Source organism: Flavobacteriales bacterium (genome assembly GCA_016712535.1).
Classification (GTDB): domain Bacteria; phylum Bacteroidota; class Bacteroidia; order Flavobacteriales_F; family PHOS-HE28; genus PHOS-HE28.
The window spans coordinates 922,747-980,417 of sequence record JADJQW010000002.1 but is presented as its reverse complement, the minus strand read 5'-3'; the positions used below and the strand labels follow the sequence as shown (position 1 = coordinate 980,417).

General features: G+C 62.6%; 40 protein-coding genes (2 of these 40 only partly in view). 33 read left to right on the top strand and 7 right to left on the bottom strand.

Annotation, left to right across the window (positions count from 1 at the left end; all coding sequences use genetic code 11):
* A protein-coding gene (locus IPK70_03995; GenBank protein ID MBK8226321.1) for a PASTA domain-containing protein crosses the window boundary here: on the bottom strand, positions 1–549 show its 5' portion. Its footprint begins 270 nt before the window's first position; only the first 549 of its 819 coding nucleotides appear in the window; its start codon is at positions 547–549; its stop codon lies off the left edge, out of view.
* Positions 550–674: 125 nt separating this feature from the next.
* Between IPK70_03995 and IPK70_03990 the strand changes: the two genes are divergently transcribed.
* From IPK70_03990 to IPK70_03945, 10 genes are all read left to right on the top strand, one after another.
* Positions 675–1,745, top strand: a complete 1,071-nt coding sequence (locus IPK70_03990) for a class I fructose-bisphosphate aldolase (protein ID MBK8226320.1) — start codon at positions 675–677, stop codon at positions 1,743–1,745.
* Between the two features lie 63 nt (positions 1,746–1,808).
* On the top strand, positions 1,809–2,654 hold the full coding sequence (locus tag IPK70_03985) for an acetyl-CoA carboxylase carboxyltransferase subunit beta (GenBank protein MBK8226319.1): 846 nt from the start codon (positions 1,809–1,811) through the stop codon (positions 2,652–2,654).
* Positions 2,655–2,726: 72 nt separating this feature from the next.
* Positions 2,727–2,996 carry a 30S ribosomal protein S15 gene (gene rpsO, locus IPK70_03980; GenBank protein MBK8226318.1) on the top strand — a complete coding sequence of 90 codons (270 nt, stop codon included), beginning with the start codon at positions 2,727–2,729 and terminating at the stop codon, positions 2,994–2,996.
* A gap of 170 nt (positions 2,997–3,166) precedes the next feature.
* Positions 3,167–5,440, top strand: coding sequence for a polyribonucleotide nucleotidyltransferase (locus IPK70_03975; protein MBK8226317.1), 2,274 nt, complete (start codon positions 3,167–3,169; stop codon positions 5,438–5,440).
* Between the two features lie 164 nt (positions 5,441–5,604).
* Entirely contained in the window at positions 5,605–6,471 is an 867-nt protein-coding gene (locus tag IPK70_03970) for an RNA polymerase sigma factor RpoD/SigA (protein MBK8226316.1), read from the top strand.
* A 122-nt stretch (positions 6,472–6,593) separates the two neighbouring features.
* On the top strand, positions 6,594–7,244 hold the full coding sequence (gene rpe / locus IPK70_03965) for a ribulose-phosphate 3-epimerase (GenBank protein ID MBK8226315.1): 651 nt from the start codon (positions 6,594–6,596) through the stop codon (positions 7,242–7,244).
* A 129-nt stretch (positions 7,245–7,373) separates the two neighbouring features.
* Positions 7,374–7,979, top strand: coding sequence for a PorT family protein (locus tag IPK70_03960; protein ID MBK8226314.1), 606 nt, complete (start codon positions 7,374–7,376; stop codon positions 7,977–7,979).
* A 100-nt stretch (positions 7,980–8,079) separates the two neighbouring features.
* Entirely contained in the window at positions 8,080–9,162 is a 1,083-nt protein-coding gene (locus IPK70_03955) for an ATP-grasp domain-containing protein (GenBank protein ID MBK8226313.1), read from the top strand.
* A 93-nt stretch (positions 9,163–9,255) separates the two neighbouring features.
* On the top strand, positions 9,256–9,759 hold the full coding sequence (gene purE / locus IPK70_03950) for a 5-(carboxyamino)imidazole ribonucleotide mutase (GenBank protein ID MBK8226312.1): 504 nt from the start codon (positions 9,256–9,258) through the stop codon (positions 9,757–9,759).
* On the top strand, positions 9,756–10,181 hold the full coding sequence (locus tag IPK70_03945) for a DUF296 domain-containing protein (GenBank protein ID MBK8226311.1): 426 nt from the start codon (positions 9,756–9,758) through the stop codon (positions 10,179–10,181). Before purE ends, IPK70_03945 begins: the two co-directional genes overlap by 4 nt.
* Positions 10,182–10,187: 6 nt before the next feature.
* On the opposite strand, the gene IPK70_03940 is transcribed toward IPK70_03945, so the two are convergent.
* From IPK70_03940 to IPK70_03930, 3 genes are all read right to left on the bottom strand, one after another.
* Positions 10,188–10,796 (bottom strand): L,D-transpeptidase family protein, encoded by a 609-nt coding sequence (locus IPK70_03940; protein MBK8226310.1) that lies wholly within the window; start codon positions 10,794–10,796, stop codon positions 10,188–10,190.
* A gap of 36 nt (positions 10,797–10,832) precedes the next feature.
* Entirely contained in the window at positions 10,833–11,411 is a 579-nt protein-coding gene (locus IPK70_03935; protein MBK8226309.1) for a type 1 periplasmic binding fold superfamily protein, read from the bottom strand.
* A gap of 114 nt (positions 11,412–11,525) precedes the next feature.
* Positions 11,526–13,856, bottom strand: a complete 2,331-nt coding sequence (locus IPK70_03930; protein MBK8226308.1) for a TonB-dependent receptor — start codon at positions 13,854–13,856, stop codon at positions 11,526–11,528.
* 471 nt (positions 13,857–14,327) lie between these two features.
* On the opposite strand from IPK70_03930, the gene IPK70_03925 reads away from it, so the two are divergent.
* The 3 genes from IPK70_03925 (at position 14,328) to IPK70_03915 (ending at position 20,360) form a co-directional block, all read left to right on the top strand.
* Positions 14,328–15,548 carry a hypothetical protein gene (locus IPK70_03925; GenBank protein ID MBK8226307.1) on the top strand — a complete coding sequence of 407 codons (1,221 nt, stop codon included), beginning with the start codon at positions 14,328–14,330 and terminating at the stop codon, positions 15,546–15,548.
* A gap of 14 nt (positions 15,549–15,562) precedes the next feature.
* Entirely contained in the window at positions 15,563–16,531 is a 969-nt protein-coding gene (gene pfkA, locus IPK70_03920) for a 6-phosphofructokinase (GenBank protein MBK8226306.1), read from the top strand.
* A gap of 61 nt (positions 16,532–16,592) precedes the next feature.
* Positions 16,593–20,360: a gliding motility-associated C-terminal domain-containing protein gene (locus IPK70_03915; protein MBK8226305.1), complete on the top strand. Its 3,768-nt coding sequence runs from the start codon at positions 16,593–16,595 to the stop codon at positions 20,358–20,360.
* Between the two features lie 68 nt (positions 20,361–20,428).
* Here the strand turns inward: IPK70_03915 and IPK70_03910 are convergent, their stop codons facing one another.
* Entirely contained in the window at positions 20,429–23,809 is a 3,381-nt protein-coding gene (locus IPK70_03910; protein ID MBK8226304.1) for a hypothetical protein, read from the bottom strand.
* 596 nt (positions 23,810–24,405) lie between these two features.
* On the opposite strand from IPK70_03910, the gene IPK70_03905 reads away from it, so the two are divergent.
* The 4 genes from IPK70_03905 (at position 24,406) to IPK70_03890 (ending at position 36,367) form a co-directional block, all read left to right on the top strand.
* Complete coding sequence (locus IPK70_03905) at positions 24,406–30,828, top strand: amino acid adenylation domain-containing protein (GenBank protein MBK8226303.1); 6,423 nt, start codon at positions 24,406–24,408, stop codon at positions 30,826–30,828.
* A gap of 9 nt (positions 30,829–30,837) precedes the next feature.
* Positions 30,838–34,779 carry an amino acid adenylation domain-containing protein gene (locus IPK70_03900; protein ID MBK8226302.1) on the top strand — a complete coding sequence of 1,314 codons (3,942 nt, stop codon included), beginning with the start codon at positions 30,838–30,840 and terminating at the stop codon, positions 34,777–34,779.
* Between the two features lie 104 nt (positions 34,780–34,883).
* Positions 34,884–35,597 carry a hypothetical protein gene (locus IPK70_03895; GenBank protein ID MBK8226301.1) on the top strand — a complete coding sequence of 238 codons (714 nt, stop codon included), beginning with the start codon at positions 34,884–34,886 and terminating at the stop codon, positions 35,595–35,597.
* A gap of 20 nt (positions 35,598–35,617) precedes the next feature.
* Positions 35,618–36,367, top strand: coding sequence for a 4'-phosphopantetheinyl transferase superfamily protein (locus IPK70_03890; GenBank protein MBK8226300.1), 750 nt, complete (start codon positions 35,618–35,620; stop codon positions 36,365–36,367).
* A 9-nt stretch (positions 36,368–36,376) separates the two neighbouring features.
* Here IPK70_03890 and IPK70_03885 read toward each other — a convergent pair whose 3' ends face one another.
* Positions 36,377–37,840 carry an AAA family ATPase gene (locus tag IPK70_03885; protein ID MBK8226299.1) on the bottom strand — a complete coding sequence of 488 codons (1,464 nt, stop codon included), beginning with the start codon at positions 37,838–37,840 and terminating at the stop codon, positions 36,377–36,379.
* Positions 37,841–37,934: 94 nt separating this feature from the next.
* Here IPK70_03885 and IPK70_03880 point away from each other — a divergent pair, with 94 nt between their 5' ends.
* Genes IPK70_03880 through IPK70_03860 form a run of 5 tightly spaced genes read left to right on the top strand, consistent with a single transcriptional unit; the run spans position 37,935 to position 41,988 of the window.
* Positions 37,935–38,684, top strand: a complete 750-nt coding sequence (locus IPK70_03880) for a hypothetical protein (protein MBK8226298.1) — start codon at positions 37,935–37,937, stop codon at positions 38,682–38,684.
* Positions 38,685–38,688: 4 nt separating this feature from the next.
* Positions 38,689–39,486: a DUF3822 family protein gene (locus tag IPK70_03875; GenBank protein ID MBK8226297.1), complete on the top strand. Its 798-nt coding sequence runs from the start codon at positions 38,689–38,691 to the stop codon at positions 39,484–39,486.
* A complete protein-coding gene (locus tag IPK70_03870) occupies positions 39,474–40,034 on the top strand; it encodes an RsmD family RNA methyltransferase (protein MBK8226296.1) in 561 nt (186 codons plus the stop codon). Before IPK70_03875 ends, IPK70_03870 begins: the two co-directional genes overlap by 13 nt.
* Positions 40,031–40,498, top strand: a complete 468-nt coding sequence (gene coaD / locus IPK70_03865) for a pantetheine-phosphate adenylyltransferase (protein MBK8226295.1) — start codon at positions 40,031–40,033, stop codon at positions 40,496–40,498. Before IPK70_03870 ends, coaD begins: the two co-directional genes overlap by 4 nt.
* Positions 40,495–41,988: a TlpA family protein disulfide reductase gene (locus IPK70_03860; GenBank protein MBK8226294.1), complete on the top strand. Its 1,494-nt coding sequence runs from the start codon at positions 40,495–40,497 to the stop codon at positions 41,986–41,988. Before coaD ends, IPK70_03860 begins: the two co-directional genes overlap by 4 nt.
* A gap of 13 nt (positions 41,989–42,001) precedes the next feature.
* On the opposite strand, the gene IPK70_03855 is transcribed toward IPK70_03860, so the two are convergent.
* Positions 42,002–42,442: a hypothetical protein gene (locus tag IPK70_03855; protein ID MBK8226293.1), complete on the bottom strand. Its 441-nt coding sequence runs from the start codon at positions 42,440–42,442 to the stop codon at positions 42,002–42,004.
* A 540-nt stretch (positions 42,443–42,982) separates the two neighbouring features.
* On the opposite strand from IPK70_03855, the gene IPK70_03850 reads away from it, so the two are divergent.
* From IPK70_03850 to IPK70_03800, 11 genes are all read left to right on the top strand, one after another.
* On the top strand, positions 42,983–43,375 hold the full coding sequence (locus IPK70_03850) for a hypothetical protein (protein MBK8226292.1): 393 nt from the start codon (positions 42,983–42,985) through the stop codon (positions 43,373–43,375).
* 7 nt (positions 43,376–43,382) lie between these two features.
* Positions 43,383–44,090 (top strand): DUF2490 domain-containing protein, encoded by a 708-nt coding sequence (locus tag IPK70_03845; GenBank protein ID MBK8226291.1) that lies wholly within the window; start codon positions 43,383–43,385, stop codon positions 44,088–44,090.
* A 4-nt stretch (positions 44,091–44,094) separates the two neighbouring features.
* Positions 44,095–44,760 (top strand): SCO family protein, encoded by a 666-nt coding sequence (locus IPK70_03840; GenBank protein ID MBK8226290.1) that lies wholly within the window; start codon positions 44,095–44,097, stop codon positions 44,758–44,760.
* 94 nt (positions 44,761–44,854) lie between these two features.
* Positions 44,855–45,415, top strand: a complete 561-nt coding sequence (locus tag IPK70_03835; GenBank protein MBK8226289.1) for a L,D-transpeptidase — start codon at positions 44,855–44,857, stop codon at positions 45,413–45,415.
* 28 nt (positions 45,416–45,443) lie between these two features.
* On the top strand, positions 45,444–46,754 hold the full coding sequence (gene rmuC, locus IPK70_03830) for a DNA recombination protein RmuC (GenBank protein MBK8226288.1): 1,311 nt from the start codon (positions 45,444–45,446) through the stop codon (positions 46,752–46,754).
* Positions 46,751–47,425: a hypothetical protein gene (locus IPK70_03825; protein ID MBK8226287.1), complete on the top strand. Its 675-nt coding sequence runs from the start codon at positions 46,751–46,753 to the stop codon at positions 47,423–47,425. Before rmuC ends, IPK70_03825 begins: the two co-directional genes overlap by 4 nt.
* Positions 47,400–48,032 (top strand): GWxTD domain-containing protein, encoded by a 633-nt coding sequence (locus IPK70_03820; protein ID MBK8226286.1) that lies wholly within the window; start codon positions 47,400–47,402, stop codon positions 48,030–48,032. The genes IPK70_03825 and IPK70_03820 overlap by 26 nt, the downstream gene beginning before the upstream one ends.
* A gap of 83 nt (positions 48,033–48,115) precedes the next feature.
* Positions 48,116–48,853 (top strand): 23S rRNA (guanosine(2251)-2'-O)-methyltransferase RlmB, encoded by a 738-nt coding sequence (gene rlmB / locus IPK70_03815; GenBank protein MBK8226285.1) that lies wholly within the window; start codon positions 48,116–48,118, stop codon positions 48,851–48,853.
* Between the two features lie 530 nt (positions 48,854–49,383).
* On the top strand, positions 49,384–56,373 hold the full coding sequence (locus IPK70_03810) for a choice-of-anchor L domain-containing protein (protein ID MBK8226284.1): 6,990 nt from the start codon (positions 49,384–49,386) through the stop codon (positions 56,371–56,373).
* A gap of 11 nt (positions 56,374–56,384) precedes the next feature.
* Positions 56,385–57,314, top strand: coding sequence for a type IX secretion system membrane protein PorP/SprF (locus IPK70_03805; GenBank protein ID MBK8226283.1), 930 nt, complete (start codon positions 56,385–56,387; stop codon positions 57,312–57,314).
* Between the two features lie 5 nt (positions 57,315–57,319).
* Positions 57,320–57,671, top strand: partial view of an OmpA family protein gene (locus IPK70_03800; GenBank protein MBK8226282.1) — the 5' end (the start) only. It continues 1,544 nt past the right edge of the window; the window shows 352 of its 1,896 coding nt (coding positions 1–352); its start codon is at positions 57,320–57,322; the stop codon falls past the right edge of the window.

Genomic DNA, 57,671 nt, shown 5'->3' with positions numbered 1-57,671 from the left:
GGACAGGTCGGGGACCGGCACGCGCTCACCCTTCTCTCCGGCCCCTAGAACCAGGGTGATGGCCTCCCCACGTCGTATCCGCTCATCGGCAGCGATGGGCTTGCCCTTATGGAGTTGCGCGATCACGCAGTCCACGCAGGGATCCGGCTTGTACTGCATCTCTTTCACCTTGAGGCCCAGGATGTCAAGCACGCTCAGCGCCTGACGCTTGCTCAGATCCACCAACTTGGGCATATCGATCATTTTAGGCTGATTGGCATTCAGCACCAGATACACCTTGCGGCCGGGCTTCACCTCCTTGCCCGCGTCCGGATCTTGTTCCACCACAGTGCCCTTGGGCCGGTCCTCTACGAACACGCTGTCGATCACCACCGCACTCAGGTCACGCTTGGCCAAGAGCGCTGCGGCCTCGGCCATGTTTGCTCCCGCCAGGTCGGGCACGCGCATGAGCTCGTTGTGGCGCGTGTAGCCGCGCAACCAGGCCCAACCGACCAAGAGCAGGGCCGCTGCCACTACAACTGGGGCCAGGACGGGCAGAAGGCGTTTCATGCGAAGCGCGCGAAGGTACTTGCCCGCACCAACGCCGGAACAGCCCATATCGCGCATGCACAATCCACCTGCTGGACCCGCCGAGCCCGCACGCCTACCTTCGCCGCCCTGAAAATCGAGCACGCATGCCCACGTTGACCATGAGCAAGATCGAAGAGCTCCTCGGCGCCGATGCCCAGAGCCTGCTGAATCACCAGAGCAAGACCATCGTCAAAGGCAGCCTTAACCTGCCCGGTCCCGACTTCGTGGACCGTTGCTTCGCATTGAGCAACCGCAGTCCGCAAGTGCTGCGCAGCATGCAGGCCCTGTATGGCAACGGCCGCCTGGCCAACACTGGCTACATGAGCATCCTGCCGGTGGACCAGGGCATCGAGCACAGTGCCGCCGCCAGCTTCGCCCCCAACCCCATCTATTTCGATGGGGAGAACATCGTGAAGCTCGCGATCGAGGGCGGCTGCAACGCCGTGGCCAGCACTTATGGCGTGCTCGGCAGCGTGGCGCGCAAATACGCCCACAGGATCCCCTTCATCGTGAAGATCAACCACAACGAGCTGATGACCCTGCCGAACAAGTTCGACCAGGTGCTCTTCGGCAACGTGCAGGATGCCTGGGACATGGGAGCAGTGGCCGTTGGCGCCACCATCTACTTCGGCAGCGATGAGAGCACGCGGCAGATCACCGAGATCGCCGACGCCTTCCAGCACGCGCACGAGCTGGGCATGGCCACCATCCTCTGGTGCTACATCCGCAACAGCGGCTTCAAGGTCGACGGCAAGGATTACCACACCGCTGCCGACCTCACCGGCCAGGCCAACCACTTGGGCGTCACCATTCAGGCGGACATCATCAAGCAGAAACTCCCGGAGACCAACGGCGGCTACAACGCCATCGCCAACTATGGCAAATCGCACAAGAAGGTTTACAGCGACCTCACAAGCGAGCACCCGATCGACCTGTGCCGCTACCAGGTGGCCAACTGCTACATGGGGCGGATAGGACTGATCAATAGCGGCGGTGCAAGCAGCGGCGCCAGCGACATGGCGGAAGCGGTGAGGACCGCCGTGATCAACAAGCGTGCGGGCGGCCAGGGCCTGATCAGCGGCCGCAAGGCTTTTCAACGTCCCATGAATGAAGGCGTAGGTTTGCTCAACGCGATCCAGGACGTATACCTCGACGACAAGGTCACCATCGCTTAAGAAAGCGGAGACAGGAAAGCTGAAACAGGGCCATTTCACCTTTCATACTCCACATTTGCACTCATGGGTTGGTTCACACGCACCAAGGAAGGCATCACCACCTCCACCGAGGAGAAGAAGGAGACGCCAGAAGGCCTCTGGTACAAATGCCCGAGCTGCGATGAGATCGTGACCAGCGAGGACCACGAGAACAACCTGTGGGTCTGCGCCAAGTGCAACTACCATGAGAAGGTCGGCAGCGAAGAGTACTTCGCCCTGCTCTTCGACGACCACAAATACACGGAGATCGGCGCTGAACTGATCGCCGGCGACCCGCTGCAATTCGAGGACACCAAGAAGTACACCGACCGCTTGGCGAAGACGCGGGCCGAGAGCGGCCTGAACGACGCCCTGCGCGCAGCGGAAGGCAAATTGGACAAGCATTACGCGGTGATCGCCTGCATGGACTTCCGCTTCATAGGCGGAAGCATGGGCAGCGTGGTAGGCGAGAAGATCGCCATGGCCGCGGACCAGGCCCTCAAGCGCAAGTGCCCGCTCATTGTTATCAGCAAGAGCGGCGGTGCCCGGATGATGGAGGCCGGCTTCAGCCTGATGCAGATGGCCAAGACCAGCGCCAAGCTCACCCTGCTCGCCAAGAAGAAGCTGCCCTACATCAGCATCCTCACCGATCCCACCACGGGCGGCGTAACGGCCAGCTTCGCCATGCTGGGCGACCTGAACATCGCCGAGCCCAAGGCCCTGATCGCTTTCGCCGGCCCGCGCGTGGTGAAGGAGACCATCGGCCGCGACCTGCCCGAAGGCTTCCAGACCAGCGAGTTCGTGCTGGAGCATGGCTTCCTGGACAAGATCGTGGAGCGCAAGGACCTGAAGGGCTTCCTGGCGAAGACCTTTCAGATGTTCAGGAGCTGAGGATCAGGTTTTGCCCCCTCGAGTGCCTGGTAAGGGTTCTTCCCCTACATTCGCGGCCTGTTACGAACTACCATGTACCTGACCAACGAGGCCAAGAAGGCCATTTTCACCGAGCACGGTGGGTCTGAGAAGAACACTGGCGGTGCCGAGAGCCAGATCGCGCTCTTCACCACCCGCATTGACCACCTCACCGGCCACCTGAAGACCAACAAGAAGGACCATGGAACCGAGAAGGCTCTGATGGACCTGGTGGGCAAGCGCAAGCAATTGCTCAACTACCTGAAGACGCACGACATCGAACGCTACCGGGCCATCATCGGCAAGCTCGGCCTGCGCAAGTGATCCGGGCATGCGCCGCTACTGCGGCACCGGTGGATAATTCCTGATCGAAGGGGGCGATCGTGAATGCGATCGCCCCTTTTCGTTCCGGCGGATGAAGGGATCGATGAACACCGGCCCGCCCTAAAAAAGACAACCAACCAAAAACCGGCGCGAAAGGCGCGCCCAAGAACATGAGACCACAAGGAATAGTCAAGACCATCGACATGGGCGATGGCAAAGTCATCACCATCGAGACCGGGGTGCTGGCCAAACAAGCCGACGGTGCAGTGACCGTCCGCCTCGGAGACACCATCCTGCTCGCCACCGTGGTGGCCACCAAGGAGGCCCGCGAAGGCATCGACTTCCTGCCTTTGCAGGTGGAATACCGCGAGAAATTCAGTGCTGCCGGCCGTTTCCCCGGCGGTTTCTTCAAGCGCGAAGCGCGCCCCAGCGACCATGAGGTGCTCACCAGCCGGTTGATCGATCGCGCATTGCGACCGCTCTTCCCCGATGACTTCCACGGCGATACGCAGGTGGTGGTGACGCTGATGAGCTCTGACAAGAAGAACCAGGCTGACGGCATCGCCTGCCTGGCCGCTGCGGCGGCCCTTGCCGTGAGCGATATCCCCTTCGGCGGGCCCGTGAGCGAGGTGCGCGTCGCCCGGGTGAACGGCCGGTTCATCATCAACCCTACCGTGGACGAGCTGGTTGGGGTCGACCTCGACCTGATCGTGGCCGGCACCAAAGGCGACATCCTGATGGTGGAAGGCGAGATGAACGAGGTGCAGGAGGCCGACATGATCGAAGCGATCAAACTGGCCCACCAGTCCATCCAAATGCAGTGCGTGGCCTTGGAAGAGTTGAGCGCCATGGTGCCCAAGAGCCAGGTGAAGCGCACTTACAACCACGAGAACAACATCGCCGAGATCGGTCAGAAGATCCACGACTTCTGCTACCAGAAGTACTACGACCTGGCCATGGTGCCCAGCACCAAGGAGGCTCGCAACGAGCAGTTCGCCGCCATCAAGGAGGCCTGCCTCGCCACCCTGACCGACGAAGAGAAGGCTGATAAGCCGATGCTGGCGCGCTTCTTCAAGAAGACCCAGAAAAAGGCCGTGCGCAACGTGTGCCTGGATCATGGCAACCGCCTCGATGGGCGCAAGACCAACGAGATCCGCCCGATCTGGAGCGAAGTGGATGTGATGCCCGGCACGCATGGCAGCGCCATCTTCACGCGTGGCGAGACCCAGGCCATCAACCTGCTCACCTTGGGCAGCAGCATGGACGAGCAGACCATCGACCGCGCGACCATGAAGAGCAGCGAACGCTTCATGCTCCACTACAACTTCCCCAGCTTCAGCACGGGCGAAGTGAAGCCGATCCGCGGCCCTGGCCGCCGTGAAGTGGGCCACGGCAACCTCGCCCTGCGCGCGTTGAAGCCAGTGATCCCCGCTCCGCCCGAGAACCCCTACACCATCCGCCTGAACTGCGACATCCTGGAGAGCAACGGCTCCAGCTCGATGGCCACGGTTTGCAGCGGGACGCTGGCCCTGATGGATGCCGGCGTCAAGATCAAGGCCCCTGTGAGCGGCATCGCCATGGGCATGATCAGCGACGGCAAGCGCCATGCGATCCTCAGCGACATCCTCGGCGACGAGGACTTCCTGGGCGACATGGATTTCAAGATCTGCGGCACCGCCAAAGGCATCACCGCCACGCAGATGGACATGAAGGTGGATGGCCTGCCTTACGAAGTGCTCGCGCAAGCCCTTGAGCAAGCGCGCCAGGGCCGCCTGCACATCCTCGGCGAAATGCTCAAGACGATCGATGCGCCGCGTGCCGATTACAAGGACCACGCACCGCGCATCATCACCATCACGATCCCGAAAGAGAGCATCGGCGCAGTGATCGGGCCCGGTGGCCGCGTGATCCAGGAGATTCAGGCCGAGACTGGAGCGCACATCAGCATCGACGAGGTGGACGGCATGGGCCAAGTGGAGATCATGAGCGAGAACAAGGCGAGCATCGATGCCGCACTGGCACGCGTGAACGCTATCGCCAACCCGCCGCAAGCCGAAGTGGGCGCCACCTACAAAGGCAAGGTGAAGACCATCATGCCCTACGGCGCCTTCGTGGAAGTGATGCCCGGCGTGGATGGCCTGCTGCACGTGAGCGAACTCGACTGGAAGCGCATCGAGCGTGTGGAGGATGTGCTCAAGGAAGGCGAGGTGATTGAATTCCAAGTGGTGGGCAAGGACCCCCGCAGCGGCAAGCTGAAGCTGAGCCGCCGCGTGCTGCTGCCCAAGCCCGAAGGCTACGTTGAGCGTGAACCGGCCATGGAAGGCGGTCGCGGCGACCGCCCCTTCCGCGACCGCGGGGACCGGCCGCGCCGGGATGACCGTCCACGCCGGGATGATCGCCCGCGCCGCGACCATGGCGGCAGCGGTGAGCCGAGCAACAACTGATCGCATTCGGAATGCAAGGTGGAAGCCGTCCGCAAGGGCGGCTTTCGCCATTCATGGCCCAAGCGCATCCATTCGTCGGATGCGCGCCTGTTCAGGTAACCGCATGGGGCGGGGCGGCGTTCAAGGCGCCTCATTCACAACACCACAGAGCACAGATGGCACGCATGCGACAGTTGAAGATCGTGAAGCAGGTGACGAACCGCGACACGCCGAGCCTGGATAAATACCTCCAGGAGATCGGTCGCGTGAAGCTCATTACTGCCCAAGAAGAAGTAGAGCTGGCGCGTCGCATCAAGCAAGGCGACCAGGAAGCCCTGGAAGCCCTGGCCAAGGCCAACCTCCGTTTCGTGGTATCAGTGGCCAAGCAATACCAGGGGCAGGGCCTAAGCTTGCCCGACCTGATCAGTGAGGGGAACCTCGGCTTGATCAAGGCCGCAACCCGATTCGACGAGACGCGCGGCTTCAAATTCATCAGTTACGCCGTGTGGTGGATCCGCCAGCAGATACTCCAGAGCCTCGCCGAGCAGGCCCGCATCGTGCGCCTGCCGCTGAACAAGATCGGATCCATCAACAAGATCAATAAGGCTTTCGCGCGCCTGGAGCAGGAGCATGAGCGCCCGCCCACCGCGCACGAATTGGCCGAGGTGCTGGAGATGACCCTCGAAGAAGTGAAGACCAGCCTGAACAACACTGGCCGCCATGTGAGCATGGATGCGCCACTGCGCGACGACGGTGACAGCGGCACCATGATGGACGTGATGAGCAATCCGGACCTGCCCAGCCCACTGGACAGCCTGATGACCGACAGCCTGCGCAATGAGATCGAGCGGAGCTTGCGCGCATTGCACGGACGCGAAGCCGATGTCATCCGCCTCTATTTCGGCCTCAATGGCAACCAACCGCACACCTTGGAGGAGATCGGCCAGAAGTTCGACCTCACCCGGGAGCGCGTGCGCCAGATCAAGGAGAAGGCCATCCGCCGGATGAAACACACGAGCCGAAGCAGCGTGCTGCAGGCTTACCTGGGCTGAACAGGTTGAAGGTGGACCTTTGCTGAGGGTTGACCGTGGTTGCGGGTTGAGCAGAGCGCTCAACCCGCAACATTTCGCACCAACCTCCAAACCCCAACCGTCAGGCGAATAGTTTCGCGGCCATGCCGCACCTCCTCGCCCCTTCGCTCCTATCCGCCGATTTCGCCGAATTGCGCAAGGCGGTTGATCTGATTGAGGAGAGCGAGGCCGCTTGGCACCATATCGACGTGATGGACGGGGTCTTCGTGCCGAACATCAGTTTCGGCTTGCCTGTGATCAAGAGCATCCGCAAGCACGCGAAGAAGCCCTTCGATGTGCACCTGATGATCGTTCGTCCGGACCAGTACATCAATGCCTTCCGCGATGCCGGCGCTGATCACCTTACGGTGCATCTCGAAGCATGCCCTCACCTGCACCGCAGCATCCAAGCCATCAGGGCATCGGGGATGAAGGCCGGCGTGGCCATCAACCCGCATTCACCGGCGCACCTGTTGGAAGATGTTCTCGCCGACATCGATCTCGTTTGCGTGATGAGCGTGAACCCGGGCTTCGGTGGGCAGAAATTCATCGAGCGCACCTACGAGAAGATCGACGTCTTGGCGGCAATGCGCTCCAGGGCCGGTTCACCTGCGTTGATCGAGATCGACGGCGGCGTGGGCCCGGATAATGCCGGCAAGCTCGCCGCTGCTGGCGCCGACGTGCTCGTAGCAGGCAACAGCGTATTCGGGGCCGATGACCCGAAGGCCGCGATCACGAGGCTTGCGTCTTCCTGAGCCTGCACCATGCCGTCGTTCGTCGAGAACGATTCGACGAGACCACTGCTGGACTTGCCGAATAACCCGGCTTGCTTGAAACACCAGCGGCCAGCGCTCACGTTTACCACGCGAATCCCCGCCACGGCCATGCGCCTCCTTCTGCTCGCCTTGCTCTCGCACCTTGCGCCGGTGCTGTTCGCGCAGCGTTCCGGAATCGGCATCAAGGGCGGACCGCTGATGAGCGGCACCAAATCCGCCACACTTGCCGCGAACTGGATCCCTGGAGCAAGCATCGGCGCCTACTTCGCGCTCCGCGCTGGTCCACGCATGGAATTGCAGCCTGAACTGCTCCTCACCTCCTTAGGCGCTGGATACAGCATGCCAGATGGCGAGCGGAGCAAGGTGCGGACGCTTTACGCCCAGGTCCCGCTATCCTTCAAGGTGTACCTGAGCAATGTTGTTAATCTCCAAGCCGGGGCGCAGATGGGAAGGCTCTTGCTTGCCCAGCAGATCAGCCCTGAAGGATCGAGCGATGTGACTTCGAGCCATGAGCACTGGGACTATGGCGTGATACTCGGTGCAGGCGCCGACCTCGTGAGCGGAGTGGACTTAGGCCTTCGCTATTACAGCGGCCTCCGCCCGGTGCTGAGCGACGATCAGGCCTATTTCCCGCGCAACCGTTCCATGGCCTTGTCCTTGGGCTATCGCATGGGCCGCTTGCGTGCGCCCAAGTTCAATCGCAAACGCCACTGAGTCCCGCGCGAACGTCCGGGTATCTTCGCGCCGCATGGCGAAGTCAATCGGCTAGGCGCAGCCCGTGATCGGCCTTCTGGGCGGGGGTCAGCTCGGTCGCATGTTCATCGAGAACGCACTGCGCTACGATGCCCGGATCCATGTTCTCGATCCCGATCCGCTGGCTCCCTGCTCAGCAATCGCAACTCGCTTCGCCGTTGGGGACTTCCGCGACCGGGAAACCGTGTTGCGCTTCGCTGCCGATGCCGATGTGGTGGGCATCGAGATCGAGCAGGTCAACGTTGAGGCTCTGGAGGAACTGAAACGGCTGGGAAAGCGCGTGATCCCCGATCCCGACGTGCTGCGGATCATCCAGGACAAGGGACTGCAAAAGCGATTCTATGCGGGCCACGGCATCCCTTCCTCATCATTCGCGCTGCTGCAGAGCGGCCGCGACCTCACTGACCACGTGCACCTGCTTCCGGCGTTCTTGAAGGCGCGCACCGGCGGCTACGACGGCAAAGGAGTGATGGCGATCGATTCCCCGGCCGATGCCGCGCGCGCCTTCGATGCTCCTTGCGTCCTGGAAGAGCGCGCCGATGTCGCCATGGAACTGGCGGTGATCGTGGCCCGCGCGGCCAATGGCACCATGGTGACCTACGATCCCGTGGAGATGGTCTTCGATCCGCGATTCAATCTCGTGGACCACCTGCGCGCGCCTGCGCGAATTCCTCAACCGGTGAACGAGGCGGCCCAGCGGCTTGCCAAGCGCGTGGCCGAAGCCTTCGGACAACCGGGCCTCTACTCGGTAGAGATGTTCCTGTCCACGGACAATGAGCTCCTTGTGAACGAGACCGCTCCGCGCGCGCACAACAGCGGGCACCACACCATCGAAGCATGCGCCAGCAGCCAGTTCGACCAGCTGCTCCGGCTGTACATGAACTGGCCTCTCGGCGATAGCGGCTTGCGCGGGCATGCCGCCATGATCAACCTCGTGGGCGAGGGCGGCAGCGGTGCTCCCGTGGTGAAAGGACTCGACGACGTGCTGCATCTGCCTGGCAGCTTCTTCCATCTTTACGGCAAGCGCGAGACACGCGCCGGAAGGAAAATGGGCCACGTGGCGGTGATCGCGCAGAACCATGATGAGCTTGACCAGGCCATTGCCGTGACGAAAGTGCACTGCAAGGTGGAGCCTAGGGAATAACGGAAAGACGAAACCTGGAAAGGAAATGAGGTCCAGCGCGCTCCCCATTCGGCCTTGCATCAATTCACCTGAGAGGACTAACCCGCAACGAACATGGTAGGCATCATCATGGGCAGCCGCAGCGATCTGGAAGTGATGCGCGAGGCCTTGGATACGATGAAGGAATTCGGCGTGGAGCACGAGCTCACCGTGGTGAGCGCGCACCGCACCCCGGATCGGATGTTCGCCTATGCAAAGAGCGCTGCGGCTCGCGGGGTGAAGGTGATCATCGCGGGTGCCGGCGGGGCGGCGCACCTGCCGGGCATGGTGGCATCACTGACGACTTTGCCGGTGATCGGCGTGCCCATCAAGAGCCGCAACAGCATCGATGGCTGGGACTCGTTGCTGAGCATCGTGCAGATGCCCGCAGGCGTGCCGGTGGCCACCGTAGCGGTGAATGGCGCACGCAATGCCGGGCTGCTCGCAGTGCAGATCCTGGCCATCCATGATGATAAGCTGGCCGCCAAGCTGGATGCCTTCAAAGGCGAGCAGGAGGACAAGGTGCGCGATGGCATAGCCACGCTGAAGCAGCAATTCCCGAACGGCTTCGACCAATGATGCAAGCCTCAGGAAGGCCATACCGCGTGCATGCCCTGCGGATGCTCCCTGGTGACGATGTGCGCGTGAACCTGCTTGCATGGTGCGAGCAGAACGGCATTGAAGCCGCCGCCATCGTGAGCGCTGTGGGCAGCTTGAGCCATGCCGAGGTCCGATTCGGAGGCAAGAGCAATGGAGTACGTGTTGAGGGCGACCTCGAAGCATGCTCCCTCAGCGGATTGCTGTCCAAGCACGGCATGCATGTGCACCTGGCAGTCGCCGATGGCGATGGCCGCATGACGGGAGGTCACCTGCTTCAGGGCTCTTCGGTGCGCACCACCTTGGAATTGGTCATCCAGGAGATCGGCGGCCTTCGCTTCGTGCGCAGACATGATGAGCGCACGGGTTATGACGAGCTCTTCCCTGAAGAGATCAGGCCTTAACGGCCTTCACGGCACCACCTCCATCGCGGTCTTTCCTACTGTGATGAACGGATAGATCTCGTCCACATCGGCGTTCTTCAGCGCGATGCAGCCCCAAGTCCAATCAGCGCCTGCTTCAATCCAGTGGTCCATGCCCTCGGGCACGCCATGTATGCCGATCTCGCCGCCGATGCCCTTCGCATGTGGGATAAGGCCATTCGCCTTCCGTTCGTTGTACCGTCGCCAGCTCTCGGCATTAGGGTAATCGACCCAGATGAACTTATGCCATTGCGCATGCACGCGCTTGCTGCGGAAGCCGAAGGTGCCCTCTGGCGTCTTCCGGTCGCCCTGATGGTGCTTGTCGCCCACCGGCTTCTCGCCCAGCACACAGGGATAGGCCTTCAGCAAACGGTCCTGCACGTACACGCGAAAGCGCCGCTCACTCTTGTCAACATGGAAGCGGATGGAGCCCGCGTCCAATTCGAGGGAGTCGATCAGGAACGCGAGCGGCCGCTCCGGCAAGGCTGCCGTTGCAATGCGCTCAGGCCCTGGTGCACCGGCATCCTCAAACGGAGCTTGGCATTCGACCAGCACAGGCAATAGGAGAAGCAATGCGCAGTGCATCGTGCGTTCCATGCACAACGCAATGCGCATCCGCCTCGCGCGTAACGCCTATTGCACCACGTACGGAATCTCCACTTCGATATCGGTCTCACCGCCTGCGTTGGTGATGTCACCGCCGCTCACGCCCGCAGCGCTCTTGTTGGGCTCGTGGCGCAGGGTTATCGTGATGCCCCCGCTGCCGGCGCCCATGGCCACCCATGTGCTCAGCAGGCCAATTGGAAGCCCGTTGGCATCAGTGTCGCCATAGGACGCCCAGGTGAGTGATCCGCCGGTGGTGGAGAAGAAGAACTGATGCGCTTCCGCCTCATCAGCCACTTCGTTGCTCACGGTGTCGGCTGGCGATACGGATTCATTCAGCAGCAAGAGGGCGGCGTTGTACGATGTGCCCACGAGCAGCGTGTCCCCGGTGATCACCGGTGCGTTGCCGCCATCGCCGTCGATGTCGATCCAGCTGAACTCCGCCGAATGGCCGCCGCCCACCTGAGTGAAGCTCGCACGGACGGTGGTGATCAGCTCCTCTTCGTTGTGATCGTGGTCGCCGTGATTATGGGGGTCCTCTTCCTCATCTGGCTTGCAAGCCGACGCGAGCAAGGAGATGGAGATCAGGAGCAGCGCTCCTCTGGTCATCCGGTTGAGGATCGTGGTTTCCGTGAAGGTTCTCGCTTTCATGTTTCGGGTGTTTGGGTTGTTCGTGGTCTGCGTACGTAGTTCCGTTTCAGGTTCGCCGGCTGATGGGAAGGCCTAGTTGTTCCCGAATGTGAAGGCCAGCCATAGCTGGATGTCGATGCCGCGGGCGTCGGCATAGTAGCGGAAGCGGTCGAGGTAATCGCGGTATGCCGCATTGAGCAGGTTGCTGCCGCGCATGCCGATGCGCAACTCATGCTTACCCATGCGCCGGGCGGCAGAAAGCGTGGCGCTCAACACATGGTAGTCAGCAGGAGGATCCGAGAAATCAAGGTCGGCCTGGTACCGCAGCTGCTTCAGCACCACGAGCGACGAAACGACAGCTTCCAACTCGCTCCAACGCCCGATCGGCATCACCTGCTTGCGCAGGTTGAATTCCATGCGATCGCCGGGCATCAGGAAGAGCCAATCGCCCTGCACCATGTCGCGCCCGTTCACTGTGCTGCCCTTCAGCACAGCGGTGAATCCCTTGCCCAGGCGGGCCTGCACGCTGAGGTCAGCGCCCGAGATCACGGCGTCCGTGGCCGTGTAACGGAACACAGGGAAGGCGCCACGGATGGTAAGGCGCGTGCCATCAGGACGTTGGTAGATGTAGTCATCGATGCGCGCGGCGTGCAGGGTGGCGTCGATGCGCAGCTTGCCATTGCGGGTTGCGGCGCTGGCATCGAGCACGGCCTTCAGTGCGCGCTCGCTGCTGAGGGAGGCATCGCCTTCTTCAATGGCCGCTGCGCTGTGGTGCAAGCCTTGGCTATGCAGTTCGCTGACATGCGGAGGTCGATACGCTGAGCTGACATTGAACCGCAGCCGCAAGCTGTCGCGCGGTTGCCAGTTGGCACCGGCGCTGAGCGCATGGTTGAAGAAATCGTACCGGCGGTTCGGTGAATCACCCGTGCCCAGGCCGACATCGATGGCCGTGGCCTCGGCACGCGCACCAGCTTCAAGTTCCAACCGCTCGCCGAAAGGGAAATGCTCCAGAACGAAGGCGCCTGCATTCCAACGCGTGTAATCGGGCAACAAGGGCCGCACCCCTGTCCCCGGCACGTTGTAGTTCTCCTGAAGCAAGCCGGTCAGCCCAGCCTTTCCGTGCACGTGCGGGCCGAGCCAATGCTTCAGGATAAGCTCTCCGGTGTGCGTGCCGAGGAACAGGTCCAACGAAGGGCGCGCGCTGCGGCCGCCACGGCGGATGTCGTATTCCTGTCGCGCATTGCCCTGGTACGCATAGGTCGCATCCAGGCGATTGCGATCGGTGAGCGCGATCCCCGCAGACGCTTTCAGCAGGTGATGCGTGACGGTCTGCCGCGGCGCATCGATGGCGTAGGAGAAATCCTGCACGTACCATGGTACGCCGCTCTCGATGGCTCGCTGCAGATCGGTGGTGCTCCCGATATGCGCCGCTCGTAAGATGCCGATCTCCCGCTCGAATCTGCTGAAGTAAAGCGCGGCGCTCCGCCGGTGATCACGGAACCCGATGGAAGCAGATGCCGCCCATTCGCGCGCGCCGGTGTTGCTCAGGTCATATCGCGCGGCCTCGCCGTCGCCCACGGCCCGACCGCTGCCCTGCACGCGCCATCCAAGACCGGATAAGCCAGGCACGCCGCCTTGGAGCATGGCGCTGCCGCCGCCGCCTTTCCCGTTCAGGATGCCAATGCCTCGCAGCTCACCGCTCAGACCCGGCCTCCTGGGCAGCTCAACCGGTTCGGCGATCACCACGCCACCGATCGCATCGCTTCCGTACTGCACGCTCGCCGCTCCCTTCACCACGGTGAGGCGGTCGCTACTGAGCGGATCGATGCTCGGCGCATGGTCCGTTCCCCATTGCTGATCCTCTTGCCGAATGCCTTGGTTGAGCGTCAGTATCCGATTGCCGCTGAGGCCGTGGATCACCGGCTTGGCGATGGACGGTCCGCTGGTGAGCAACGTGACACCCGGGAGCGCGACGAGCATTTCGGCGATGGACTGCCCACCGGCACGCACCATGGCCTCGCGGCCCAGTGCTTGACGGGCATGCCCGACGTTCTCATCAGGCCTGCTTTGGATCACCTCCAGCTCCTTCAGCTCCTCGACATGATGCTCTAGCCTGAAGTCGACCACCAGGTCCTTGGTGACCCGAACTTCACTTGTAATGGGCTCGCAACCTAAATGGGCCACCCGTACCACGTACGTTCCCATGCATAGCCCATCGATGCGGTATCGGCCGTGTTCATCAGCCACACTGCCTTTGCCAAGAGATGGAATGAAGACCTCCGCGAATGACAATGCTTCAGCGTCATGCTCATCGATCACCCGGCCGCTTAGGGATATGGTGCAGGAATCAGGCTGCGCCGAGGCCATGATCGGCATCGGAAACACGAGCAGCAACGAAAGGAATGACTTGATATGCACGGTCACGGGAAACCGAGGAATGAATGAAAGGGAAGAAACGCGCGTCAGGGCGTGCGCCTTCGGTCGCACCAGACGGCAACCGGGAATGAGAGCCTCAGGTCCGTGGAGGTCCGCGCGCGGCTATGCACCCATGCGTGCTGGGCGGCACCATCGACACCGGAAGCACAGCAAGCTCGGCCCGTTGGACCATCACCGCGAGCTCCGGAGCGGAAGACATGTGCTCCGCAACCGGCAAGGCCAGGTCGCAGAAAGCGCAGTCACCGTTCAATTCGGCCGCATCACCATGTCCATGTTGAGCGCCCGATTCATCCCGGCAATCATGCGGAAGCGCGCGCCCGATGAAATAGGGTACGGCTGCCACGGCCAAGAAGAGGGCCAACAGGGACCGGTGACAAACGCCACGCATGCTGCGAATGTAATGCAGGGGTGCAGGCAGCGGCTGCCGCCGCCTATTTTCGCAGCCCATTGAACGAAACCATGACACGGATCCTTACCACCGCGATCTCCTCGGTATTCCTGCTCGCATTGCCCGCATTTGGGCAATGGAACATCATCAACCATCCCGGTTACCAAGCCGTGAAGAGCGTGACCAGCGGCGCTGGCGCCTTGTACATGGTGCCTTACCCGAGCGGCGTTGTGAAGAGCACCGATGGCGGGAATATCTGGAACCCGGTGAATACGGGCCTGCCCGCCGGCACCACCGTGCATTCGGTGCACTTCGTGAATGGGGCTCTCCTTTGCGGCACCGAGAGCGGCGTGTACCGCAGCACCAATGGCGGCACCAGCTGGGCCATCTCGAACACAGGGCTGCCCAGCGCCAACGCTGGCAACTATGCCAAGAAGTTCTTCCAATTCGGCACCACCACGCTCGCCATCTACAGCGCGACCATCGGTGGCGGAGGCGGGATATTCCGCAGCACTGATGGAGGCGTGCAATGGTTCGGCGGCAACAACGGCCTCGCTGCGAACATGGTGGTGAATCAGGCAGCACAGGCGGGCAGCCTCATCTACGCCGCCACTACGGCAGGACTTGCCAGCTCGAACAACCTGGCCGTCACCTGGAACCAGATCGCCACGGCCAATTTCGCGTGTTACGGTGTACAGGGCACGGCATCGCGACTGGTGGTGGTGAGCGCGCTCGGGTACCGGTACAGCACTACGGGCGGCTCGACCTGGACCAATAGCACCGGCGCACCCGGCGCGCCCTCGGGCGGCGAGTTGATCCTTTACGATGGGAAGTACTGGGCGATCAACACCGCAAGTCCGATGGACGTGCTGAGATCCACCGACAACGGCGCCAGCTTCAGCGTGTACGAGACCGGCCTGCAGGGCGCCGATGTAATCTCGCAGAACACATTCCACGCGAGCGGCAATTCCTTGTATCTGGGCTGCTTCAGCAACCTGTACAGCCATGCCGGAACAACCCTCGGCCTGGATGATGCGCATCGCTCCGCATTGCCTGTTCCGTACCCGTCGCTCTTCACCGATGGCTTCTCCATCGACCTCAGCGCTGAACATGCTGGGAGCGCGCTCGTGCTGTTCGATGCCAACGGCCGCGAGGCCTTGCGCCGATCGATGAGCTCAGCGGGCATCAATTGGATAGAGCGGGGCGATATCCGTGCAGGGACCTATCACGCCGCGCTCGCCGATCGCAACACCGGTGAACTGCGCCCGCTCGGCAAGCTGGTAGCGCAATGAGCCAAGGCCCGGCCATCGGGCACATCGGCGTTTTCACCTCCGGCGGTGACAGCCCCGGCATGAACGCGGCGTTGCGCGCAGTTGCAAGAGCGGCGGCTTACCGGGGCATCCGCTGCACGGGCATCATCAGCGGCTACGATGGGTTGATCAACGACCGCACGGTGCCGCTCGGGCCGCGCGAGGTGAGCAACATCATCCAGCGCGGCGGAACCATGCTCCGATCGGCGCGGAGCGAGGCTTTCCGCACGAAGGAAGGACGTGCGCAGGCCGCTGCCACGCTGCGCAGAAATGGCATCGATGCCTTGGTGGCCATCGGTGGCGACGGCACCTTCACCGGTGCAAGGCTGCTCTTCCAGGAGCATGGCACGCGCATCATCGGACTTGCAGGCACCATCGACAACGACCTCTCCGGAACTGACCGCACCATCGGCTTCGACACCGCCGTGAACACAGCGGTTGAGGCCATCGACAAATTACGCGATACCGCCGCCTCGCACGATCGCTTGTTCTTCGTAGAGGTAATGGGCCGGGATTCAGGGTTCATCGCCTTGAATTGCGCCATTGCAGCCGGCGCCGAGTACGTGATGCTGCCCGAGGTGCGGCAGCGCATCGATGAGCTTGTCGCGGCCCTTTCAAGCGCCAAGCAGAGCAAGAGCAGCAGCATCGTGGTGGTGGCCGAGGGCGATGAAGAAGGCGGTGCCATCGCCATTGCGAACAAGGTGAAGGAGCGCTTGCCGCAATACGACATGCGCGTAACGGTCCTTGGTCACCTGCAGCGCGGGGGTTCGCCCACCGTGCTCGACCGTGTGCTGGCCAGCCGCTTGGGTGCAGCTGCCGTTGATCATCTGCTGCAAGGTGCGCATGACGCCATGCTGGGCGAGGTGAGTGGGCATGTGCGCCTCACCCCCTTCGCACAGGCCATCGGCGTGCGCAAGGAATTGCCCGCCGACCTGCTGGCCCTGCTGCCCGTGTTGGCAACCTGAGGCCGGGCAACCTGCGGGGTATCGTTCCTGTCGTTAAACTTGGTCACTCCTCGGACCCGGCATGCGCGCATTCCTCCTCGCCATCGCGATCGCGATCATCACCAGCGGCTTCGCGCAGCCCTGTTTGGTCGGGTACACGCTCACGCAATCGCCTTTGCCCACCAACGGCACTTATTCCTGCGGCGAAACGGTGACCTTCTGCTTCACCGTCACCTTCTGGAACTCGACCAACGCCAATTGGTTCCACGGCATCACGGCCAGCTTCGGCCCAGGCTGGGACATGAGCACGCTCACGCCAGGCCCGCCCCCGGCATCGTGCTCGGGCAATGGCACATGGGCATGGTACCCGAGCGTCACGGGCACCGCAGGCACCAACATCGGCCCGCAGGGCCCCGGATTCTTCTACAATTACACAGCACCCGCCGACGGCAACCCCGGCAACAACTTCGGCGACTTCTGCGTGGGCGCGGTGAATTGGCAGTTCTGCTGGACGATCAGCGTGCTGAGCCCGCCGGCATGCGTGAGCGGCATGAGCCTTAACGCAAGCTTCAACACCCTCTCCGATAGTGAGACCGGGTCATGGGGCAGCGCGGCCTGCGGCCTCGATCCCATTCCCACGTTGCCAGCTGTGGTTCAGGCATGCGCGGTGAATGCCGGCATCAACAGCGCACTCACGGTTTGCTCGACCTCGGGGCCGAGCGACCTCTTTGTTGCATTGGGCGGCTCGCCGCAACCTGGCGGCACATGGATGGATCCGAGCGGCGCGCCATTCGCCGGCATCTTGGATCCTGCTGCGGATGCCTCGGGCAATTACACGTACACAGTGAGCTCGAATGCTCCGCCTTGCTCGCAGTCGGCTGTAGTCGCCGTAACGGTGAACGAGCAACCCAGCGCGGGCAGCGATGGTAGCACGACCGTGTGCGCAAGCGATCCGCCCCTCAATCTGTTCAGCCTGCTAGGCGGCGCACCAACGGCAGGAGGAAGTTGGAACGGCCCCGCAGGCGCTTCAACGGGATCCTTCGATCCAGCAATCGATCCCGCTGGGGCATACACGTATTCCGTCACTGGCACACCGCCATGCTCGGACGCGAGCGCGACAGTAACGGTGAACGTGAACCCCAGCCCGACCGCTGGGACTGGCGGACCATTGGTGCTATGCTCAAACAGCCCGCCCATTGCACTCAGTACCGCGTTGATCGGCGCGGATCCCGGAGGTGCATGGACCAACTCCGTCGGCACTGCCGTGGGCGGCATCTACGATCCAGCCATGGACGCCCCAGGCAGCTACACGTACACCGTCGCTGGACTTGCACCATGTCCGAATAGCACGGCCATCGTAGCGGTCACAGAGAATCCATTGCCGAATGCCGGGGACAACGCGAGCGCCACGCTATGCGAGACCGCAGCGCTGACGAACTTGATCGGATTGTTGGCAGGCGCTCCCGATTCCGGCGGCGCATGGACCGATCCGAGCGGTGCGGCCATCGGTGGCAGCATCAATCCATCAGCAGCAGTAAGCGGAGCGTACACCTATACGGTTGCCGGAAACGCCCCGTGCCCGAGCGCGGCGGCAACGCTAAGCCTCACGATCAATGGCCAACCCGACGCCGGCAGCAATGCCATGGTGAACCTCTGCACTGCATCGGCCCCCATTGACTTGTTCGCTTCGCTCGGTGGCGCTCCGGAAGCTGGCGGAAGCTGGAACGGGCCGGGAGGACCTTTGGGCAACACGACCTTCACCCCGGGGCTGAGCGCACCAGGCACCTACACCTATTCCATCGTCGCAACGCCGCCTTGCGTGAACGCATCGGCCACGGTCACCGTTAACGTGAGCGCACAGCCTTCAGCCGGGGTCAGTGCTCCTTTGAGCGTATGCAGCAGCGGTGGACCCTTGGCGCTGCTTCCTTCCTTAGGCGCCACTGCGCAACCTGGCGGCGCATGGATCGACCCGACCGGGGCAGTCAGCTTAGGCAATTTCACGCCGGGCCTCTCGACTGATGGCATCTATACCTACACCATCACCGGTGCAGCTCCATGCCCTGATGCCAGCGCAACCGTAACGGTGACAACCGTCCCTGCTGCGAATCCCGGCACCAACGGCTCATTAGCGGCGTGCTCCTCCGATGCTCCATCGGCTCTGTTCACTGCGCTTGGTGGCAGTCCGGCAGCGGGTGGTAGCTGGACCGCGCCCGGCGGTGGGGCGATGAACGGTACCCTGAACCCCGCCTCGGCGACTCCGGGGGACTACACCTACACGATGCCTGCGAACGGACCTTGTCCAGCAGCTGCGGCGTCGGTGGCGGTCTCCATCTCACAAGCCGTGAACGCAGGCACGAGCGGCAGCCAATCACTCTGCAGCAGCAATCCGGCGCCGTTCAATCTGATCGCTGCGCTTGGTGGCGCGCCTGCGGCAGGCGGCAGCTGGACAGATCCGAGCGGCGCACCGCACGGGGCTTCGTTCAGCACGGCATCCGATCCCCCCGGTGAGTATACCTACACCGTGAGCGGCGCGTCCCCATGTCCATCGGCCTCGAGCACAATTACCATCAGCGTGGTGCAGGCTCCTGCCGCAGGCATCGGAGCGGATGTTTCGCTCTGCGCGAATGAGGCGCCAGCGGATCCCTTCAACTGGCTCGTCGGAGATCCCGACACGGGTGGCAGTTGGACGGCGCCCGATGGCGGTGCGATCACGCAAGTGAACCCGAGCACAGCGTTGAGCGGCGACTATACCTATACGTTGAACGGCGTGGCTCCTTGCCCGAATGCGCAAGCGATCGTTCAACTCACCGTTGATCAGCTGCCTGATGCTGGCACCGATGGCGTCCTGAACATCTGCTTGAACGGACCTTCCACGAACCTGCTGCCTTTCTTGAGCGGTGCGCAAGCCGGTGGAAGCTGGATTGGTCCCGGAGGGGCCTTCAACGGCACATTCACGCCCGGCCAAGCCGCACCTGGTGCTTACACCTACTCGGTGATTGGATCTGGTGCCTGTGCCAATGAGATTGACCAGAGCACGGTGACCGTGACGGTGAATCCATTGCCGCAGCCCTCCTTCACCTTGGACGTGAATCGTGGTTGTGCTCCTTTGGAAGTGAACTTCACCAATACGACACCGGAGCCGCTGATCACGGCCGGTTGGAGCTTCGGTGATGGCGGTTTGGCCAGCACGATAATGAGCGCGACTCACCTGTACATGGGTGCGGGGCAACGTGACGTGACGCTCATCGTGACCGACGTGAACGGCTGCACGGCCGGCATCACGGTCGAAAACGCTGTGCTCGTCTCGAACGGGCCATCGGCCTCCTTCTATGCGCAACCCATGCGCGTGAGCGTGAACGACCCATCGACGGTGATCTTCCAATCCCCGCAAACAGGGGCGAGCTACCATTGGACCATCGATGGCACCGAGCTCGACACCATCGGCGATTTCCGCTGGACTTTCAGCCCGCCTGATGTGGGATACCGTGAGATCTGCCTCATAGCCACGGATACGCTGGGCTGCTCCAACACGGATTGCCTTCGCGTCCTGATCGACGATGACCTGACGATCTGGGTGCCGAATGCCTTCACGCCGAACAGCGACGACAAGAACGAGGTGTGGCGCCCTTCCGTGCTTGGAGTCGAAGAGGGATGGTATCAACTGCGGGTCTTCGACCGATGGGGACTCGAGGTGTTCAGCACCGATGATCCCGCGGTGGGGTGGAACGGCGCGCTGAACAATTCCGGCGATCTGCTTCCGCAGGATGTGTACGTATGGATCCTGAAAGCCAAGGACCAGTTCACGCCGGAAAAGGCCGACCTGATCGGCACGGTGACCTTGGTGCGCTGAATTCGCAAGCGTCTTCAATGGGAAAGGCCCCGGCTATGCCGAGGCCCATCCTTCCAACATCGGTTCTGTCAGTGCTTGACGAACCTTGCGTGCGCCAGCGGTCTGCCTTCCGCATCATGCGCGACGATGATGTAAATGCCCTGTGCGAGGGCGTCTATGTCGAAGAGAGGTTGCCAAGCGGCCTCCAACGCCAGCGCCCCCGTTGAAGAGCGCACGCTGATGCGCCGCGCGTTCGGCGAGGCGCCATGCACCCTGATGAGCCCGCCACATGAAGGGTTCGGCATGATAGTGAGACTTGTTGCCGCGGCCTCATCGCCGGTGCCGGTGCTGAATTCGCAAGCATCACCGCTGCCATCGCTGTTCGCATCGGCTTGGTCCGGATTGAAAGTGAACACGCAGTTATCGCAGAGGTCACCGATGCCATCACCATCCGAATCCACCTGACCAGGATTGAACGCGCTGCTGCAATTGTCATCGCAATCGATCACGCCATCAGCATCGGCATCGGGATTCGGCACCAAGCCGGTGGTGCCGCCGGCGCATTGGCCGCAGGCATCAATGAAGGCCGTGCCGTTCGGCGTTCCCGCGCAATCGAATACGACCTGCTCACCCAAGCAGAAGCACTGCGCGTTCCAAGCATCGTTCACCGTGAGCGGATTCGCATCATTGCAAGGCGTGCCAGGCAGAGCGCTTCCGCCCGGCGTGCCGAGGCAATCGATCAACTGCCCGATGCACTCGCAGTTCGCGCTCCACTGGTCGTTGCCGGTCGCGGAATCGTCGTCATCGCAGGGCGTCCCTGGCAGTGCAGTTCCATCGGGAGCGCCAAGGCAGTCCACATTCACGGGCGTGCCCGTGCATTGGCAATTGCCGCTGATCACATCGCCGCTGGTGCCTGCGTTCCCGTCGTCGCACGCGGAGCCGGGCTCCAGGTTCCCGCAACCGCAGTTCCCGGGCGCGGTCTTCAACGGATCACTCGGGCATGCATCGCCGCTAACGGCCACGTAGCCGCCGGGCTGTGAGCAGGACTGCATCGTTACTGCCGGATTGCCTGCTCCATCGCCATCCGCGTCGGCATACCAGGTGGTGGCTGCTGTGATGGTCATGCCTGCTGTGGTGCTGAACGCTGGGCAGCCGCCGCTGGCAGCAACAGTGTACGTGACAGTGTATGTGCCCGCTGTGCTGCTGCCCGTCGCGATGGCCCCGGTGCTGCTGTCGATGCTGATGCCTGCCGGTGCGGCGGTGTAGCTGCCGCCCGCTGTTCCCGTGCGTGTCACGGCAATGCTCCCGGCCGTGCTGCATACGGGTGAGGCCCCATAGGTGATCGTCGCGCTGGGCGCCGGGCTCACCGCTACGTTGACGCTCTGCTGCGCGCTCGTGCAACCATTGCTAACGGTCGCCGTGTACGTTCCTGCAGCTGCTGCTGATACCGATGCGATCGCCGGGTTCTGCACGCTCGCGCTGAAGTTGTTCGGACCGGCCCAGCTGTACGTGAGCGTGCCCGAGCCGCTTGCCGAGAGCGAGAGCGTCAGCGTGGTCCCCGCGCATAAAGGACCATTGCTGCTGAGGCTGCTGATGACGGGCGCTGCGAGCGGCACCCCGGCGCATTGGCAACCGCTGCTCCAGGAGTCGTTGACGGTGCATGGGTTGTTGTCGTTGCAAGGCGTTCCCGGCAGCGCTGAGCCTCCGGCAATGCCTGCGCAATCAGGTGCTGGGGCGCCTGCAGCCGTGCCTATGGCGCCAAGGGAGAGGTTGTAATAGCTGCCGCTGGTTCCGGTTTCGAGCTTCACCGCTCGCACCATGTATTGGCGCCCCGCTATGTACGGGATGGCCGCGTTGGTGTAGCTCGTTCCCGCGATTGGATCGGTTGTCAATCTCGTGATGCCGCCGCTGCTCGCGAACTCATAAACATGGTAGCCCGCTAGTCCGGCCTCAGTGCTGGCGGTCCAACTGAAAGCTGCTGCGCCAGCGCTGTTGCTCACCGTGAGGTCCTGCGGCGGCGCCACCATCTTCATGCGCAAAGTGGGGTCGCCCATGAGGCCGAGGTGCACTTTGCCGATCGAGCCCTGCCAACCGTCGTGCAATGGAGCATACAGGCTGGTGTTATTCATGGTGGCCCATGCGCTGTAGCCGATGTTCTCTCCCATGCCCATGTGGTGGAAGTACCAGCCGGGGATCGACGACCACACATTCGTGAGGGCTTGTCCGCTGGCCAAAGCGGAGCGCAAGAAATTGTTCTTGTTGTCCCAGTCGCCGAAGTAGCTGCCGAAAGACATGTTGAAGACGCCGTTCATGTTCGTAGCGGCGTAATCGTGGATGCTGCCCACGTTACCAGCACCGTGGTAGGTGAGCACGCCATCGTAGGTCTCTTGCCCGCCGCCACCGCTCGCGTAGGTCCACAAGTAGCTGTTGTTGTTCACCAGCATGTAGAAGGGCGTGGCCGATTGCGCGGCCGTGGTGATGTTGGCCGGGCCGACGAGCGGTCCCATGGCTCGCCAACCCGAGGCCGCCAGCGGATAGCTCACGAACTGCAGGTTATCGAACATGATCCCGCGCGCTTGCGGCGTCCACGCCTTCAGCTTGTAGTTGTGCGCCTTGTTCAGGTAGTTGCGCATCAGCTCCACGTACGGCAGGCTGTATGCCGGAAGATCGAATAGGTCCACGCGCCCGACTTGCAGCTCCACTTCGTTCGGGAAGTTGTTCTGATCGAATTTGCCATCGCCCGGGATGTTGCGGTTGGCTGGGCGCTGGGCGCCGCCGTTGTTCACGCTGTTGTCCGTCCAGGTGCCGTTGACCTCACCGTAGTGGCCATCGCAGGGCCATGCTCCGCTGTGCTCATCATGGCCGTCGGGAGCCTGGTTGCCGGAATACGGCACGGGCACATGGCCAATGATGTACACGGCCTTCACGTTCGCGGGATCGGCATTGTAATGCCCTGCGATGATTCCGCGCACGCTCGGAACGGTGGCGGATGGAGCGACATCGTTCCGCAGCACGCCCCATCCATCGGCACGCAAGTCCGATTCCAATTGCAGCAGTTCGCTGTTCAACGCCGAGGCGATGGTGTTATCAACGAGCAGCACCACCTTCCCGCGGAAATCGACCGGTGGGACATCAATGCCGGTGCAGACATAGCCGGTGCCTGTAGCGCCATTGCTCACGCGTACCAAACGATACTCGTACACGGTGCCGACCGCGACCGTGTTGTCCTGCCAGCTGAGATCGCTGGCAGATGGTGCAGCGATCGCATTTCCCCAGCTGGTCGCAGTCTTCAGCTTCCGGTAGATGGTGATGCTCGTGGTGCCCGAAATGGTGGGCCATGCCAATGTGATGCGCGGTGGAGAGGCCTGCACCGTGGCGCTCACCTGAACGGCGGCGCGTTGTGACATGGTCTGCCCCAGTGATAGGCTGGCGGCGAACAGGATAGGAAGGGAGGCAAGAAGTCGCTTCATGGCTCGTTGATGTTGGATCGGCCGCGGCATGCTCCGTTGCCGGAGGGCTGGTATCCACGCGAGGCAGCGCGTGAGACTCCCGAAGGCAATGCGTTGAACCGCGGCTTTGTACCGGTGCAAACCCGATTCGGTTTCAGGTGCCATCCACCATTCGGCAGCGCCTTTCGACCAATGGCCCTCGCTTGAATCAGACCACGGCCATGGAGTCGATCAGTACGCTGCTGGATTCGCCGGCTTGACAACCCGACCACTTGGAAAATTGACCTGCAATTGCCTTCAGCCGGAAGTCATCTCGAAGGGACGAGTAGCACCGTCCATCACGACATGGAAGGAGCGCGGATCCCTGATCATGTGAACGCCTATCGGTTGAGCGGCGAGGAATATCCGCCATCAGGCCGCTTCACCACCGACCTACTTTCGCCAGCGCCAATACACGCTCGGCAACCCGTGCCACGCACCCTGCGTTCCAAGGCCCCGGAACAGATGTTCAACAATCAGCGGCGCGCTTGCTCTCCACCGATCCGAGGAGCAGGGGCGCCTTCGCATTACAAGCATCCATACTGATGGCAGATCGCCCCAATAACCTCTTCAACCTGATGGCAGCTCCCGAGGGCTCCCGAATCGCCCTGGTTGATGGCACCCACGAACTCACCTACAGCAGCCTTTTCGAGCGTTCGAATCGCATAGCCGCCTTGCTCAACGCCTCCAGTGCTGTTCCGAACCGCACCATCGGCCTCTGCCTCGACCGCTCCCCCGAGCTCGTCATTTCCGTCCTCGGCATCGTGCAGGCCGGCGCCGCCTATGTGCCCATCGACCCCACCTACCCGGCCGAGCGCATCGCCGGCATGCTGGAGGATGCCCAACCTCCGGTGGTGATCACCAGCAAGGCGCACCAGCACCTCTTCAAGGGCACCTCGGCCAAGGTCATCCTCATCGAGGACATCGACCTGGAGAACGGTCCCGTGTTCGAAGGCCCCTGCCCAGCCACGCCGGACGACCTGCTCTACGTGCTCTTCACCAGCGGAAGCACCGGCCGGCCCAAGGGCGTGGCCATGCACCACGCGCCGCTCACCAACCTGATCCAGTGGCAGCTGCGCACGAGCGTGTGCAAGGCGGGTGACCGGACCCTGCAGTTCGCACCCATCAGCTTCGACGTCAGCTTCCAGGAGATCTTCACCACGTTCGCCCAGGGCGGCACGCTGGTGCTGATCACCGACGAGGACCGCCTGAACAGCACGCAGCTGCTGCGGAAGATCATCGCGCAGCAGATCAACCGGATCATCGTGCCCTTCGTGGCGCTGCAATACCTGGCCGAGGCGGTGGAGCGCACCGGCGAAGTGCCGTCCACGCTGAAGGAGGTCTTCACCAGCGGCGAGCAACTGAAGATCACGCCCGCCATCGCGAACCTGTTCAAGCAACTGCCCGGCTGCCGCTTCTGCAACCAGTACGGCCCCACCGAGGGCCACGTGGTGAGCGAACTTGAACTCAAAGGAGATCCTTCCACCTGGCCCGCGCTGCCCAACATCGGTAGCGCCATCGACAATGTGAAGCTCTATGTGCTCGATGAGCAGATGAAGCCCGTTGCGAAAGGCGAAGAAGGTGAGCTGTATCTCGGCGGCGCCTGCGTGGCGAAAGGCTACATCGGTCGCGACGACCTCACGGCCGAGCGCTTCCTCGCGGATCCGTTCAACCCCGGCGGACGCGTCTACAAAACCGGTGACCGCGCCGCGGAACTCCCCAATGGCGAGATCGACTACAAGGGCCGCATCGACGGCCAGGTGAAGGTCCGCGGCTACCGCATCGAGCTCGGCGAGGTGGAGGTGGCCATGGAGAAGCACCCGGCCGTGGAGCAAGCTGTGGCCAATGTGCGCGAGGACCGTCCGGGCCTGAAGCGCCTGATCGGCTACTACGTCGCGAAGAGCGAGTTGAGCACCAATGACCTGCGCAAGCACCTCGCCTCCCTCCTGCCCGACTACATGCAGCCTTCCGCCTTCGTGGCCGTGAAGGAGCTGCCCCGCACACCCAGCGGCAAGATCGACCGCAAGGCCCTGCCCGCACCGGATGTGAAGCGCCCCGACCTCGACGTGGCCTTCGCCGCACCGACGAGCGCTGTGCAAAAGACGCTGGCGAACGTGTGGGCCGACCTGCTCGGCATCGACCGTGTGGGCATCGACGACAACTTCTTCGACCTCGGCGGCAACTCGCTGCTCAGTATCCAATGCGTGGCGCAGCTCGAAGGCAACGGCCTGAAGCTGCCGATCGTGAAGCTCTACCAGCATCCGACGGTCCGCGCATGTGCAGCCTTCCTTGAGGGTGATGCGAGCGCTGTTTCACCCGCCGACATGGCCAAAGCCCGCAAGGCTGCGGCTGGTGGGTCCAAGAAAGGCGACATCGCCATCATCGGCATGAGCGGCCGCTTCCCCGGCGCGGAGAACGTGGAGCAGCTCTGGAAGAACCTGCTCGCGAAGAAGAACAGCATCAGCACCTGGACGGCGGATGAGCTCGACCCGAGCATCCCCGCCGAGCTGCGCAACGACCCCGACTACGTGAAGGCCCGCGGCGTGATCGCCGATGCCGACAAGTTCGACCACGGCTTCTTCGGTGTGAACCCCAAGGTGGCCGCGCTGATGGACCCGCAGCAACGCGTGTTCCTGGAGACCGCGTGGGCCGCACTGGAGGATGCCGCCTACGACCCCGCGCAGTTCGCCGGGCTCATCGGCGTGTACGCCGGCATGGGCAACAACACCTACTTCACCCGCAATGTCATCGGCCATCCCGAACTGATCGAACAGGTCGGCGACTTCGCGGTGATGACGGCCAACGAGAAGGACTACATCGCCACGCGCCTCGCCTTCGAGTTCGACCTGCGCGGTCCGGCATTGAGCATCCACACCGCGTGCAGCACTTCGCTCGTGGCGATGGCCCAGGCCTTCAAGGCGCTGCGCGACGGCGAGTGCGACATGGCGCTGGCCGGTGGCATCGCGATCACCGCGCCGATCAACAGCGGCATCGTGTACAACGAGGGCGGCATGTACAGCCCTGACGGCAGCACGCGCACCTTCGATGCCAACGGCAAGGGCACCTCGTTCAGCGACGGCTGCGGCATCATCGTGCTGAAACGACTGGACGATGCGGTGCGCGAAAAGGACCACATCTACGCGGTGATCAAGGGTGCCGCGCTCAACAACGACGGCAGCGACAAGGCCAGCTTCACCGCGCCCAGCGTGCGTGGCCAGGCCGAGGTGATCGCCATGGCACAGGCCGATGCAGGCGTGACGCCCGGCGAGATCACCTACGTGGAAACGCATGGCACGGCCACCCCGCTCGGTGATCCGATCGAGGTCGAGGCGTTGACGCTCGCGTTCGGTGGAAAGACCAACGGCCAACACTGCGCCATCGGTTCGATCAAATCGAACATCGGTCACCTCACGGCTGCAGCGGGTGCGGCTGGTGTGATCAAGACCGCGCTCGCCATTCAGCAGGAGCAGATCCCGGCGAGCATCGGCTTTGAGAAGCCGAACCCCGCCATCGACTTCGCGAATTCGCCGTTCCGCGTGGCGCAGGACCATGTCGCTTGGCCGCGTGTGCCGGGCACACCGCGCATCGCCGGCGTCAGCAGCTTCGGCGTGGGCGGCACCAACGCGCACGTGATCCTCGCGGAACCACCGGTGGCCGTGGCCTCCAGCGCTTCCCGCAACAGGCAGTTGTTCCTGCTCAGCGCGAAGAGCAAGGCCAGCCTCGATGCCATGACGGAGAACCTCCGCAACTGGCTCGAGGCACACCCGGAAGCATCGCTCGCGGACGCCGCGTACACCCTGCAGGTGGGCCGTCGCCACTTCAAACACCGCCGCCTCATCGTGGGTGGCTCGCACGGTGAAGTGATCGAGGCAATCGCCAACAAGGACACCAACCTGATCGGCACGCGCGAACTGCACGAAGCCGCGCCCGGCGTGGTGTTCATGTTCCCCGGCCAGGGCTCGCAGTATGTGAACATGGGCCACGACCTCTGCGAGAGCGAGCCCGTCTTCAAGCAACACTTCGACCAGTGCTGCGATCTCTTCACCAAGGAATTCGGCACCGACCTCAAGGCCATCATCTTCCCGAAGGCCGGTGAAGAGGAAAAGGCCGCCGAGCAACTGAAGCAAACCATCTACACACAGGCCTCGCTCTTCACCATGCACTACAGCCTCGCGAAGCTGTGGATGCACTGGGGCATCGTACCGGATGCGATGATGGGCCACAGCATCGGCGAGTTCGCCGCGGCCTGCCTGGCCGGCGTGTTCTCGCTGGAGGATGCCGTGAAGCTCGTGGCCAACCGCGGCCGCATGATGCAGGAACTGCCCGGTGGCAGCATGCTCAGCGTCCGCGCGGCGGAAGAGGATGTACTGAAGAAACTTCCCGCCGGTTGCAGCATCGCCGCGAACAACGGCCCGCAGCTCTGCGTGGCCAGCGGTCCGCACGAGGCGATCGCGAAGCTGCAGGGCGAACTGGAGAAGGACGGCATCACCTGCAAGCTGCTGGTGACCAGCCACGCCTTCCATAGCCCCATGATGGATGCCATCGTGGATCCGTACCGGAAGGTGGTGGAGGGTGTGAAGCTGAGCGCGCCCCGCATCCCGATCGTCAGCACCGTGACCGCTGAATGGCTGAAGGACGACGAGGCCACCTCACCGAAGTACTGGAGCGACCACCTGCGCGCCACGGTGCGCTTCGCACAGGCCGTGAAGTTCGCCTGGAGAAATGCCGACCGCGTGATGCTCGAAGTGGGTCCGCGCACCACCGCGACCACCCTCGCACGCCAGCAGAGCGCGGACACCAAGAAGCAGGTAGCGGTGGCTTCGCTGGGCGATTCCGCCGGCAACGGCAACGAGCTCACGCAACTGCTGAAGGCCGTGGGTGGCCTGTGGCAGAGCGGCGTGCTCATCGACTGGAACAGCTTCTACGAGCACGAGGAGCGGTGCCGCATCTCCATGCCGACCTACGCCTTCGAGCGCATCCGTCACTGGGTGGATCCCGTGGCGATGGTGGCCGATGGTGGAAGGGCAGTTGCCTCCACCACGATCGAAGCGCCTGTGCCCAACAGCGGCGATGCGAACCTGTCTCCCAAGGAAGCGCTGATCGCGCAGATCAAGCACCTGCTGGAAGAGAGCTCCGGCCTGGAACTGGCGGAGGCCAGCAGCGAGGAGACCTTCCTGGAGATGGGCCTCGATTCGCTCTTCCTCACGCAGGTGGCGACCTCATTGAGCAAGAAGTTCGGCGTGAAGATCTCGTTCCGCCAACTGAACGAAGAGGTCCCGAACCTGGACAAGCTGGCGGACTACATTCTGCCACACTGGAACGGCGGTGTCCCGGCCGTAGGGGTCGACCATGGTCGACCCGCCGCGACCACGACAGCGACCGTGAATGCGCTTGAAGACGCCCCCGAACTGAAGAAGGTCTTCGGTGCGCAAGCGCGCATCAGCAAGGAGAAGGTGGACGACATGACGCCGCAGCAACGCGCGTGGTTCGACGCTTTCAGCAAGCGCTACATCGCCAAGACCGCGAAGAGCAAGGCCTTCACGCAGGAGAACCGCAAGCCGATGGCCGACCCCCGCGTGGTCACCGGGTTCAAGCCGCAGACCAAGGAGCTCATCTACCAGGTGGTGGTGGACAAGAGCGTGGGCTGCCACCTCTGGGACATCGACGGCAACGAGTACGTGGACATCCTCAGCGGCTTCGGCAGCTCGATGTTCGGCTACATGCCCGACTTCATCAAGAAGGCCTGTCACGAGCAGCTGGAGCAAGGCATCGAGATCGGCCCCATGCACCCGCTCGCGGCGGAAGTGTCAAAGCTCTTGTGTGAACTGACCGGTGCCGAACGCGCCGCGGTGTGCAACACCGGTTCCGAAGCGGTGCTCGGCGCCATGCGCATGGCCCGCACGGTGACCGGTCGCAGCCTCATCATCTCCTTCAGCGGCAGCTACCACGGCATCAACGACGAGGTGATCATCCGCGGCAGCAAGAGCAAGAAGAGCTATCCCGGCGCGCCCGGCATCATGCCCGAGAGCGTGCAGAACATGCTCGTGCTCGATTACGGCACTCCTGAGAGCCTGGAAATCATCAAACAGCGTTGCCACGAAGCAGCCGCTGTGCTGGTGGAGCCGGTGCAGAGCCGTCGCATGGAATTCCGCCCAGTGGATTTCCTCCGCGAGGTGCGCCGCATCACCCAGGAGAACGGCACCGCGCTCATCTTCGATGAGGTGATCACCGGCTTCCGCACGCACCCCAACGGCACGCAGGCGCTCTTCGGCATCCAGGCCGACATCGGCACCTACGGCAAGGTGATCGGCGGTGGCATGCCCGTGGGCGCCATGATCGGCAAGAGCGAATGGATGGACGCCCTCGACGGCGGCTACTGGCAGTACGGCGACGACAGCGTGCCGCCCGCCGGTGTCACCTACTTCGCCGGCACCTTCGTGCGCCATCCCCTGACGCTGGCCGCGATGAAGGCCGCGCTGGTGTACATGAAGAACGAAGGCCCGGCCCTGCAGGAGCGCCTCAACACGATAACCGAGGACATGGTGGCCCGCGTGAACGGGCTCTTCGACCAGTACCGGGTCCCCTACCGCTGGGTGAACTTCGGCAGCGCCTTCAAGACGAAGTACGACGAGAGCGTCAACTACACCGAGCTCTTCTTCATGCTGATGCGCTACCACGGCGTGCACGTGCTGGACTTCCCGCACTTCATCACCACCGCGCACAGCACGGCGGACATCGAGTTCATCATCAACGCGGTGGAGAATACCTGCAAGGAGCTGCGCGAGAGCGGCTTCATGCCGGAGCGCACCTATCCGATCCCCACGGTGAACAGCGTGCTGGGCGGCAGCTTGCGCAAACTGAGCGAACGCGTGATCAGCGCGATGGAGGCGCCAGTAGCCGGCGCGCGACTGGGCCGCACACCAAAGGGTGAGCCTGCATGGTTCGTTCCGGATCCGAAGCGGCAAGGGAAGTACTTGATGATCGAAACGGAAGAGAACTGAGCGATCCACATGGAGAAGTTCATCCAAGAACCCCGATTCGTCGCCGTTGACTTCGACCCCTTCACCGGGCCGTCGATCGAGCGCACCATCCCCACCACGGAAGCGCAACGCGAAGTGCTCACCGCATCCGAGATGGGCGTGGACGCGAGCTGTGCCTACAACGAGAGCGTATCGCTCGAGCTGAAGGGCACGCTCGACCGACCCGCCCTGGAGCGTGCGATGCACGAACTCGTGAAGCGCCACGAATCGCTCCGCTCGACGCTCAACGCCAGCGGCACGCGCATGCTGGTGACGGACGAAGTGAAATTCGAACTGCCCTTCACCGACCTCTCCTCGCTGAACGATACCGAGCGAGGCAAACAACTCGATGCCATCGCGCAGAAGGACATGACGACGCCCTTCGACCTGCGCAACGGCCCCCTCTTCCGCGCGCAGCTGATCAGGGTGTCCAGCGATTCGCATCTGCTACGCCTCTGTGGGCATCACGTGGTCTGCGATGGCTGGAGCCTCGGCATCATGATGGCCGAGATCAGCGCGCTGTACAATGCGGCGAAGAATGGCGGGGCGCCGAAGCTGCCCGAAGCGAACACCTTCAGCGAATACAGCCTGGCCTCCATCGACTTCGCGAAGAGCCCTGAGCACGCGTCGGTGGAACGCCACTGGCTCGACCTCTACAAAGGCCCCATCCCACGCCTGGACCTGCCCACCGACCGTCCGCGGCCGAAGCAGAAGACCTACAAGGGCAACCGCGTCGACCTGCTGCTCCAGCAAGATCTGGTACGCGGGCTGAAGGAAGTGGCCACCCGAAGCGGCGCCAGCTTCGTGACCACCTTGATGACCACCTTCGAGGTGTTGCTGCACAAGCTCACCGGCGACAGCGACATCGTGGTGGGATTGCCCGCCGCCGGCCAGAGCGACCTGGGTATGAAGCATCTGGTGGGGCATTGTGTCAACCTGCTTGCGCTGCGCAGCCGCATCGACGAGGACAAGGCCTTCATCGAGCACCTGAAGGCGCGTCGCACCGGCGTGCTCGACGCCTTCGACAACCAGAAGTACACCTTCGGCACCCTGCTGCGGAAGCTGAATGTGACACGCGAGCCGGGACGCATCCCGCTCTGCCCCGTGGTGTTCAACATCGACATGAACATGGACGATGGCGTGGGCTTCGACGGGCTTCAGCACCGCTTCATCAGCAACCCGCGCGCCTTCGAGAATTTCGAGCTCTTCCTGAATGCCACCGGCAACGAGGGCCATCTCACGTTGGAATGGAGCTACAACACCGACCTCTTCGACGAGGCCACGGTGCGCGGCTGGATGGACCAGCTCAACACGCTGATCAAGCGCGTTAGCGCCGCGCCCAATGCCACCATCGCCGACCTGGTCAGTGAAGCGGCCATCGTGGGTGAGCAGCAGATGCCGAAGCCCGAATGGCACGGCCGCGCCACCGCTTTCCCGAAGGTGGACATCGGCAGCCTCTTCGATGAGGTGGCTGCGAAGCACGCCGATCGCACCGCCGTGGAACTGCTCGACCAGAAACTGGACTACCGCGAACTGCAGCAGCGCGTGCATGCGCTCAGCAGCGCGCTCATCAACCTGGGCGTGAAGCCCGGCGAGCCGGTGGGCCTGTGCATGGACCGCAGCTTCGACATGGTGGTGGCCATGCTCGCGACATTGCGCGCCGGAGGCTGCTTCGTGCCTTTCGACCCCGCGTACCCAGCCGACCGCCTTGCCTTCATGTTCAGCGATACCGCTGTGAAGGTGATGTTGACGCAACGCCACTTGGCCAATGCCCTGCCGAAGCACAGCGCGAGGTACATCTTCCTCGATGAGGTGAAGGCTGGCGACGACACAACGGTTCCGAAGGTCTCGCCCGATGCGCCCGCGTACGTCATGTACACCAGCGGCAGCACCGGAACGCCGAAGGGCGTGGTGGTGCCGCATCGGGCCATCGTACGTCTCGTTCGCGAGCAGAATTTCGTGGCATTCGGCCCTGACCTCTGCTGGCTGCAGCTCTCGAACATCAGCTTCGACGCGAGCACCCTGGAGATCTGGGGCGCCCTGCTGAATGGCGGAAGGCTCGTGCTGCAAGCACAGCAGAAACCGACGCTGCCGGAGATCTGCGACTCCATCGCGAAGCACAAGGTCACCAGCGTATGGTTCACCGTAGGCCTCTTCAACATGCTCGTGGATGAGCAGCTCGATCGTTTGCGCGGGCTGAAGCACATCCTCACCGGCGGCGATGTGCTGAGTGTGCCCCACGTGAAGAAGGCCTTGAAAGCGCTCGGCCCCAACGTGCTCATCAATGGTTACGGCCCCACGGAGAACACGACGTTCACCTGCTGCTTCCCCATCAACAACGAAGCGAGCATCACCGACAGCGTGCCCATCGGCTTCCCGCTGAACAACACCACGGTGCATGTGCTCGATGAGCAGCGCAACCCCGTGCCTGTTGGCCGCAAAGGCGAGCTCTACACCGGCGGGGACGGCGTGGCGCTGGGCTATTGGAGGCGTGACGACCTGACGGCCGAGAAGTTCATCGACGACCCATTCAGCGGGAAGAGCGGCGCCAAGCTCTACCGTACAGGTGACATCGTGAAGTGGCAGAATGATGGCAGCATCGCCTTCATCGGCCGTGCCGATGGGCAGGTGAAGATCCGCGGCTTCCGCATCGAGCTGGGCGAGATCGAGAACGCCCTCAACGACCTGCCGAGCGTGAAGGACAAGGTCGTTGCTGCGCGACAGGACGGGCCCGGCGAGAAGCAACTCGCCTGCTATATCGTGCCTTCAGAGACGCATACAGGCGCGCACGATGAGCTGCTGAACACGGCACGAGAGCACCTGCGGGCCAAGCTTCCCCTTTACATGGTGCCCACCGGCTTCATGGTGCTGAATGAGCTGCCGCTGACGGCGAACGGCAAGATCGACCGTCGAGCGCTTCCAATGCCTGCCGCGCAGACGAGCGCTTTGAAGGCCGAGCATGTAGCGCCGCGCAACACCATCGAGCGCGCGCTCGCTGCGATCTGGAGCAAGGTGCTCAACGCATCGGACATCGGCATCCACGACGACTTCTTCGACCTCGGCGGCCACTCGCTCATCGGCATCCAATTGCTCGGCCAGGTGGAACAGCAATTCGGCAAGGCACTGCCGCTGAAGACGCTCTTCGAAGCGCCCACGATCGCCCAATTCGCCGATCTGCTCAAGGGCGAAGGAGCCGCGCACGACTGGAAGAACCTCTCGCTCATCCAGCCTGAAGGCGATGGCCTTCCCCTCTTCTGCGTGCATGGCGACGAGGCCAGCCACTTCATCCCGAAATACCTCGGCAGCACCCGGCCCTTCTTTGCCTTCTTCCACCAAGGCGAGGATGGCAAGCGCATTGAATACACGACTGTTGAATCCATCGCTTCTCATTTCATCCGTGAGATGAAACAAGCGAAGCCGAAGGGCCCCTACCTGCTCACTGGCTTCTCCTTCGGCGGCGTAGTGGCCTTTGAGATGGCGCAGCAGCTGGCTGCGGCCGGTGATGAGGTTCCATTGCTCGCGCTGATCGATACGTATTCGCCGGCCCTGCATGCCGCTGCGATCGAATCGGACAAGCGCTTCTACACGCCACTGAAGAACGCGATCTACCGTTGGATCGTGCGTCGTGCGTTGCGCAACGGAGGTACCGTGCCGGCGCGATTCCGCAACTTCCACATCATCGACACCTACGACAGCGCCGTGCTGGGCTACCAGCCGAGGCCATGGGCAGGGAAGATGATCGTGCTGAAAGCTGAAGGGTCATGGGGACCGAAGGAGATGGGATGGAGTGCGTTGGCGAAAGGCGGCCTGGAAGTGAAGGTGCTTCCTGGGGATCACTATAGCATCATCAAGGAGCCCCATGTGAAGGAACTCGCGTATGCGCTGGAGTCCGCTTCAACCTTTTCCGCTGCGGTCAATGCCACGCATGGCTGAAGCCCCTTCCCAACCTTCCCCTCATACCATGAAAGCGGTCCATCCGATGAGGTGCGTTGCCGGGATCCGCACGGTTACTTTGCCCGCAAACCCCGGAACCCTGCTTGCCTAGGAACTACCTGCTCAAACTCAGGACCCAGGGATCACGAACGCCTTTGGTGCTCGTGCTATGCGACGAAGCCAGCCGGCAAGTCCCGGTTTTCCTTGAATCGGACCGTCCTGTTTACGCCCTCAAGCATCAAGGCGATGATGGTCAACGCATACCGCTGAAAACGGTGGAGGCCATCGCTAGCCGCTACCTGGCTGACCTGCGAACGGCTGTTCCGAGCGGCCCTGCGATCATTTGCGGTTATTCCTTCGGCGGCGTGGTAGCGTATGAGATGGCACAGCAAATGGCCGCAGCCGGCGAGCGTCCTCCGTTGCTGATCATCATTGACGCATATGCCCCAGCCCTCCATCAGGATGCCATGGATCATGGTCGCAACTACCTGAATGTGCTCAAGGACCTCATAGCCGCCCAAGTCGTTGACCACCGGCTGCGCCATGGGATTCCGTTGAAAGGGAAGCTCAATCACTTCCACATCATCCGGACATACAGTCATGCTATTTCACTGTACCAGCCCAAGCCCTATGGTGGCCATCTGGCACTGATCCGCGCTGCGGATGGATGGGGCCCAACCGACCTTGGCTGGTACATGCTTGCCCAAGGCCGCTTCGTGATACGGGAAATGGACTGCGACCACGTATCCATCGTGAAATCGAAGTCTCGCGAGCTCACGGCATTGATCCGCCAGCTGCTCGAGGAGTTTGAGTGCTGATCCACGCCTTTCTTCGCAGCATGGCGTCCCTGGAGATCATGCTCCATTGCTCCCGTACCGAACGCATGGATCGGCAGGCCGGAAAACCGGACCAGCCGCGAACCGGAGAAGCGAAGCTCTGGCTCGCTTCCATCGCGGAGCTGCGCGCCGCTTCCGACCGTTATAAGGCCCTGCTCGATCCGGATGAGCGCATACGCGCTGAGCGCTTCCGGTTCGAGGCCGACCGTGAGCGCTTCGTGCTTGGTCATGGCTTCCTGCGAGAAACCCTGGCTGCTGCAATGGGAATAGCGCCAAGCGAGATCCGCTATGGCCGCAGCACGCATGGGAAACCGTTCATCGAAGGTCATTCGGCACGGTTCAACTTCAGTGACACCAAGGATGCCGTGCTCGTGGGCTTCACCGAACGAGCTGACCTCGGCATCGATCTGGAGACCATGACCCGTCGCGTGGATCACGATGCCGTCGCCGGCCATTACTTCACAGAAGAAGAGGTGGTTGCCCTTCAAGTGCTGGATGGGCCAGCGCGCAAGAGGCGCTTCCTTGAGTTATGGACGCGCAAGGAGGCCGTGCTGAAGGCCAGCGGCGTAGGGATCATGGAGGACCTGAAGGAGATGCGGGTCGAGGATGGCTCGAATTCCATGCGCGCTTCGCACCCGGAGTTCGTGAGCATGGCCGCCAGTGCTTACCACGTGCGCACCTTCCTGATAGGCGATGCGCACATCGTGAGCCTTGCAGCGCCCGTGCCTCTCGATGCCATATGGCTTCGGTGAAGCTCGCGTTCAGTCCTGATCGCCCCAGAAGCGAGGATGGAAGTTGAGCAGATGCAACCGGTCGGTGGCCCGCGTTACCGCGGTGTAGAGCCATCTCAGGTACTCGCTGTCGACCATCTCCTCCGTGATGTAGCCCTGATCCACGAACACCGTACGCCATTGCCCGCCCTGTGCCTTGTGGCAGGTGACGGCATAGGCGTACTTCACCTGGAGCGCATTCGCGTACGGGTCCTCACGCATCAGCCTCATCTGCTCACGGCGCGGCTTGCCGACATGGGCGGCCCGAACGCTCTGCAGAAGGAGCTTCATGCGCGGTGAAGGCAGTGCCGGTGATTCAGCAGCCAGCGTGTCGAGCATCACTTTCACCTCAAGCTCACGATCCACCTTGCCGCTCCACCAGCCTACGGTAAGGTCCGCGAAACGCAGCCCGTATCGTTCCTCAGTGCGATGCATCCGCTTCACGGTGATCGGTTCACCGTTGGCGATGAGCTCAGGTTTCCCGTTGACCCCGGCCCACAGGTAGTTGTTCTTCACGACCATGAGGCGGTCACCGGGGCTCAGCTCCTCTTCATAGCCGTGGATAAGGGCACGGACCTGCTGATTGTAGAGGTACGCACGCTTATTGCTGCGCGTGATCACGCACACTTCCTCGTCACCGTCTCGGGCATAGGCGCTCTCCAGCGCATCCTGCAAGTCGTGGCCATCTGTTCGAATGACATCCGCGAATGGGGTGAAACGCGGGATTGCACTTCCTGCTTCCTGATGAACCGACGCTGGCGCAAGAGCAGTGCTCGTGAGCAGTGCCCTCAGATCAGTTGCATTGCGAAGGATGCCCGATGCCTCCTCTTGCCGAACCACCTCGGTGAGCTCCACCGCACCAGCCATCAAACCGATCCTCCTCAGGGCCTGAACGCTAAGAGCAGGGCTGCGGTCGCTCCCGACCGGAGGCAGCTGTGCTGGATCACCGACCAGCAGCAATTTGCAACCAGGAGCCATGAACACGTGCTCGAGCAGGTCGCTGAGCAGGTCGCGCGAACCGAAGCCCTCATCCATGGAAGGCCCTCCGATCATGCTCGCCTCATCGACGATGAAGAGCGCGCCTGCATCCTTGTTCGGTGCTAGGCCAAGGGATAACCCATCCGCCTCTTCACCCACGCGGTAGATGCGCCGGTGAATCGTGCTCGCATCCTTGAGCGCGTGCGCCGCCAGCACTTTGGCAGCACGGCCCGTGGGCGCGAGCAGCACCACTGGTGTGCGCTGCTTCCGCAGCGCGATCACCGTGGCTCCGAGCAGGGTCGTCTTTCCGGTGCCGGCATAGCCCTTCAGGATCAGTGTCGCCATGGACTGAGGCGTTGCGATCAAGCGAGCGATCGCATCGATCGCACGCTCCTGCCCCCCCGTTGGCGCATGCCCCAAGCCTTCGCGGACGCGCTCGGTAATGGCCAAGTGCCCGGCATTTCGTTGGTGCGGCATCTTCACGGGAAACGGCGCTCCGCAGCTAGCGAACGCGCCGTAGCATGGGGTGAAATTATCCTACTTTTGGCCGCCTCGCAGACCCCTAACAACCATGAAGAGCATTGGCGGCTACGTATTTCCCGTCTTGTTGATCATCCTCGGCGGCATCGTGTTCATCCTGGCTGTGATGGATGGGCAGAATGTATGGGTGAAGCTGGGCGCTTTCCTGACGCTGCTTACTGGAGCTATGGCATTGCTGCTCCAAATGGGCATCCTTTCGCGTAAGGCCGGCGTGGCGGTCGGCCTGCTTTGCGCGGCCGCGGCCTTGTTCCTCGCATTCCGCAACTACCGTTCGGTAGCCAGCGAGATCGAATCGCGCGAAGCCAAGCGCGCCTATGACGACAAGATCAAGCAAGCCCTGACCGATGTCCGGGAAGCGCAGCGGAAGTACAAGCTGGCGAACGGAGCATATACAGGGAACCTTGAGGTGCTTCGGGACTTCGTCAAGCAAGGTACCTACCCGGTGATCCGTGCCATCGGCCAGGTGCCTGACACGCTAACGGAAGCGAGGGCGCTCGAGCTCGGTTTGATCGTTCGTGACACCATCCAAGTGAGCGTGCTGGACAGCACCTTCCGAACACGTAAGGCGCTGGAGGGGCGCGTTTTCCCATTCAGCCCTGATAGCTTCATCTACTCGCCCGTCACACGCAAGCCCTTCATCCTGAAAGCCGGGATGCTGGCCGTTAGCGGACGAAATGCGCCGGTGCTGCTCTGCAAAGACCCGAGTCCCTTGGTGGCCGGCGACACCTTGCAGTTCGGAAGCATGGAGAAGCCCACCGACGACGGCAACTGGCGCGAGTGAGGTCATGAAGAGCGGTGGCTGGAGCGCGCCGCGCTATGCGCCTTCCCGCGAACGGGCTTGGCACTTGAGCATCTTGATCAACCATGCCCAGTGCGCTTGGTGCGTGCACGACGTGGATACTGGAGTGCCCGTGGCGCTGCATTGGTCCGATGGGCACGGGGCGTTGGATGCGGATGCGCTGCCTGCGCAGCAGATAGCGACCAGCTTCGTGACGTTGCCGGAATGGAGCGCTTTCGTTCCAGAATCGGCCCTGACCCCGGGCACGGAGGCTCAGCATTTGAGATTGGTCCATGGCGGCCTTCCGACCGGTGCCATGCGCACGGAAGCCGTCGAGAGCCTGGGAGCCGTTTGCGTCTACCTCCACGACGACGAGCTTGAGCGCACCGTGCTCGACCGTTTCCCTAGTGCCCGGCCAGTGCCTATGCAATCGTTGATGGCGCGCGGCGCACTGGCTCGCTCATCCGACGGCCCCGTGCTGCTGATTCACCGCGGACACGACCGGCTTGATTGCGCCCTTGCCGATCGCGGCCGGTTGCTGCTGTGCAATTCGTATCCTGCTCGCAGCTCTCAGGATGTGCTGTACTACGCCTTGCTCGCCGCCGACGGCAGCGGCATCCGACCAGCTGACCTTGATCTCTGCTACGGCGGCACGCACCTCACGCAACACGAGCAGGACCTGCTGCAGCGTTACTTCCAGCATTCACGTGCGGCCGTAGCCCCATGGATCGGCCATGCCGAGGACCCGGGCACGACGCCACAGCGTTGGCTGGCCCTTCTCGAGCAGTTCGCATGCGCGTCATAGGCGGCAAATACCGCAATCGCCGTATCCATCCTCCTCCGGGAACCGATGCCCGGCCCACCACCGACTATGCGAAGGAGGGCCTTTTCAATGTGCTGCGGAATGAGGTACCGCTGGTTGGCGTGCGCGTGCTCGACCTCTTTGCCGGCACGGGCAACATCTCACTGGAATTCCTCTCGCAAGGCGCAGATGAAGTCGTGAGCGTGGAGAGCGATCGGCGCTTGCACGATTACATGGGCCGCTTGGCGGAAGAACTCGGCGAATCGCGCTGGCACCGGGTGCGCGCTGACGTGTTCACCTACCTGCGCTCGGCCATGGGTCCGTTCGACATCGTGTTCGCTGACCCCCCCTTCGCGATGGAGAGCATCGAGCGGCTGCCTACCTTGGTGCGGGAGCAAGGGCTGCTCGGCGCGGAAGGGCTCCTCATCGTGGAGCATTCCGAACGGGTGAGCCTAGTGCACCTGCCCGGATTCCGATCACAGCGGAGCTACGGACTGGTGCAGTTCAGCTTCTTCGGACAAAAAGAAACCGCCAACGACGCCTCAGCATGACAGCCCCCATCGCCGTCTTCCCCGGCACCTTCGACCCGATCACCATCGGGCATGTGAGCATCGTGCATCGCGCGCTTCCGCTGTTCAGGAAGCTGGTGATCGGCGTTGGGGTGAACAGCACGAAGCGAACGCTATTCTCGGAAGAACAGCGTCTAGCCTGGGCGCGCCTGGCCTTCACCGCGGAGCCGAAAGTGGAAGTGGTTTCCTTCACCGGCCTCACCGTTGACCTCTGCAAGCGCGTTGGCGCCGGCTTCATCGTCCGCGGCCTGCGCAACAGCACCGACCATGGCTATGAGCGCAGCATCGCTTTGATGAACCGGAATCTCTCTGAGGTGGAGACCATCTTCCTGCCGTCTGCCCCTGAGCACGCGCACATCAGCAGCACTATCGTCCGGGAGCTGCTGGCCAATGGCGCCGATGTTTCCGCGTTAGTGCCTCCGGGAGTAATGACGAAGCTGCCATGAAGAGGGTCATCGCCATCTGCTTTGCCCTTGGTGTCATGAATGGCTGGGCGCAAGAAACCGTGATCCGGCTCCAGGCGCCAGCTTATGCCAGCCAGGTGGCCCAGTTGTACCGCTATGATGACCTCTACACGCTGCGCGCGGTGCGAATCGGCAGTGCACTGTTGGACGCTGGCGGGAACGCAGAGCTCCAAGGGAACGTGATCGGTACAGCGCGCCTGCGGATCCGCATCGGCGATGTCCATGGCGACCTGTATGCGAGGTCCGGGGCGCGGTACATCGTCACGTTCAATCCGCCGGATGCCCGCACCGCTCGGACGGTCAGCGGCACCATGCGCACCGAGCTCTCCTTCAGCGACCTTGACCCGCTCGATATCAACGCGCTCACCAGCGACCTCAACTCGCGCATCGATGGGTTCATCGCAGAGGACCTTGCCACGGACGAGGCGGCCGGCATGCAGGCCCTACCTGTGATGAGGAAAGAGGCCACGGAAACGGATACCGTCCGTCGTCCGCCCACGCTCTTCGTGATGCCCGCTTTCAGCAAGGCGCGCATCGACAGCTTTGAGTTGCGGGTCCGCAATTTCTACCGCGATGTGAAGGACCCTTGGTTCGATCAGTACCTCACCTACAGCTTCGCCGGATTGCGCCACGGCCCGCGCGTGAACGAGGCGGAGCTTTTCAAGGCTTGCATCGGCGGGAAGCCGGTCCAGTACGACAACCCGGAATACGCACGCTTCATCCGCAGCTTCTTCGCCGAGCAGCTCGCGATGGCTCATCGGCTGCACGGCCCAGCGCTGATGCGCGCCTATGCACTGGCCGATGCTGACAGCCTGAAGGCCGTGCTGGCACGAAGCGATTTCCTCAAGGACGATCGGCTCTGCGAGCTGGTCCTCATCGATTTGCTGCATCAGCAGTTCCATGGGCCATCCGTGGTGAGGGCAAGCGCGCTGGCGATCCTCAAGCGATTGTCAGAAGGCTCGCTTCACCTGGAGCATCGGCGCATCGCGGCCAATGCTTACTGGGACCTCACAGCCATGCATGTTGGCGAAGCCCTGCCACCTGCGCGCGTGCAAGACCTCACTGGGCGCCATGCTTCTCTCGATAGCCTGATGAAGGGACCGGTGTGCGTCGTGGTCACTGCCGCATGGTGCACCTACTGCGATCAGGAGCTCCAAGGACTGGAGTCCCTTCACAAGGAATACGGAGATGCCGTGCCGGTGATCGCGATCTCCTTGGACAGCGAGCTCGATGCCGCTCGGCGCTATACGGAGCAGCGTCCCGGCATGTCGTTCATCTGGCTGCACGCCGAAGCCGAGCAGCAATTACGCGACGATTGGCGCATCGTGAGCCTGCCGGCTTTCTACCTGCTCAACGATGGCGTGCTGGCCAGATCGCCGGCACCGCCGCCAAGCCGAGGCCTTGGTGCACTGCTGCACAGTGCGAAGGCGAATGCGGCGGATGACGGCCGCGTGAAGGTGTGGGATGAATGATCCCGACGAGCGATCACACGTTCGCGCTCTTCAAGCCATCGAGCAAGCTGGCTAGCAGGGCATTCGCATCCGTGGTGATGGGCAGCTCGATCTGCAGGTGCCGCGCATCGCTGAACTGCTGGCCGTTGCGGAATCCCTTGCTGATGCTCAAGAAGAGCGATTGCGGGTATTCGCCGGTGAAGTGCAGCTGCACCGCATTCCCGCCCGCCATGCGAAGCACATAGCGCGGATAATGGCTCTTGGCATCGGCCCAAGCAGTATCCTCTTCGAGAACGATGCCTTGAGCACGGAGGTCCGCCGCCCATTGATCCATCACGTAATAGAGCGTGTCCTCGATGAAGATCTCCGGGTCGCGCGGCAGTTGGTTCTGGAAGGGATCCACTGGTGCCAGCAAACGAGAACGCGTGTGGCGCAGGGCTGTGGTCAGGTCGTCAATCTGTGCAGTGAAGGTCATTTCGGTCTTGGGCTCTTTCGCTGTTCGTGGGGCAAAGTATCAGACTGCGGCGTCATGGGCCAAGCCGCTTCCCTTTCTTTTCCACAATGGATCTCAACCGCCAACCGCCCTCCTGTTCGGCATCAGCCAAGCACTTGACGCCAATCATGAACTGCTTCGGCCAGAGATGCTCACTTCGCGTGACCGGATCATCGCACCCGATTCATGAACGCCCGGAAGCACCAGTTCAGGACGATGCGCGGCTTCTCACGCAGGGAGAATGCCCGCACCCCCATGGCCAAGTTGAACATCGGTCTCTCGTCCGGCGTGCTATGCGCGAACGTTTGCATGACCAAGCCGCAGGCCGATAGGATTGGAAGGGAGGTTCCCATTGGCTGATCAAGGATTTGGCCGTGCACGACGGAAGCCCTTCCGCAAGGAAGGGCTTTCTCGTTCCCCGCGACCAGTTCTTCATGCGGCCTGGCCTGGACCGGGCTTTCGCGAAACCCGGAACCGGCAGTGAATCACCCTCTACCTTTACCGCTTCTTAACAGGAAATCGATGAGGAAGAACATATGGCTGGTAGCGCTCATCAGCTCCACCGTGCTGGTGAGCTGCAGCAAGGAGCCGGGTGAGGGCGGCCGCGCTGAGATCCGCGGCTTGCTCTACGAGCAGCTCTACAACGGTTCCTCCGCGCAGGGGCAGCCTTATCCTGTTGCTGATGCGCGCGTGGCCATCATCTATGGAGATGGTGAATACGCCGATGACGATACCCGGACCGGTCCCAACGGAGAGTTCCGCTTCGCCTGGCTGCGCAAAGGCGATTACCGGCTGTACGCGATCAGTGAATGCCAGAGCTGCCCGAGCGGTGAGGAAGGCGTGTACCTCGATGCGACCATCACCGGCCGCAAGCAAGTGGTGAACGTTGGGACGATCACCATCCGCAACTACTGAGCGCGCGATGAGGACATTCCGCGCCCGGAAGACCGTCCTCTCAGCGGCGCTGCTTGTCGCCCTTGCTGCGGCAGCACAAGAGCCCTTGCGCCCAGTGCAGCGCCAGGAGCTCTGGGTCTCCGGCGCGGTGAGCACGCGCCTGCCCGAATCGTTGCACGGTCTGTTAGGCAGGCGCTATGATCGTTTCCGCGTGCGCGGAGAGCTGGGGTACCGCAGCGCTGATGTGTTCTTCGCCGGCCGGCAGATCTACCTCGACGTGAACCTGCGCTTCAAGCCCAGGAAATGGCTGGCACTGGCCGTGGAGCACCGCTTCGCCGGGCGCACCGGATCTCCCGGATTGCGCAACCGCAGCATCGTGCAGGCCGAATTGCAGAAGGAGGTCGGCCGCGCCACGGCAGAGTACCGCTTCATCTATCAGCATAGCTTCATCGAATGGGGCGGGCAGCGCGAAGTGTTCCGCAACCGTTTCCAGCTTGGCTACAACATCCCGAAATGGAAATTCGATCCGGAGCTCAGCGTCGAGTTCTTCACATGGGCCGGCTACAAGGGCTGGTCCTACTTCGGCACCCGCTGGCAGTTCGGCACGCAATACAAGCTGTCGAAAGGCCATTCGATCAGCGCATCCATCATTCACGACCGCGAGCGCGACAAGGCGTGGCCCACGCACCGATGGATCGGCTCATTCACGTATACGGCGAACCTGCGCGACCTTTGAGCGCTTGAACCCGTTGCTGCTCCGCATCACTGCCTTCTCGGTCATCGCCGCAGGGCTCGTCATCGCTGGCTACTTCATCATACGGCCCGGCGATACGCTGCCTGTGCTCCACCCCAAGCAGATCAATCCGCGCCTGGTGGATGCTGACGTGCGCTTGGCCGAGGGCGACCACCACATCAGCGATTTCGAACTGATCGATCAGCGAGGAGACACGATCACCCTCGCCACAGCGGAAGGACGCATCATCGTCGCTGACTTCTTCTTCACCACCTGCCCGACCATCTGCCCCAAGATGACCAAGAACCTCGCGCGCGTGCAGCAGGCCTATCCCGGTGATGCGCGGCTCATGATCCTCTCCCACTCGGTGACGCCCGAAGCGGACAGCGTGCCCGTGCTGGCCGCCTATGCCGCGTTGCATGGGGCCGATCCCGACCAATGGCATTTCCTCACAGGCGACCGGGAACAGATCTACCGGCTCGCGCGACGCAGCTACTTCGCCTGCCTCGACGAAGGCGATGGCGGCCTTCAGGATTTCGTGCATACCGAGAACCTCGTGCTCGTGGACAAACAGCGGCGCTTGCGCGGGTTCTACGATGGTACCACCGCAGCAGAGACCGACCGCCTCATCGCGGACATCGAGAAGCTGATGCATGAGAAGGGGCCGGAGTGATTCCTCGCCGGCGCGGGCTGAACTTCGCGCCGTGCGCGCATTGCTATTGATCCCATTGCTCCTGCTGGCCGATACCCTGCTTGCGCAAGCGCCCATGCCGGCCATGCACCCCAAGCAAGGCATCGCGGACCTGCTGTTGGAGTACATGGCCGCGCGCTATCCCGATGCACCCCGCCAACGCGACCTGCTCTACATCTCCGTGCGCCGCCAGCGGCTGTTCCATGTGCGCGACGGCCTTCTGCTGGCGGATTTCCCTGTTGCCACCAGCAGCAATGGCCTCGGTAGCTCCCAGGACAGCTTCCGCACGCCAACGGGATTGCATCGTGTGGCAGAGAAGCACGGCGCAGACGTTCCCCCGCTGGGCATACTCAAGGACCGCGAATTCACCGGACAGCTCGCCGACCCCGACTTCAGCGGCGTGGACAAGGACTGGATCACATCGCGGATCCTATGGCTCGATGGCCTGGAACATGGCGTCAACAGGGGCCAAGGGCTCGACAGCTACGACCGTTACATCTATATCCACGGAACTGCCAACGAGCGATCGGTAGGCACGCCCAGCTCTCGCGGCTGCGTGCGCATGCGCAACGCTGACGTGATCGCCCTCTTCACAGAAGTGCCTGTGGGCGCGCTCGTGGTGATCCTCGACAATTGAGGTCGCCACCCGAACTACCTTCGGGGCCATGCTTCCCGGCATCGCCATCGGCCTCCTCCTCGGCATCATCGCGGGCTATGCGCTGAGCGCCTGGCGGGCGCATCAAGCCGAAGCCCGCGCACTCGATTCGCTCCGCGCGGCGCATCAAGCGGAAAACGCCCTGGTGCAAGCACAGCTCGCGGAGCAGACCAGACGTGCCGACGACCGCGCCAAGGAAGTGACCAGCCTCGCCGCCCAGCTCGCAGCGGAGCAGGAGCGCGGTAAGCACGCGCAAGAACGGCTTGAACATCAGAAAGCCGAGCTGGATGAGATGCAGAAGCGCATGGCCACCGAGTTCGAGATGATCTCGAACCGCTTGCTGGCCCAGCGCGGCAAGGAGCTCAACGATCAGCATCAGGGCCGACTCACCGATATCCTGAAACCCTTGCAGGAGCGCATCAAGGACTTCGAGGAAAAGGTGCAGAGAGCATACGACGAAGAAGGCCGGCAGCGCTTCGCATTGAAGAGCGAGGTGGCCCGGCTGGTGGAGCAGAACCAGAAGCTGAGCCGGGATGCCAGCGACCTTACCCGTGCCTTGAAAGGCGACTCGCAGGCCCAAGGTGCTTGGGGAGAGATGCTCTTGGAGAAGCTGCTCGAATCGTCAGGCTTGGTCAAGGGCCAGGAGTACACCATGCAGGAGAGCACCACGCTGGCCGATGGCTCGCGCTTGCGGCCGGACGCCGTGGTGATGCTGCCCGAAGGCAAGCACTTGATCGTCGACAGCAAGGTGAGCCTGCTGCATTACGAGCGATTCGCATCGGCTGAGGATGATGCGGAACGGGACCGGATGATGAAGCTCTTCGTCGAGAGCATCCGTGCGCATGCGAAGGGCTTGGCCGAGAAGGACTACACGAAGCTCTACGGGGTCCAGAGCGTCGACTTCGTGCTGATGTTCGTGCCCATTGAGCCCGCATTCCTGCTCGCGCTGCGAGAACGGCCCGAGGTGTTCCAGGAAGCGTATGACAGGCAGGTGGTCATGGTGACGCATACCACGCTGATGGCCACCTTGCGCACCATCCATGGCATCTGGAAGAATGAGCGCATTGCCCGCCACCACTTGGAAATCGCCGAACGTGCTGGCCGGCTTTACGACAAGTTCGAAGGCTTCACGGTCGATCTCGGCCGTATCGGCAAGAGCGTGAAGGAAGCCAACGACAACTACGAGAAAGCCCTTAGCAAGCTGAGCGACGGGCCCGGCAGCCTGGTGCGCCAAGTGGAGATGCTAAAGACGCTCGGTGCGAAGACCAACAAAGGCCTCAACGAAAAGCTGCTCGTGAGATCCAGCGGGGAAGAGCCATGACACACCCAGCCCGAGCATACCTCATCGCAGCCGTCGTGATTGCCTCATGCCGCGGCAGCGCTCCCATACTGCAGCGCGACAACCTCGTGCATGTCTATGGGAAAGGACCGGCCAGCATCCGCCTCGACGCCCGCGTGCATCACCTGGACGAGGAGCGGTCGATGCTCTACTTCAAATTGAACACCGCTGATCTGCTCTACAAAGCCGATGGTGGCGGTCCATTCAAGGCTCGTGCGCGCGTCTCCTATGGGAGCTTCGCGAATTGGGAATCGCGGGAACTGCTCGATAGCGCCAGCACCCTGGTCCAGGACGCGAGCAGCGCTCCCACCGAAGAACGCGAGCTCATCGGCAGCATTCCGATGAACCGGAAAAGCGGTGCCAGCTTCGTGGTGAAGGTGGTGGCCCGTGACCTGCACCGCGACAACGAGAGCGCCGTGCTGATTCGCGTGGATGGGAGCGACGCCATGGCGCGCCAGCATTTCATGCCCATCGACCCGGCCAACGGCCTCCCGCTCTTCAGCGACCATCAGCCCGCCGGAGCGCCCATTGCCCTGCGTAACGAGGCCCTGGCCGGCGCTACGCTGCGCGCCACCCGATACCCCATGCCCCAAGGCATGCCCACGCCGGTGTTCAGTACTGAGGCACGTGAGCGGAACGATCCTGCCCCCTGACAGCAGCTTCCGCGTAGCGCTTGATCCAAGCGGCCGCCTGGAACTCCCGGCGATGAAGGCCGGCATCTATCACTTCGCATTGGATTCGCTCGCCTCGGGGATCGCCCCGGGCTATACCCTATTCCTGCTCGACAAGGCTTTTCCATGGGTCGATCATGGCGAGGACCTCTTGAAGCCCTTGCGCTTCATCACCAGCATGCAGGAATTCGAGCGTATCAGCAAGGAAGCGGATACGCGAAAGGCCGTGGAGCGCTTCTGGATCGATGCCTCCGGCGACCGCGAGCGTGCGCGCGAAGCCATTCGAATCTATTACGGACGCGCCGAGAACGCCAATCGCCACTTCAGCGCGCTCACCGAGGGCTGGCGCACCGACCGGGGATTGGTGCATATCATCTTCGGCACGCCGAGCACCATCTACCGCAGCGATCGCGGTGAGACCTGGACCTACGGCGAGGAGAACAACATCATGAGCCTCACCTTCAACTTCGTGCGCCGCAAGAGCGCGTTCACCGAAAACGATCTCTGGCTGGAGCGCGATGCCACGTTGAAAGGAGCCTGGTACCGCAACGTGGAGAGCTGGAGGAACGGAAGGGTTTACCAGAACTGAGGCGAAGCGGTTGCGCTCTGGAAGGGACGGACGTCAATCGGCAAGTTGAATCGGATCAAGATCATCACGGTCAGACAACACGAATGCGCGACAAGGATCTGGTATGCGGGACACACGCGGTGATCGAGGCGATCCGTGCTGGCAAGAACGTGGAGAAGCTCTTGTTGCGCCGCGAGGCCGGCGGCGATGGGATCCGTGAAATCCGCGCTTTGGCCCTGGATCGCGGCATTCCTTGGCAGCCCGTACCGGTGGAGAAGCTCGACCGGCTCACCAAGACCGAGCACCAAGGTGTGATCGCCTTGCTCAGCCCTGTCGATGAGCAGGACCTGGATGAAGTGATCACGATGGCGTATGAACGTGGCGAAACGCCCTTGATCGTGGCGCTCGACGGTGTGACCGACGTGCGCAACCTGGGCGCCATCGCACGCAGTGCCGAGTGCTTCGGCGCGCATGCGCTGCTGGTGCCCAAGCAAGGAACGGCGCGCTTGGGAAGCGATGCTGTGAAGAGCAGCGCAGGTGCCTTGATGCGCAAACCGGTGTGCCGGGTATCCCGGCTGAGCGAAGGATTGAACCGCGCGCGCGCGCATGGGCTCCGCGTCGTGGCATTGACCGAAAAAGGAAATGCGGACCTGCATGCCACCGACCTGAGCGGACCCTTGGTCGTGGTGCTGGGCGATGAAGGCGAGGGCGTCTCCGACCCGGTGCTGCGCATGGCCGATGCCTTGGCACGCATCCCAATGTCCGGTGAAATCGGCTCGCTGAATGTGAGCGTAGCCGGCGGCATCGCTTTGCATGCCGTGCTCCTTGCCCGAAAGGGCTGACCGGATCCATCGTTGTTCCGCGCCAGCTCGGCGACTTGTTGCCGGGGATCCATCGATCCGTGACCGGAACCTTCCTGAACGCCTCTATGTATAAGTCGCCCGGAAAACGCCCGGTCGCTGCGGACTGCTCATCCGCAAGACCCTGAACGACAGGACCATGAATAGAATAGCTGGCCTTGGTTTCGCGGCAGCAATCGCGTGCCTCTTCCTAGTGGATGCCCCATGCGCGGCGCAATCATCATCACCTGAACCGAATGCCTGCACTGTGCGGATCGAAGGCCTTACCAGCAAGGATCGCGACGCCCTTCAAGCAATGCTCAAAGGCAGAACGGATCTGCGGCTGGTCTTCGCCTGCGTCCCAGCCGGCTTGCTCGTTTTCGAGCCAGAGCCGGGTGAACCGAAGAGCGCTGCGGTACAACGCGCCATGCACCTGTTGGATGCGCAGCACTTGCGATCGAATCGCGAAGAGTTGGCGGGAGGATTAGCGGCTGCTGAAGCCGCATGCGCTCAAGCCCGCAATCGATAAGCCGATGAAGAGCAGCCTTCCCTACCTCCGCCCCGGCCTCGTTGCCGGCATCGCGCTTTCAGGGTCAACCGCAAGCGCACAGCTCACTGTCAATCCACAAACGGACCTGGTGCAACTGGCCGAGTCCATCAGTGGCCGAGGAGTGCAGATCAGCAACCCATCGATCAACTGCCATGAGCAGGGATTCGGGGAATTCAGCTACTCCGGAAGCCTGCTCGGCTTGGAGAGCGGCGTGATCCTCACCAGCGGGCGCATTTCCGATGCCTATGGCCCGAACGACGCGGAGAACAAGACCTTCCAGCAGGGGACCTCGGGCAGCACGCTGCTCAACACGGTGACCGGAAGGAGCACGCGCGATGCCTGCCTCTTCGAGTTCGACATCATCCCGAGCGGCGACAGCCTGAGCTTCCAGTTCGTGTTCGGCAGTGAAGAGTACAACGAATGGGTGGGCTCACAGTACAACGATGTGTTCGGGTTCTTCATCAGCGGGCCGGGCATCACGGGTGACCCCGGCATCGGGAATGACCGCAACATCGCCTTGATCCCGGGCACGAGCGCTCCTGTGGCGATCAACAGCGTGAACGCAGGCCAGAACAGCACGTACTACCAGTACAACGCCGGTGGCCAGCAGATGCAGATGGACGGATACACCACCGGCCTCGTGGCCCACAGCCTTGTGCAGCCTTGCCAGACCTACCACCTGAAGCTCGTGGTGGCCGATGCGAGCGATCGCAAATTCGATAGCTGGGTGTTCATCGAGCGCATCCAAAGCCCCGATGTCTCGCTGAGCACGCGCACCGTGAACGGCACTGCCAACATGGTGGAAGGCTGCAACCCAGGCTGGATCCGATTCACGCGCGACCCTGTAATTCCCGACCCGCTCACGCTCACGTACTATCTGCAAGGCACGGCCGCGAACGGAACGGACTACACCCCCATCGGCAACGTGAACCCCAATGCTGCCAAGACCATCACCATACCGGGAGGTGCGGCCTTCGCGGAAGAATACGTCGACCCGACCGCCGACGCCGTAATGGAGCCCGCCGAGCACCTGCGGATACTCCTTGGCAATCCGAACTGCGCTGGCTTCGTGATCGACTCGATTGACTTCGCCATTGAGGATACGCTCATCGCCATTGTCTCGCCTGGCGCCACGCAGACCATCTGCTATGGCGGCAGCACGCAATTCAGCATCCAGGGCGGCCTGGCCTATTCATGGACACCGAGCACCGGACTGAGCTGCACCGATTGCCCCAACCCAGTCGCATCTCCCGCTTCGAACACCAATTACACCGTGGTGATCAACGAGGGGACCTGCGCGCGCACGGTAAGCCGCTTGGTGCGCGTGAGCAATCCTGCCATCACCGGCACGGTGACCCAGCCGCTCTGCGATGGCAGCTCCAACGGCGCCATCAACATCAGCGTGAATGGCGGATACGCGCCATACACCTACTTGTGGAGCGGCCCGAACGGATTCAGCGCCAGCAGTGAGGACCTGGTGAACATCGGCCCTGGCAGCTACACCGTATCCGTCACCGATGCGTTCGGCTGCGCGGGCGCACAAGGGTTCAGCATGGGAAGCCCCGCCCCCTTGGCACTCACGCTCAGCCCATCGATCCTGCCGTTCGGCCAGAACATCGCATGCAACGGTGGAAGCACGGGCACCATCGGCCTGAGCATCGCGGGCGGAACAGGCCCCTATGCCACGCAATGGAGCAGCCCGAATGGATTCACCAGCTCCAGCCAGAACCTCTCCGGGCTTGCCGCAGGGACGTACACGGTCAGTGTAACGGATGCCAACGGCTGCAATGCCACGGGCGGATTCACGATGGTGGAGAGCGCACCACTGGTGCCATCGATCAGCGATGCTCAGCATGCCACATGCGTGGGCAGCACCAATGGCAGTGCCACGGCCGGCATCGCGGGCGGGATGCCGCCATACAGCTTCAGCTGGAACAGCGCTCCCCTCCAAAGCAGTGCAACAGCCAATGGGCTGAGCGCAGGCATCTACACGGTGTCAATCACTGATGGCTATGGCTGCACGGTCCAAGCCGAAGTCACCATCAGCGAGCCCGCTCAAGCACTTGGCGTCGAAATCACAGCCACCACCGATGTGCTGTGCCATGATGGGTTGCAAGGGTCGGCCCAAGCCCAAGCGATCGGGGGCACGGCACCGTACTTCTATTCGTGGAACACCTCGCCCGCGCAATTGGCCAGCAATGCCATTGGCCTGGCGCAAGGGACCTATGCCGTCTCGGTAATCGATGCCAACGGCTGCACCGCGCAGGCCGATGCCTCGATCGGCGGCCCACAGTCCGAAGTGTGGGCATATGCCGAGAGCGTGACCCACGAGAGCTGCTTCGGCCTCAACGATGGATCGGCCACCCTCGATGTCAGCGGCGGCAGCGGTTCCTACACGATCACATGGAACACCACGCCACCGCAAACGGGCCTCACGGCCACAGGCCTGGCCCCTGGAATGTACTTGGCCTTGGTGGTCGATAACAACGGCTGCGACCACGAGAAGTACGTTCCCGTTGAGATCCTTGGAGCTGCCGCGCCGCTGCAAGCACAGTTCGCCACATCGCAGATCACCTGCGCGGGCATGAACAACGGATCGATCAACCTCACGCTCACCGGCGGCTTGCCGCCCTACTCGCCGGTGTGGTCGGACGACTTCGGCAACAGCAATGTCATCGAGGACCTCTTCAACCTGAGCCCCGGAACGTATCACCTGCAGGCCAACGATGCGCTGGGATGCGCGGTGAGCGCAAGCATCGTGATCACGCAACCTGTGCCGATCAGTGCTGCCGTGACCATATCGCCCGCCGCGTGCCAAGGCAGCCTCACCGGCGCCATCGACCTCACCGTAACTGGCGGCACGGCGCCGTACTCCTACATCTGGAGCTCGGCAAGCGGCTTCAGTGCAAGCACGCAGGACATAAGCGGCATCGGTGCAGGCACCTACATCGTGATCGTGATCGATGCCAATGGATGCCAGTTCGTGAACGGCTACACCGTTTCCCAGCCTGGCGGCCTTCAAGCCGGATTGGACGTGACCGACCACAACGGTTTCGGCACAACATGCGCCGGTGCCAGCGATGGCGCGATCAACCTCAGTGCACAAGGCGGCAGCGGCGCCTACAACTTCAGCTGGAACGGTCCGAACGGCTTCGCCAGCACCGACGAGGACATCAGCAACCTGGAGCCCGGAACCTACACGGTGCAGGTCACGGATGGCAACGGCTGCAGCCTCACGCAGCAAGCAACCATCATCGCACCGGATGCGCTCACCGCCAGCACAGTGGCCTCCTCGGCGAACGGCTTCGGCCTGAGCTGCAACGGCGGATCCGATGGCGAGATCAACCTGATCCTCACCGGAGGAGCGGGACCCTTCTCAACAGCCTGGTCAGGGCCAAACGGCTTCAACTCGAATGCTGCAAGCATCTCGGGGCTATCCGCTGGCGATTACTCGGTGAACGTCACTGACGCGAATGGATGCAGCACCAGCGCGAGCATCACGCTGACGGAACCGCCGGCATTGATCGCGAATGCGACCGCCTTCGCCTGGCCCGATGGCACGAACATCTCATGCGCCTCGGCAAGCGATGGCTCCATTGACCTGAGCATCACCGGAGGCGTTGGCCCATACGGCATCGTTTGGAGCGATGGGCTCGGGTTCGCAGCATTGACGGAAGACATCAACGGACTGCTCCCAGGCGGCTACCAAGCGGTGGTGACCGATGCGAACGGCTGCACGGCGAATGCACTTGCGGTGCTCACCGCCCCGGCGCCGCTGCTGGCGGTCGCCCAAGCCGCGGTGATCAACAACAGCAACGTGAGCTGCCAGGGCGCGATGGACGGTTCGGTTGACCTCGCCGCCACCGGCGGCACCGGGCCCTTCTCCATGGCCTGGAGCAATGGCGCCAGCACCGAGGACCTAACAGGCCTCGGAGCCGGCAGCTATAGCGTGACCGTAACCGATGCCCATGGATGCACGGCCACTACGAGCATCACTTTGGATGAGCCACAAGCCATCCTGGCCAATGCCGCCGCTTCACAGCAGCCGAGCTGCAACGGGGCTTCCGATGGCGCAATCGCCTTGAGCGTTGCTGGCGGCGAAGCGCCTCATTCGTTCCTCTGGAGCGGCCCGAACGGATTCGCCTCGAACGATGCTTCACCGGCAGGGCTGCTCGCGGGAGCCTACAGCGTGCTGGTAACGGATGCCCATGGATGCACCACGACCGCGTTGATCGACCTGATCGAGCCGCAGCCGGTGATGGCGAGCATCACGGCCACGGTCTTCACCGGAGGCTACACCATTCCGTGCGCGGGTCTCAGCATCGGCAGCGCCACAGTCAGCGCCACTGGCGGAACGGCGGGCTACACCTTCGACTGGAGCGGTCCGGATGGATACTCAAGCAACGATGCGCAGATCTTCGGGCTCAGCGCCGGCGCTTATACGGCAATCGCCACGGACACCAACGGGTGCACTGGATCCGCCAGCGTGCAGATGGTGGAACCGCAAGTGCTGGATGTGCTCATCGATATCGCTGATCTGGGCGGATTCCCCGTGAGCTGCAACGGCAGCGATGGCAGCGCATCGGCGCTCATCAGCGGCGGGCAAGCACCGTATTCCGTCGGCTGGACGGGCCCGAACGGGTTCGCGAGCACGCAGACCTCGATCACCGGCTTGGATGCGGGCGACTACGAACTGACCGTGGCCGACGCGAACGGATGCGTGAGCACTGAGGCCTTCACCCTGACCGCACCCGAGCCGATGGCGGCCTCATTCATCTACACGAGCAGCGCCTGCGCTACCGATGCGAATGGCAGCATTGACCTCGATCTCAGCGGCGGCGCAGCCCCGTACAGCTTCAACTGGGTCGGCCCCGATGGCTTCCTCAGCTCCGATGAGGATCTCGGCAACCTGGCAGCGGGCGAGTATCTGTTGAGCGTGAACGACGCACTTGGCTGCAATGGCAGTTTCGAAGCAGTGCTCGTCGGTCCGGATCCGATCAATAGCGGCACCTACGTTTCCTTCTATGGCCTCTACAACCTGCAATGCCTCGGCGACAGCAGCGGCGTGATCGAGCTCGCGCCCGTTGGCGGGTCCGCGCCCTTCACCGTGGACATAAGCGGTCCGGGCGGATTCAGCTCCAGCTCCCTGGTCAACAATGCGCTCGTGGCCGGTGAATACCTGATCTCCATCACCGACCTGAACGGCTGCATGATGGACACGCTCGTGACGCTCACGGAGCCGAGCACGCAAATCGATGCCCAACTCAGCGCTAGCGTATACCCCAGCGGCACCAATGTGAGCTGCTTCGGTGCTTCTGATGGATGGATCGATGCCGAGATCACTGGCGGCACCGGCCCTTACGTCTTCGATTGGCGCGGGCCGGACAGCCTCGCCTTCAGCAGCGAGGACATCTTCAATCTGCCAGCGGGGACCTACGCTTATGAGCTCGTGGTGACGGATGCGAACCAGTGCGCTTTCGCGACCACGATGACCCTGACGCAGCCCGACAGCGCACTACAGGTCAGCGCGGTGCTCAGCACCTATAATGGCTATGGCGTGAATTGCGCTGGAAGCGCCGACGGATCCATCGACCTGAGCTATGGCGGCGGCAATGGCGGATACGTTGTCCTGTGGAACGGCCCGAACGGCTTCAGCTCGAACAACGATGACCTCAGCGGCCTGACAAGCGGCACCTACACCGTGACCATCACCGACATGAACGGCTGCACCATCACGCAGAATCATGTGATCGAGGCGCCACCGCCGATCACCGCAACGCTCACGCCATCGGACTTCAACGGTGCCGGCATCAGCTGCGCAGGCGCGATCGATGGAGCCATTGCTGCAAGCATATCCGGCGGATTCGGCGCTTACTCGCTGCAATGGGCAGGGCCCGGCGGATTCACGAGCAACGACCCGCAGATCGAAGGGCTCGCTGCGGGTTCCTACTGCCTGAGCATCACTGATACGAACGGGTGCGCTGCGCAATCATGCACCACCCTCACTGAGCCGCAGTCCTTAGTCGCTGATGCACAGCCCACGATGGCCTCGTGCGGAAACGCGAACGGCGCGATCGCGCTGAGCGCAACAGGTGGAACCGCTCCGTATGCCTACTCATGGAGCAACGGCAGCATCGCGGAGGACCTCGACGGACTGAACAGCGGCACGTACGACGTGCTCGTAACGGATGCCAACGGCTGCACCGCACAGGCCAGCACCATGATCGAGAACACGCCTGGAGTGGCCGCGCAGGCCATGGTGAGCAATGTGCTCTGCAATGGCGCCGCTACAGGAGCCATTGACCTTGAAGTGATCAGCGGCACCTCCCCGCTCAGCTTCGCTTGGAGCAACGGCAGCACTGCCGAAGACCTCATCGGCGCGAGCGGCGGCAGTTACAGCGTCGCCGTGACCGATGCCAACGGCTGCGCATGGAGCGGGCAATGGACAGTAACCGAGGGCGCCGAGATCGCCATTGAGGCGAACGTGAGCAGCTACACTGGCGGTTTCGAAGTGAGCACCTTCGGCGGAAGCGATGGCAGCGTGGGCATCCTGGCGAGCGGCGGAACTCAACCATACAGCTACCTGTGGTCGAATGGCAGCACCGCCAGCAACCAGAGCGGCCTCCCGGCGGGCACCTACACCGTGACCATCACCGATGCCAACGGCTGCACGGCCACGCGCTCCTTCACCCTTGAAGAGCCCAACGACCTGGTGATGCCCACGGGCTTCACGCCGAATGGCGATGGGCACAACGATTTCTTCATGGTGCAAGGCCTCGATGCTTACCCGGGCAATCTGCTCACCGTGCTCAATCGCTGGGGCAACGTAGTGATGGAGCAGCTGAACTATAAGAACGACTGGGCCGGCGACAACGCCAAAGGAGAGCCGCTGCCCAACGGAACCTACTTCGTCATCCTCAGCATCAACAACGGACAGCGCACCCTGCAGGGCTACGTTGACCTGCGCCGCTAACGCCAACGCTCATGAAGCACGCACGACTTTACCTGGTCCTCGCAGCGCTCGCTGCGGCAATTGCCGCCAGCGCACAGCAGGAGGTGATGGTGAGCCAGTACATGTTCAACGGGCTCTTCCTCAATCCCGCCTATGCGGGCAGCCATGGCTATGCGAGCAGCAGCCTGCTTCACCGCAGCCAATGGATGCAGGTGGAAGGTGCACCGCGCACCAGCATGCTCGCCATCGATGGTCCATTGATGAGCAACAAGATGGGCCTTGGCTTCTCGCTTGTGCATGACCAGATCGGAGTGAGCCGCGACCTGGACCTGAGCGGTCACTACGCCTATCACCTCCGTGTTGGCAAGCACAGCAAACTGGCGCTCGGACTGCGCGCCGGCGTCTCCATCTACAGCGCCCGCGTGAGTGAACTGCGCCATTGGGATGCCGCCGACCCGCTCTACCAGCAGGACATTGTGAATGCGCCGCTGGGCAAATTCGGATTCGGCCTGTACTGGTACGACCGAACCAGCTACTTGGGGCTGAGCGTGCCCACGATCTACGCTGCCGATGGCCGCATCACGCTCGATGCGCCGGGCGGATTCGACCACTACTTCACGCAGCACTACTACCTGCACGCCGGCAAGGTGCTCCCTCTGGGCGAGAGCCTCGACATCAAGCCCAGCACCTTGGTGAAGTACACCCCCAACGCACCGGTGGAGGCGGACATCAACTGCAACGTGCTCTACCGCGAGCGCGTGTGGCTCGGCCTGGGCTACCGCTCCGGTGATGCCCTGGTGGCCATGGTGGAATACCAGATCAGCCCGCAATTGCGCGTCGGCTATGCCTACGACATGACCACCTCGAAGCTTCGCAGCTACACCAGCGGCAGCCATGAGGTGATGCTCGGAATCGACTTCGGCAAGGACCTGGTGCGCATCAAGACACCGCGATACTTCTGATGGACATGCGAACGATGAAGACCTACCTGTTGAGCGCCTCCGCGTTGCTGGCCGGCTGCGCGCAGCAACAGCTCGCACAGGCCGATAAGGCCCGGGAGCGCATGGCCTATGCCGACGCTGCGCCGCGGTATGAGCGCGCGCTGAGCACCCTGGCCGAACGCGATGCCATGCTGCGCGCAGCCGATACCTACCGCATGCTGAACCAGCCCGCGAAAGCCGCCTCCTGGTACAGCGCTGCCGATCGCCTTCAACCGCTGCAAGGCGACGATGCCATCGCGCTTGGCCGAATGCTCCTCGCCTTGGACCGCACCGTCGAGGCAGCCCAGCTCTTTGAACGCATAATGGCCGAGCGGCCAG

Excerpts from the sequence above, each read along its gene's own strand:
- IPK70_03880 (MBK8226298.1), top strand. The coding sequence starts at position 37,935 with ATGAAGAGCATTGGCGGCTACGTATTTCCCGTCTTGTTGATCATCCTC.
- IPK70_03925 (MBK8226307.1), top strand. The coding sequence starts at position 14,328 with ATGACACGGATCCTTACCACCGCGATCTCCTCGGTATTCCTGCTCGCA.
- IPK70_03985 (MBK8226319.1), top strand. The coding sequence starts at position 1,809 with ATGGGTTGGTTCACACGCACCAAGGAAGGCATCACCACCTCCACCGAG.
- IPK70_03860 (MBK8226294.1), top strand. The coding sequence starts at position 40,495 with ATGAAGAGGGTCATCGCCATCTGCTTTGCCCTTGGTGTCATGAATGGC.
- IPK70_03870 (MBK8226296.1), top strand. The coding sequence starts at position 39,474 with ATGCGCGTCATAGGCGGCAAATACCGCAATCGCCGTATCCATCCTCCT.
- rmuC (MBK8226288.1), top strand. The coding sequence starts at position 45,444 with ATGCTTCCCGGCATCGCCATCGGCCTCCTCCTCGGCATCATCGCGGGC.
- IPK70_03975 (MBK8226317.1), top strand. The coding sequence starts at position 3,167 with ATGAGACCACAAGGAATAGTCAAGACCATCGACATGGGCGATGGCAAA.
- IPK70_03805 (MBK8226283.1), top strand. The coding sequence starts at position 56,385 with ATGAAGCACGCACGACTTTACCTGGTCCTCGCAGCGCTCGCTGCGGCA.
- IPK70_03935 (MBK8226309.1), bottom strand. The coding sequence starts at position 11,411 with ATGACCAGAGGAGCGCTGCTCCTGATCTCCATCTCCTTGCTCGCGTCG.
- IPK70_03835 (MBK8226289.1), top strand. The coding sequence starts at position 44,855 with ATGCCGGCCATGCACCCCAAGCAAGGCATCGCGGACCTGCTGTTGGAG.
- IPK70_03915 (MBK8226305.1), top strand. The coding sequence starts at position 16,593 with ATGCGCGCATTCCTCCTCGCCATCGCGATCGCGATCATCACCAGCGGC.
- IPK70_03940 (MBK8226310.1), bottom strand. The coding sequence starts at position 10,796 with ATGGAACGCACGATGCACTGCGCATTGCTTCTCCTATTGCCTGTGCTG.
- IPK70_03945 (MBK8226311.1), top strand. The coding sequence starts at position 9,756 with ATGATGCAAGCCTCAGGAAGGCCATACCGCGTGCATGCCCTGCGGATG.
- IPK70_03890 (MBK8226300.1), top strand. The coding sequence starts at position 35,618 with ATGGCGTCCCTGGAGATCATGCTCCATTGCTCCCGTACCGAACGCATG.
- IPK70_03960 (MBK8226314.1), top strand. The coding sequence starts at position 7,374 with ATGCGCCTCCTTCTGCTCGCCTTGCTCTCGCACCTTGCGCCGGTGCTG.
- purE (MBK8226312.1), top strand. The coding sequence starts at position 9,256 with ATGGTAGGCATCATCATGGGCAGCCGCAGCGATCTGGAAGTGATGCGC.
- IPK70_03810 (MBK8226284.1), top strand. The coding sequence starts at position 49,384 with ATGAAGAGCAGCCTTCCCTACCTCCGCCCCGGCCTCGTTGCCGGCATC.
- IPK70_03875 (MBK8226297.1), top strand. The coding sequence starts at position 38,689 with ATGAAGAGCGGTGGCTGGAGCGCGCCGCGCTATGCGCCTTCCCGCGAA.
- IPK70_03845 (MBK8226291.1), top strand. The coding sequence starts at position 43,383 with ATGAGGACATTCCGCGCCCGGAAGACCGTCCTCTCAGCGGCGCTGCTT.
- IPK70_03910 (MBK8226304.1), bottom strand. The coding sequence starts at position 23,809 with ATGAAGCGACTTCTTGCCTCCCTTCCTATCCTGTTCGCCGCCAGCCTA.
- IPK70_03970 (MBK8226316.1), top strand. The coding sequence starts at position 5,605 with ATGCGACAGTTGAAGATCGTGAAGCAGGTGACGAACCGCGACACGCCG.
- IPK70_03955 (MBK8226313.1), top strand. The coding sequence starts at position 8,080 with ATGTTCATCGAGAACGCACTGCGCTACGATGCCCGGATCCATGTTCTC.
- IPK70_03990 (MBK8226320.1), top strand. The coding sequence starts at position 675 with ATGCCCACGTTGACCATGAGCAAGATCGAAGAGCTCCTCGGCGCCGAT.
- rpsO (MBK8226318.1), top strand. The coding sequence starts at position 2,727 with ATGTACCTGACCAACGAGGCCAAGAAGGCCATTTTCACCGAGCACGGT.
- rpe (MBK8226315.1), top strand. The coding sequence starts at position 6,594 with ATGCCGCACCTCCTCGCCCCTTCGCTCCTATCCGCCGATTTCGCCGAA.
- IPK70_03905 (MBK8226303.1), top strand. The coding sequence starts at position 24,406 with ATGGCAGCTCCCGAGGGCTCCCGAATCGCCCTGGTTGATGGCACCCAC.
- IPK70_03900 (MBK8226302.1), top strand. The coding sequence starts at position 30,838 with ATGGAGAAGTTCATCCAAGAACCCCGATTCGTCGCCGTTGACTTCGAC.
- coaD (MBK8226295.1), top strand. The coding sequence starts at position 40,031 with ATGACAGCCCCCATCGCCGTCTTCCCCGGCACCTTCGACCCGATCACC.
- IPK70_03850 (MBK8226292.1), top strand. The coding sequence starts at position 42,983 with ATGAGGAAGAACATATGGCTGGTAGCGCTCATCAGCTCCACCGTGCTG.
- IPK70_03855 (MBK8226293.1), bottom strand. The coding sequence starts at position 42,442 with ATGACCTTCACTGCACAGATTGACGACCTGACCACAGCCCTGCGCCAC.
- IPK70_03885 (MBK8226299.1), bottom strand. The coding sequence starts at position 37,840 with ATGCCGCACCAACGAAATGCCGGGCACTTGGCCATTACCGAGCGCGTC.
- IPK70_03825 (MBK8226287.1), top strand. The coding sequence starts at position 46,751 with ATGACACACCCAGCCCGAGCATACCTCATCGCAGCCGTCGTGATTGCC.
- rlmB (MBK8226285.1), top strand. The coding sequence starts at position 48,116 with ATGCGCGACAAGGATCTGGTATGCGGGACACACGCGGTGATCGAGGCG.